56 protein-coding genes (1 of these 56 running past the window's edge) are annotated in these 57,671 nt (G+C 43.8%); 8 read left to right on the forward strand and 48 right to left on the reverse strand.

Annotated elements, in window-relative coordinates:
• From NQ095_RS19600 to NQ095_RS19610, 3 genes are all read right to left on the reverse strand, one after another.
• A partial coding sequence (locus tag NQ095_RS19600) for a metal ABC transporter permease (protein WP_258265126.1) occupies positions 1 to 761 on the reverse strand: 761 nt, incomplete at its 3' end.
• Positions 762 to 779: 18 nt separating this feature from the next.
• The gene (locus tag NQ095_RS19605) at positions 780 to 1,550 is read right to left on the reverse strand and encodes a metal ABC transporter ATP-binding protein (protein WP_258265127.1); all 771 of its coding nucleotides are present in this window, start codon (positions 1,548 to 1,550) and stop codon (positions 780 to 782) included.
• A gap of 161 nt (positions 1,551 to 1,711) precedes the next feature.
• Positions 1,712 to 2,593 carry a YitT family protein gene (locus NQ095_RS19610; RefSeq protein WP_258265128.1) on the reverse strand — a complete coding sequence of 294 codons (882 nt, stop codon included), beginning with the start codon at positions 2,591 to 2,593 and terminating at the stop codon, positions 1,712 to 1,714.
• Between the two features lie 89 nt (positions 2,594 to 2,682).
• Between NQ095_RS19610 and NQ095_RS19615 the strand changes: the two genes are divergently transcribed.
• The gene (locus tag NQ095_RS19615; protein WP_258265129.1) at positions 2,683 to 2,937 is read left to right on the forward strand and encodes a DUF2624 domain-containing protein; all 255 of its coding nucleotides are present in this window, start codon (positions 2,683 to 2,685) and stop codon (positions 2,935 to 2,937) included.
• A gap of 58 nt (positions 2,938 to 2,995) precedes the next feature.
• Here the strand turns inward: NQ095_RS19615 and NQ095_RS19620 are convergent, their stop codons facing one another.
• Together NQ095_RS19620 and NQ095_RS19625 are read right to left on the reverse strand one after the other, a co-directional pair.
• On the reverse strand, positions 2,996 to 3,889 hold the full coding sequence (locus NQ095_RS19620) for a deoxyribonuclease IV (protein WP_258265130.1): 894 nt from the start codon (positions 3,887 to 3,889) through the stop codon (positions 2,996 to 2,998).
• Between the two features lie 69 nt (positions 3,890 to 3,958).
• Positions 3,959 to 5,266, reverse strand: a complete 1,308-nt coding sequence (locus tag NQ095_RS19625; RefSeq protein WP_258265131.1) for a DEAD/DEAH box helicase — start codon at positions 5,264 to 5,266, stop codon at positions 3,959 to 3,961.
• Between the two features lie 478 nt (positions 5,267 to 5,744).
• Between NQ095_RS19625 and vrrA the strand changes: the two genes are divergently transcribed.
• Positions 5,745 to 6,503, forward strand: a complete 759-nt coding sequence (gene vrrA, locus NQ095_RS19630; protein WP_258265132.1) for a VrrA/YqfQ family protein — start codon at positions 5,745 to 5,747, stop codon at positions 6,501 to 6,503.
• 180 nt (positions 6,504 to 6,683) lie between these two features.
• Positions 6,684 to 7,640, forward strand: coding sequence for a 4-hydroxy-3-methylbut-2-enyl diphosphate reductase (locus NQ095_RS19635; RefSeq protein ID WP_258265133.1), 957 nt, complete (start codon positions 6,684 to 6,686; stop codon positions 7,638 to 7,640).
• A 44-nt stretch (positions 7,641 to 7,684) separates the two neighbouring features.
• On the opposite strand, the gene NQ095_RS19640 is transcribed toward NQ095_RS19635, so the two are convergent.
• The 10 genes from NQ095_RS19640 to ccpN form a co-directional block, all read right to left on the reverse strand.
• Complete coding sequence (locus NQ095_RS19640; RefSeq protein WP_258265134.1) at positions 7,685 to 8,803, reverse strand: Nif3-like dinuclear metal center hexameric protein; 1,119 nt, start codon at positions 8,801 to 8,803, stop codon at positions 7,685 to 7,687.
• The gene (locus NQ095_RS19645; protein WP_258265182.1) at positions 8,803 to 9,510 is read right to left on the reverse strand and encodes a tRNA (adenine(22)-N(1))-methyltransferase; all 708 of its coding nucleotides are present in this window, start codon (positions 9,508 to 9,510) and stop codon (positions 8,803 to 8,805) included. The genes NQ095_RS19640 and NQ095_RS19645 overlap by 1 nt, the downstream gene beginning before the upstream one ends.
• A gap of 115 nt (positions 9,511 to 9,625) precedes the next feature.
• Positions 9,626 to 10,000 (reverse strand): cytochrome c550, encoded by a 375-nt coding sequence (gene cccA / locus NQ095_RS19650; protein ID WP_258265135.1) that lies wholly within the window; start codon positions 9,998 to 10,000, stop codon positions 9,626 to 9,628.
• Between the two features lie 259 nt (positions 10,001 to 10,259).
• A complete protein-coding gene (locus tag NQ095_RS19655; protein ID WP_258265136.1) occupies positions 10,260 to 11,402 on the reverse strand; it encodes an acyl-CoA dehydrogenase family protein in 1,143 nt (380 codons plus the stop codon).
• A 165-nt stretch (positions 11,403 to 11,567) separates the two neighbouring features.
• Positions 11,568 to 12,107 (reverse strand): hypothetical protein, encoded by a 540-nt coding sequence (locus NQ095_RS19660; RefSeq protein ID WP_258265137.1) that lies wholly within the window; start codon positions 12,105 to 12,107, stop codon positions 11,568 to 11,570.
• Between the two features lie 120 nt (positions 12,108 to 12,227).
• Positions 12,228 to 13,358: an RNA polymerase sigma factor RpoD gene (rpoD, locus tag NQ095_RS19665; protein WP_258265138.1), complete on the reverse strand. Its 1,131-nt coding sequence runs from the start codon at positions 13,356 to 13,358 to the stop codon at positions 12,228 to 12,230.
• Positions 13,359 to 13,391: 33 nt separating this feature from the next.
• On the reverse strand, positions 13,392 to 15,203 hold the full coding sequence (gene dnaG, locus NQ095_RS19670; protein ID WP_258265139.1) for a DNA primase: 1,812 nt from the start codon (positions 15,201 to 15,203) through the stop codon (positions 13,392 to 13,394).
• Between the two features lie 48 nt (positions 15,204 to 15,251).
• A complete protein-coding gene (locus NQ095_RS19675; protein WP_258265183.1) occupies positions 15,252 to 15,719 on the reverse strand; it encodes a YaiI/YqxD family protein in 468 nt (155 codons plus the stop codon).
• Between the two features lie 721 nt (positions 15,720 to 16,440).
• A complete protein-coding gene (locus NQ095_RS19680) occupies positions 16,441 to 17,253 on the reverse strand; it encodes a pyruvate, water dikinase regulatory protein (RefSeq protein WP_258265184.1) in 813 nt (270 codons plus the stop codon).
• Between the two features lie 13 nt (positions 17,254 to 17,266).
• On the reverse strand, positions 17,267 to 17,893 hold the full coding sequence (gene ccpN, locus NQ095_RS19685; protein WP_258265185.1) for a transcriptional regulator CcpN: 627 nt from the start codon (positions 17,891 to 17,893) through the stop codon (positions 17,267 to 17,269).
• A gap of 462 nt (positions 17,894 to 18,355) precedes the next feature.
• Here ccpN and NQ095_RS19690 point away from each other — a divergent pair, with 462 nt between their 5' ends.
• Positions 18,356 to 19,729 (forward strand): glycine--tRNA ligase, encoded by a 1,374-nt coding sequence (locus NQ095_RS19690; RefSeq protein ID WP_258265140.1) that lies wholly within the window; start codon positions 18,356 to 18,358, stop codon positions 19,727 to 19,729.
• Between the two features lie 197 nt (positions 19,730 to 19,926).
• On the opposite strand, the gene recO is transcribed toward NQ095_RS19690, so the two are convergent.
• The 15 genes from recO to rpsU all read right to left on the reverse strand — a co-directional run bounded on the left by recO (position 19,927) and on the right by rpsU (position 31,860).
• Complete coding sequence (gene recO, locus NQ095_RS19695) at positions 19,927 to 20,679, reverse strand: DNA repair protein RecO (protein ID WP_060673477.1); 753 nt, start codon at positions 20,677 to 20,679, stop codon at positions 19,927 to 19,929.
• A 46-nt stretch (positions 20,680 to 20,725) separates the two neighbouring features.
• Positions 20,726 to 20,869 carry a YqzL family protein gene (locus tag NQ095_RS19700; RefSeq protein WP_082386398.1) on the reverse strand — a complete coding sequence of 48 codons (144 nt, stop codon included), beginning with the start codon at positions 20,867 to 20,869 and terminating at the stop codon, positions 20,726 to 20,728.
• Positions 20,870 to 20,976: 107 nt separating this feature from the next.
• Complete coding sequence (era, locus tag NQ095_RS19705; protein ID WP_258265141.1) at positions 20,977 to 21,897, reverse strand: GTPase Era; 921 nt, start codon at positions 21,895 to 21,897, stop codon at positions 20,977 to 20,979.
• On the reverse strand, positions 21,890 to 22,288 hold the full coding sequence (locus NQ095_RS19710) for a cytidine deaminase (protein ID WP_258265142.1): 399 nt from the start codon (positions 22,286 to 22,288) through the stop codon (positions 21,890 to 21,892). The genes era and NQ095_RS19710 overlap by 8 nt, the downstream gene beginning before the upstream one ends.
• A gap of 247 nt (positions 22,289 to 22,535) precedes the next feature.
• Complete coding sequence (locus tag NQ095_RS19715) at positions 22,536 to 22,928, reverse strand: diacylglycerol kinase (RefSeq protein ID WP_258265143.1); 393 nt, start codon at positions 22,926 to 22,928, stop codon at positions 22,536 to 22,538.
• Positions 22,903 to 23,376 (reverse strand): rRNA maturation RNase YbeY, encoded by a 474-nt coding sequence (gene ybeY, locus NQ095_RS19720; RefSeq protein ID WP_258265144.1) that lies wholly within the window; start codon positions 23,374 to 23,376, stop codon positions 22,903 to 22,905. Before ybeY ends, NQ095_RS19715 begins: the two co-directional genes overlap by 26 nt.
• Positions 23,373 to 25,535: an HD family phosphohydrolase gene (locus NQ095_RS19725; RefSeq protein WP_258265145.1), complete on the reverse strand. Its 2,163-nt coding sequence runs from the start codon at positions 25,533 to 25,535 to the stop codon at positions 23,373 to 23,375. Before NQ095_RS19725 ends, ybeY begins: the two co-directional genes overlap by 4 nt.
• 184 nt (positions 25,536 to 25,719) lie before the next feature.
• A complete protein-coding gene (locus NQ095_RS19730; protein WP_258265146.1) occupies positions 25,720 to 26,679 on the reverse strand; it encodes a PhoH family protein in 960 nt (319 codons plus the stop codon).
• 3 nt (positions 26,680 to 26,682) lie between these two features.
• The gene (gene yqfD, locus NQ095_RS19735; RefSeq protein ID WP_258265147.1) at positions 26,683 to 27,870 is read right to left on the reverse strand and encodes a sporulation protein YqfD; all 1,188 of its coding nucleotides are present in this window, start codon (positions 27,868 to 27,870) and stop codon (positions 26,683 to 26,685) included.
• Positions 27,871 to 27,881: 11 nt separating this feature from the next.
• On the reverse strand, positions 27,882 to 28,166 hold the full coding sequence (gene yqfC, locus NQ095_RS19740; protein ID WP_148969724.1) for a sporulation protein YqfC: 285 nt from the start codon (positions 28,164 to 28,166) through the stop codon (positions 27,882 to 27,884).
• A 57-nt stretch (positions 28,167 to 28,223) separates the two neighbouring features.
• Positions 28,224 to 28,685 carry a hypothetical protein gene (locus NQ095_RS19745; protein WP_258265148.1) on the reverse strand — a complete coding sequence of 154 codons (462 nt, stop codon included), beginning with the start codon at positions 28,683 to 28,685 and terminating at the stop codon, positions 28,224 to 28,226.
• Between the two features lie 30 nt (positions 28,686 to 28,715).
• A complete protein-coding gene (gene floA / locus NQ095_RS19750; RefSeq protein WP_094075155.1) occupies positions 28,716 to 29,711 on the reverse strand; it encodes a flotillin-like protein FloA in 996 nt (331 codons plus the stop codon).
• Positions 29,712 to 29,738: 27 nt separating this feature from the next.
• The gene (locus NQ095_RS19755) at positions 29,739 to 31,049 is read right to left on the reverse strand and encodes an NfeD family protein (protein ID WP_258265149.1); all 1,311 of its coding nucleotides are present in this window, start codon (positions 31,047 to 31,049) and stop codon (positions 29,739 to 29,741) included.
• 176 nt (positions 31,050 to 31,225) lie between these two features.
• The gene (locus NQ095_RS19760; RefSeq protein ID WP_034757488.1) at positions 31,226 to 31,672 is read right to left on the reverse strand and encodes a GatB/YqeY domain-containing protein; all 447 of its coding nucleotides are present in this window, start codon (positions 31,670 to 31,672) and stop codon (positions 31,226 to 31,228) included.
• Positions 31,673 to 31,686: 14 nt separating this feature from the next.
• On the reverse strand, positions 31,687 to 31,860 hold the full coding sequence (gene rpsU, locus NQ095_RS19765; protein ID WP_032087602.1) for a 30S ribosomal protein S21: 174 nt from the start codon (positions 31,858 to 31,860) through the stop codon (positions 31,687 to 31,689).
• 334 nt (positions 31,861 to 32,194) lie between these two features.
• On the opposite strand from rpsU, the gene NQ095_RS19770 reads away from it, so the two are divergent.
• A complete protein-coding gene (locus NQ095_RS19770; protein ID WP_258265150.1) occupies positions 32,195 to 33,127 on the forward strand; it encodes a Na/Pi symporter in 933 nt (310 codons plus the stop codon).
• Between the two features lie 35 nt (positions 33,128 to 33,162).
• Here the strand turns inward: NQ095_RS19770 and deoC are convergent, their stop codons facing one another.
• The 14 genes from deoC to gpr all read right to left on the reverse strand — a co-directional run bounded on the left by deoC (position 33,163) and on the right by gpr (position 51,523).
• Positions 33,163 to 33,834 carry a deoxyribose-phosphate aldolase gene (gene deoC, locus NQ095_RS19775; RefSeq protein WP_258265151.1) on the reverse strand — a complete coding sequence of 224 codons (672 nt, stop codon included), beginning with the start codon at positions 33,832 to 33,834 and terminating at the stop codon, positions 33,163 to 33,165.
• A gap of 639 nt (positions 33,835 to 34,473) precedes the next feature.
• A complete protein-coding gene (locus NQ095_RS19780) occupies positions 34,474 to 36,138 on the reverse strand; it encodes a glycoside hydrolase family 13 protein (protein WP_258265152.1) in 1,665 nt (554 codons plus the stop codon).
• A gap of 234 nt (positions 36,139 to 36,372) precedes the next feature.
• Positions 36,373 to 37,707 carry a tRNA (N(6)-L-threonylcarbamoyladenosine(37)-C(2))-methylthiotransferase MtaB gene (mtaB, locus tag NQ095_RS19785; protein WP_258265153.1) on the reverse strand — a complete coding sequence of 445 codons (1,335 nt, stop codon included), beginning with the start codon at positions 37,705 to 37,707 and terminating at the stop codon, positions 36,373 to 36,375.
• A 5-nt stretch (positions 37,708 to 37,712) separates the two neighbouring features.
• Positions 37,713 to 38,465 carry a 16S rRNA (uracil(1498)-N(3))-methyltransferase gene (locus NQ095_RS19790; RefSeq protein WP_258265154.1) on the reverse strand — a complete coding sequence of 251 codons (753 nt, stop codon included), beginning with the start codon at positions 38,463 to 38,465 and terminating at the stop codon, positions 37,713 to 37,715.
• 31 nt (positions 38,466 to 38,496) lie between these two features.
• Entirely contained in the window at positions 38,497 to 39,438 is a 942-nt protein-coding gene (gene prmA / locus NQ095_RS19795) for a 50S ribosomal protein L11 methyltransferase (protein ID WP_258265155.1), read from the reverse strand.
• Positions 39,439 to 39,462: 24 nt separating this feature from the next.
• A complete protein-coding gene (gene dnaJ / locus NQ095_RS19800) occupies positions 39,463 to 40,593 on the reverse strand; it encodes a molecular chaperone DnaJ (protein ID WP_258265156.1) in 1,131 nt (376 codons plus the stop codon).
• Between the two features lie 185 nt (positions 40,594 to 40,778).
• Positions 40,779 to 42,608 (reverse strand): molecular chaperone DnaK, encoded by a 1,830-nt coding sequence (gene dnaK / locus NQ095_RS19805; RefSeq protein ID WP_258265157.1) that lies wholly within the window; start codon positions 42,606 to 42,608, stop codon positions 40,779 to 40,781.
• A gap of 39 nt (positions 42,609 to 42,647) precedes the next feature.
• Positions 42,648 to 43,214, reverse strand: a complete 567-nt coding sequence (gene grpE / locus NQ095_RS19810; protein WP_258265158.1) for a nucleotide exchange factor GrpE — start codon at positions 43,212 to 43,214, stop codon at positions 42,648 to 42,650.
• 109 nt (positions 43,215 to 43,323) lie between these two features.
• Entirely contained in the window at positions 43,324 to 44,358 is a 1,035-nt protein-coding gene (gene hrcA, locus NQ095_RS19815) for a heat-inducible transcriptional repressor HrcA (RefSeq protein WP_258265186.1), read from the reverse strand.
• Between the two features lie 461 nt (positions 44,359 to 44,819).
• Positions 44,820 to 45,977, reverse strand: a complete 1,158-nt coding sequence (gene hemW, locus NQ095_RS19820) for a radical SAM family heme chaperone HemW (protein WP_258265159.1) — start codon at positions 45,975 to 45,977, stop codon at positions 44,820 to 44,822.
• Positions 45,978 to 46,040: 63 nt separating this feature from the next.
• Positions 46,041 to 47,873, reverse strand: a complete 1,833-nt coding sequence (gene lepA / locus NQ095_RS19825) for a translation elongation factor 4 (RefSeq protein WP_375162867.1) — start codon at positions 47,871 to 47,873, stop codon at positions 46,041 to 46,043.
• A gap of 765 nt (positions 47,874 to 48,638) precedes the next feature.
• Complete coding sequence (locus NQ095_RS19830) at positions 48,639 to 48,974, reverse strand: YqxA family protein (RefSeq protein ID WP_258265160.1); 336 nt, start codon at positions 48,972 to 48,974, stop codon at positions 48,639 to 48,641.
• Between the two features lie 18 nt (positions 48,975 to 48,992).
• The gene (spoIIP, locus tag NQ095_RS19835) at positions 48,993 to 50,201 is read right to left on the reverse strand and encodes a stage II sporulation protein P (protein ID WP_258265161.1); all 1,209 of its coding nucleotides are present in this window, start codon (positions 50,199 to 50,201) and stop codon (positions 48,993 to 48,995) included.
• A gap of 212 nt (positions 50,202 to 50,413) precedes the next feature.
• Positions 50,414 to 51,523 carry a GPR endopeptidase gene (gene gpr / locus NQ095_RS19840; protein ID WP_258265162.1) on the reverse strand — a complete coding sequence of 370 codons (1,110 nt, stop codon included), beginning with the start codon at positions 51,521 to 51,523 and terminating at the stop codon, positions 50,414 to 50,416.
• A gap of 202 nt (positions 51,524 to 51,725) precedes the next feature.
• Between gpr and rpsT the strand changes: the two genes are divergently transcribed.
• A complete protein-coding gene (rpsT, locus tag NQ095_RS19845; RefSeq protein WP_060673499.1) occupies positions 51,726 to 51,977 on the forward strand; it encodes a 30S ribosomal protein S20 in 252 nt (83 codons plus the stop codon).
• A gap of 38 nt (positions 51,978 to 52,015) precedes the next feature.
• Here rpsT and holA read toward each other — a convergent pair whose 3' ends face one another.
• Positions 52,016 to 53,044 carry a DNA polymerase III subunit delta gene (gene holA, locus NQ095_RS19850; RefSeq protein ID WP_258265163.1) on the reverse strand — a complete coding sequence of 343 codons (1,029 nt, stop codon included), beginning with the start codon at positions 53,042 to 53,044 and terminating at the stop codon, positions 52,016 to 52,018.
• 292 nt (positions 53,045 to 53,336) lie between these two features.
• Here holA and NQ095_RS19855 point away from each other — a divergent pair, with 292 nt between their 5' ends.
• On the forward strand, positions 53,337 to 53,471 hold the full coding sequence (locus tag NQ095_RS19855) for a YqzM family protein (protein ID WP_034757445.1): 135 nt from the start codon (positions 53,337 to 53,339) through the stop codon (positions 53,469 to 53,471).
• A gap of 152 nt (positions 53,472 to 53,623) precedes the next feature.
• Here NQ095_RS19855 and NQ095_RS19860 read toward each other — a convergent pair whose 3' ends face one another.
• The 3 genes from NQ095_RS19860 to NQ095_RS19870 form a co-directional block, all read right to left on the reverse strand.
• Positions 53,624 to 55,900, reverse strand: a complete 2,277-nt coding sequence (locus tag NQ095_RS19860; protein ID WP_258265164.1) for a DNA internalization-related competence protein ComEC/Rec2 — start codon at positions 55,898 to 55,900, stop codon at positions 53,624 to 53,626.
• The gene (locus NQ095_RS19865) at positions 55,893 to 56,456 is read right to left on the reverse strand and encodes a ComE operon protein 2 (protein ID WP_258265165.1); all 564 of its coding nucleotides are present in this window, start codon (positions 56,454 to 56,456) and stop codon (positions 55,893 to 55,895) included. Before NQ095_RS19865 ends, NQ095_RS19860 begins: the two co-directional genes overlap by 8 nt.
• Positions 56,457 to 56,534: 78 nt before the next feature.
• Positions 56,535 to 57,194, reverse strand: coding sequence for a helix-hairpin-helix domain-containing protein (locus tag NQ095_RS19870; RefSeq protein WP_258265166.1), 660 nt, complete (start codon positions 57,192 to 57,194; stop codon positions 56,535 to 56,537).
• Between the two features lie 52 nt (positions 57,195 to 57,246).
• On the opposite strand from NQ095_RS19870, the gene comER reads away from it, so the two are divergent.
• A protein-coding gene (gene comER, locus NQ095_RS19875; protein ID WP_258265167.1) for a late competence protein ComER crosses the window boundary here: on the forward strand, positions 57,247 to 57,671 show its 5' portion. Its footprint extends 397 nt past the window's final position; only the first 425 of its 822 coding nucleotides appear in the window; its start codon is at positions 57,247 to 57,249; its stop codon lies beyond the right edge, outside the window.

Below are 57,671 nucleotides of genomic sequence, written 5' to 3' on the forward strand. Positions count from 1 at the left end.
CCGGGAGCAAGATTCAAATAGAAGGCGCTCACTAATCCGACGATGACGGAAATCTCCCCGAATAATAAGGAATATCCGATCGTCTGTTTAAAGCCGTTCGCGATCCTGATGCTGGCGGCAACAGGCAATGTCATTAGAGACGATACCAGGAGGATTCCAACAATGCGCATGGAGGCGGCAATCACAAGGGCGACCATGATCATAAAGATAAAGTGGATCGCCTTCGCAGGGATCCCGGATGCCTTTGCATGATCCTCATCAAAAGATAAAAGGAACAACTCTTTATACAATAAGAAAATCACTCCGATGACAAGGACACTGATCCCGCCGATCAGATACAGATCCCCCCTGCTGACAGCGCTGACACTCCCGAATAAATAACTGAACAGATCCGTGTTGAAACCGTCTGCAAGTGAAATGAATATGACCCCTATCCCGATTCCCCCGGACAGGATGATCGGAATCGCAAGCTCCTGATAATGCTTGTATACCATTCTTAATCGTTCTATGAATAAAGAACCCATTACGGAGAATGCCATTCCGAAGTAAAGGGGATTCAACCCTGACAACCCAGGCACCGTTTTGCTTAAGTACAGACTTGCCGCAATGCCTGAGAGTGTCACGTGGCTCAAAGCATCGGCAATCAGGGATAATCTCCTTACCACAATGAATGCCCCCAGTAATGGAGCGATGATTCCGATAAGGATTCCTGTCAGAAATGCATTTTGTAAAAATTCATATTGAAAAATAGCTTGAAGCACTTTCTTCCCTCCAATCGATCATGAATGATGATGTTCATGCTCATGATTCAAAAAATGTACGTCATGACCATAAAAAGAGGAAAGCTGATTTTCTTTGAGCTTTTCAAACTCTTCTGTTTTGCCATGGAAATGTAAATGTTTATTTAAGCAGGCAACATGTGTCACCTTATTTGAGATCGACCCGATGTCATGGGTGACCAGAACAAGTGTTATACCTACATCTTTGTTCAATGTCTCTAACATATCGTAGAAATTTTGGACGTTTCGGCTGTCGACTCCCACAGTCGGTTCATCGAGGATCAGTACATCAGGCTGACTCACGAGGGCCCTTGCAATGAAGACCCTCTGCTGCTGACCTCCTGATAATTCTCCGATATTCCGTTTGGCGAACTCACCCATGCCGACTGATTCGATCGCTTTATTCACATCTTCCTGATATGCTGATGAAACCCGCTTGAACAATCCGGCTTTCTTCGCCAGTCCACTGGCCACAACTTCATAAACGGTAGCCGGAAATCCTGTGTTGAAGCTGTTTGCCTTCTGGGATACAAAGCCGATACGGTCCCATTGTTTGAATTTATGCTGCGGGATCCCGAACAGCTCAATATTTCCCTGTTTCACCCGAAGCAGGCCAAGGACAAGCTTTAGTAAGGTGGATTTCCCGGAACCGTTCGGCCCGACGATCCCAAGAAAAGCACCTCTTGGGATGCTCAGATTGATATCTTCGAGCACTCGTTCACGCTCATAGCGGAAATTCACATCTTCTATTTTTATCACTGGATTTGTCAATGCTTATCATCTCTCTTTATAAGAATCATTACGATTTAAAAGTACATAGGGTAGTATACAGGATGCATCACCAATTGTAAATGATTCCGTTCATCACTCAAATAAGACCGCCCTTTTGTTTGGGCGGTCCTGTCATTTCATAATGGGATGATTTTTACACATCAATGGATGGCAGATTTGAATCGTGCGCCTTTCGTTTCCTGGGTGCTCATGATGGTGATGAATGCATCCGGATCTACGTCCGCCACGACCGATTTTAATTTCATTACCTCAAGCCTGGTCACCACGACGTATATGACCTCTTTGTCATTGTCCGTGTAGCCTCCCCGCCCCTTTAACATGGTCGTTCCCCTGCCGAGCCTTTGCAGGATTGCATCGGATACATCAAGGTAATGGTCAGACACGATGATGACCGCTTTGGTTTCGTCCATCCCCTGAATGACCGTATCAATCGTTTTGAATGCGATATAGTACGTCATGACCGAGTACATCGCTTCTTCGATTCCGAAGACGAATGCTGCCCAGCCAAAAATGAAAATATTCATGAACATCACAAACTCACCCACGGAAAACGGCAGTTTCTTTGTCAGGAGGATTCCCAGGATCTCTGTACCGTCGAGGGAACCCCCATGACGGATGACCAGCCCCACACCCACTCCGAGAGTCAAGCCACCGAAGACGGTTGCCAATATCTCCTCGGTTACGAATGGATCTATATGATGAAGGAGACTCTCAATGATAGCCAGTGCCACTACAGCAAACAATGACGATACAACAAACGTCTTCCCGATCTGTTTGTAGCCGGAATACATAAATGGGAGATTCAACAGGACCAATAGGGTTGAAAAATTAAGAAAGGGGATGGAATCGGAAACCAAATAATCCAGGATCAGTGAAATACCGATGACCCCCCCATCGATAATAGTATTGGGTACAAGAAACAGCTCAATCGAAACCGCGGCAAGACCGGCTCCGATGGTGATAAAAAACAAACGATAAATAAAATGAAGGGGACTTTCCTTCTTATGTACTCTTTGAGTCATCGTCAATTCCTTTCCTTTCACTTATTTTCTAATAAAAGTGTCACTTTCTTGATGTGAGATACATATGTATCATTTGAGGAGTGATAAACATGAAACTATTACAAAATGTGATTAATCACAAAATCAACAATATTACAAATGATGAGTTATTAAAGCATGCAAAACAATATAATATTTCTCTCACGTCCCAGCAGGCAACAAGCATCGTTGCAAGTGTGAAAGGAAAAAACATCAATATCTTCGATGATACGAAGAGAAGCAAATTGGTGAAGGATCTGGCCAAGGTCATCGGTCCCAGGAAAGCCAAGGAAATCAACCAGCTCTTTTTGCAGCTCATCCGATAATAAAAATAAAGAAAGAGGAGGCGTCTTAAAAGTCTCGAGACATGACCTCCTCCAATCTTTACTGTTTCACTATTTTCGTCAGTACCTCTTCATCAAAGGTTTGATTACGAAGCATGTCGATTTCAAACTTATAAGGAGGTTTTTTATTTTTCTTATCTTCCCCTACATAAGGTGTTTCCAATATCTTAGGGATATCCTTTAGCTGCGGATGATGCACTATATAATTCAGTGCCTTGAATCCGATATGTCCGAATCCCAGATTTTCATGTCGGTCTTTTGCCGCTCCACGTTCATTCTTACTATCATTTATGTGAAGAACTTTTAAGCGGTCAATGCCTACGATTTTATCGAATTCTTCCAATACCCCATCGAAATCTTCTACGATATTATACCCTGCATCATGTGTATGGCATGTATCAAAGCAGACAGAGAGGCGGTCATTCAGTTCTACTCCATTAATGATCTGAGCGATTTCCTCAAAGGATCTCCCACATTCAGAGCCTTTTCCGGCCATTGTCTCAAGGGCAATTTGAACTTTATGATCCTTGGTCAATACTTCGTTAAGGCCTTCGATGATCTTCGCAATCCCCTTATCTGCTCCCGCACCGACATGGGCACCGGGGTGCAACACGATTTGTCCTGTCCCGATAGCTTCCGTACGCTCCATTTCAGAGCGGAGGAAATTGACACCCAATTCGAATGTAGCCGGGTTGGTCGTATTTCCGATGTTGATGATATAAGGAGCATGCACGACGATGTCCTCTATGCCATTTTCTTTCATATGAGCAAGACCCGCTTCGATATTCAGGTCTTCGATTTTTTTCCTTCTCGTATTCTGAGGGGCACCTGTATAAATCATAAAGGTATTCGCACCATAAGAAACGGCTTCTTCACTTGAAGCGAGTAACATATTCTTTCCACTCATGGAAACATGGGATCCAATCTTAACCATTCTTCTCAACTCCTAAGAAAATCTCTCTTTATTGTATCGAATGTGTACAAATGAATCACGTTCAAACACTTATTTGTTTCTGTTTTTTATTCTTCTTTCCCGCTTCTTGATTTGGTCCATTTTGTATTTCATTTTCTTTTTATATCCCGGTTTAACAGCCTTCGGCTTACGGACTAACGATTTCGCCTTTTCATCGATTTCATCAACGTTCGATTTTTGACGGTTTTTACGCTTGTTCAGAGGAGGCAGCTCGGACCATTCACCTTTTTTAATGTCCCGATGGGAAAAGCTGATTCCAAGCTTCTCCAAACGATTCAGCGCATCTTCATCCGAAGGTGTATAAATGGTGTAGGCAATACCGCTATTCCCCGCACGTGCTGTACGGCCTGAACGATGAACATAGAAATCCAGATCCTGAGGCAGTTCATAATTGATGATATGGCTGACCCCTTCGATATCGATCCCTCTGGCGGCAAGGTCTGTTGCCACAATGTATTGATAATCAAGGTTCCGTATTTGTTTCATCATTTTCTTACGCTCACGTGGAGAAAGATCCCCGTGAATACGGCCGACCTTCAATCCTTTGGCAATCAAGGCATCGGCTACTTCATCCGCCTTTTGCTTCGTGTTGGTGAACACAATCCCCAAGTAAGGATTTATCTCCACTAAAATATTGTAAAGGAGATTCGTTTTATCACGGCTCTTCAAAGGAACGATCACGTGTTCAATATTTTTTGCCGACAGCTGTTCCGGCTCCACATGGGCATACTGAGGATTTTCCAAATACTTCTTCAGGAACGGCTTCAGTTTCTCCGGGATCGTGGCAGAAAACACTAACATCTGTAGTTTTTCAGGCATCTTCGCAGCAATTTGATCCACATCTTCAATGAATCCCATATCGAGCATTAAATCAGCTTCATCGATCACAAGAAGCTTCGCTGTATGGACAAATAGCGCCTTGTCCTTCACCAAGTCATTGATCCGTCCCGGCGTGCCGACAACGATATGCGGCTGATGTTTTAACTTCTCGATCGTTCTCTGCTTGTCCGTCCCCCCGATATAGCAACGGGATACGATCTCAGTATCCTTCGTAATCTTAAGTACTTCCTGATAAATCTGTTGAGCCAATTCACGGGTAGGTGCAGTGATGACAGCTTGTACCTCTTCAGAGGCTGCATCTACCTTTTCGATGATCGGTAATAGATACGAGTGGGTTTTCCCCGTTCCCGTTTGAGATTGGCCAATCGCACTCTGTCCTTTTAAGATCAGAGGGATCATTTTCTTCTGAATTTCAGTTGGTTCATAGAAACCCAGTTCTTCTACAGCTTCATTGATGAAAGACTGAAATCCAAATTGCAGAAATAAATTCTTTTTCATTAAGTACATCTCCTTTTATCGTCATATCCTTTTATCTACGCTGTCATCGGGATGGATGTCAGGTGCCGTTCACATCATCACCACAGATTTATATAAAATGTACGGATCACTTGTTTATATTAGGCTGTTATCTTTAACATTATCGCTATTTAAAAAGCGAGCAGTAATTGATTTCCACTCCAGGTGATTGCTTTCCGCGGAATGCGAAGTAGTTCACCTCACCCTGCCGCACACACTCAATGACAGAGCTATAGGAAAAATAACCTTTGCCAAAATTGCCTAATAATAAAAGTGAATTTTATTTTAACGTTAGCAAGCGTCATATTTAAAGAACATCTAACCATTATAATCAATTTTGAGCAAAACATCTAGGTCAACTTGATTTTATTTCAGATGATATTGTCACAATACCCTTTTTTAACCTGTTGCATACTCTATAGTGACAACGAATTTATTGAAATGAAAGGAGGCTGTCATTATGCCGCCTAGAAGAATGAGAAATCAAGGCCAGGATATGCGAAATCCTTTCGGAATGAGACAGCGCCAGGGTAACGGATTGGGGTTACAGCAACCCGAGAGAAATACTTTCGGGTTGGGACAACGGCAAGGTAACGGGTTCGGATTTCAGCAATCTGGCAGGAATCATTTCGGGATGGGACAGACACAGCCCCCGCCTTTTCAATTTGGAAGGCAAAACCCAAATCAAGGCTTTAATATGGGAATGAATCAAAGAGGAAAAGGCAGGGGACAAGGCAAAGGGCTACTTTCAAAGTTCCTGAAAAAAGGCGAGAATCGCAATGCCGGCGGTGGCGGACTTATAGAACAGTTTACGAGGTCTTCTGCAGGTGAAGCCGGATTTGAGCGATCACCGCAGGCAGCAGGTGGAATCATTCAATCCCTCTTGAATCCCGGCAATGTCAATTCCTTTCTGTCCAACACTCAACAAATGTTGCAGACTGCCCAGCAATTGGGTCCGATGTTTCAGCAATATGGGCCAATGGTCAAAAATATCCCATCTCTGTGGAAGCTCTACCGCGGGTTTAAGGATATGTCTGCTGAAACGCCTGATGAACCATCGACAGAGATAAAAAGTGACGAAAATGAAGATATCCCTGAAACAGAAACCCCTGTGAAGAAAAAAAAGAAAAAGAAACCCTCAGTAAAAATCACCGATGAAGAAGTTTTGGAAGAAGAGGCACCGGCTAAATCACATTCAATACCAAAACTATATATATAAAAGCCGCATCCCTTAAGGTATTCAATCACCTGACAGGGATTATTTTTTTGAGCCCCTCCCCAAGGATCCAATGGTTGGATATCATGTAAAAATGGCACTTCACTTCGTTCTCTTTGTCAGACTGACCTTTCTCCTTTATAATGAAAACAAACACTCTCTCATGTAGGAGGATATGTATAGATGGATATTATTAAGATTACTCCGAGAGGCTATTGTTATGGTGTGGTAGATGCAATGGTCATTGCAAGAAATGCCGCATTGGACAAATCGCTTCCTCGTCCAATTTATATTCTGGGGATGATCGTCCATAACAAACATGTAACGGATGCGTTTGAAGAAGACGGAATCATCACTCTCGATGGCAGCAACAGAAAAGAAATCATCGAACAGGTCAATGAAGGAACGGTGATCTTCACGGCTCACGGGGTATCCCCTGAAGTGAAGGAAATCGCCAAGCAAAAAGGACTTATCACCCTGGATGCAACATGTCCTGATGTCACGAAGACTCATGACCTGATCCGGGCAAAAGAAGCTGAGGGCTATGATGTCATTTACATCGGGAAAAAGGGACACCCTGAACCTGAAGGGGCCGTCGGGGTCGCACCCGATATCGTCCACTTTGTAGAAACGGCGGAAGATGTAGAAAAGCTATCCATTGACAATGAAAAAATCATCGTGACGAACCAAACGACCATGAGTCAGTGGGACGTCCTCGATACAATGGACAAAGTGAAGGAGATGTATCCTCACGTCGAGCTGCACAAGGAGATCTGCCTTGCGACGCAAGTCCGACAGGAAGCAGTGGCGGAGCAGGCCGGGGATGCCGATGTCCTCATCGTCGTCGGTGATCCGAAGAGTAATAACTCCAACCGCCTTGCACAAGTATCGAAGGATATCGCAGGTACTCCCGCACACCGCATTTCAGACATCAGTGAACTCGACATAGAATGGATCAAAGATGCGAGTGTCGTAGCTGTCACAGCCGGTGCATCCACTCCAACGCCGATCGTGAAAGAAGTCATTAAATTCCTTGAAGCCTTTGACCAAAATGATGAAACCACTTGGACAAGAGAACGCAATGTTCCTTTAAACAAAATACTCCCTAAGGTCCGAAAAGCAAAAATGGGAACAAAATAAGAATGTTGAAAGGCCCCTTGCGATTTCGCAAGGGGCCTTTCTTTTTACATATACGTAAAGGGGTTCGTTTCCGCCTTTGAAGCAAAGATATTCACAATAAACCCTTTTTCCGAGCATCTTTTGGCTAAATGAGCGGCGACTCCCTCTTTCATCACTTTTTCAATATGATGACCTGCATCCACAACATTAAGCCCCATCATCATGGCGTCATGAGCCGTATGATAATAGATATCTCCGGAGACGAATACATCAGCACCCTGTCTCTTGGCTTTTCCGATGAACTTATTTCCATCCCCGCCGAGCACAGCCACTTTCTTCACCTTTGCTTCTCCGTCCCCGATCAACCTGACTCCGTCCATGCCTAATGTTTTCTTCACAAACAGTGCAAAGTCCTTCAGGCTCATCTCCTCTCTTAAATATCCTATCCGGCCCAGTCCAAGGGATTTAGACCTGTTCTCGAGGGAGTAGATATCATACGCGACCTCTTCATATGGATGGTGGGTAAACATCGCTTTCAATACTTTTTTCTCCAGAGAAACAGGATAAACCGTCTCCACCTTTTCTTCTGAAACCTCTTCAAGCAAGCCCTGCTTTCCTATATGAGGATTGGTTCCATCCCCGGCTAGGAATCTCCCCTGTCCTTCGGAGGAGAAGCTGCAATGGGAATAATTTCCGATATATCCGGCTCCGGCTATCCCTAAAGCCTCCCTGAGTCCCCCTGCATGTTCTTTCGGCACATATACCGCCAGTTTACGGATTTCTTCCTGATAGGTAGGAACGAGTACAGAAGGATCCTGTAACTGGAGCTTAGCAGCGAGCAGATCATTCACACCGCCTTCTGCCACATCCAGATTGGTATGGGCAGCATACACGGCAATATCATGTTTGATCAACTTTTCAATCATTCTTCCCTGATATGAATCAGTTTGCAAAGATTTTAGTGGGCGAAATAATGGAGGATGATGGGCAATGATCAATTTGACATTATTCTTGATCGCTTCATCCACGACATTTTCCAACACGTCCAAGGTGATCATTACATTTTCAACCTTCTCATTCAGCTTACCGATTTGAAGTCCGATGGGATCTCCACCTTCAGCCAGATATTTTGGGGAGAAATCCTCAAAAAGCTGAATTATTTCATGGCCGTTTACTGTTTTCATTAGATAATGACCTCCTCAACCATTTTGATTTTATGCAGAAGCTCATGTTTACGTGTTTCCAACACTTCGGTCTGCTCTGCCTTTTTCATGTTATTCACGATATTCTTCCACTGACGGAGTTCCTGATTCCATTTTTTAATGAATGCATCATTTCGTTCCTTCATCAAGAACGGCCCGAGCAGCAGCTCTTTTTCAAGTTCTTTGGAATAGTGGGTGTGTGGGTTTCCTTTTTCGGCTATCAAAATTTCATATAGCTTATCATCTTCTTCAAGAATTTCCTCGCCGATCAGATCCCATTCATTGTCCATCAGCCACGTCCTGATCGATTTCGCACTCACATTGGGCTGAAGGATCAATCTTGTTCCGTCAGACAGCTTGTCCTTGCCTTCCTCCAAAATTGATGCAATCAATGCACCACCCATTCCCGCAATCGTAATACAGTTGACTTCGCCGGGAGATATGACTTCTAAACCATTGCCCAGCCTCACTTCTACTTCACGGGTCAGCCCGGCATCTTCTACTTGTTTTTTCGCAGAAAGGTAAGGGCCTTTTACCACCTCACCGGCGATTGCTGATGAAGCGATGCCTTTATTGACGGCATAGCAGGGAAGGTAGGCATGATCTGAACCGATATCGGCAATTTTAGATTGTTCTGGTATGTATGAAACAACTGTTTCAAGTCGTTTTGATAATTGTTGAATATTCATTCGTTCACCTTTACTCATTTTTATTGGTCCTGCTTATCTGATACTCATTCTAACCAACTTTTCCATATAAAAAAAGTCCTTTGCCCAAAGACAAAGAACCTTTTTTATTCATTGATTATTTAAGTGATTTGATCCAGTCTGCCATTGCATCAAGATTTTCATCTGCTACTAGACCAGCAGGCATGACCCCTCCACCATTTTTGATTCTATCTTTGATCTCGTCTTTTGACAGCTTCGTTCCTTTAAGAGCAGGACCCGCGCCACCTTCATAGTTCCCACCATGACAAGATACACAAGACTCCTTGTACTTAGCTTCCGGATCGAACTCCCCGCTTGAAGCTTTTTCGCCTTCTTTGCCAGCAGTCTCACCATGTTTTTCGTCCTTCGCTTTTTCATCGGCATTGTTAAGGCCTTCAATCGATAAGAAGAAAACAAGACCAATTCCAAGGGCCGCAATAAGTACGAATGGAATAATTGGATTACGATTCATGATTTTAACCTCCTTTATGTACAGCATCCAAAAAATAGTGCTCTTTTCAACACTTTATATTTTACTGTAAAAACCGACAAAGTAAAAGTACTATCAATTAACTTTTCCATCTTTCTCACAAATTAGACACATTTCCTTCTTTTTTCCTGTTTTCATCAATCAATTTCTTCTCATGTATCAGTTATAAAAAAACAGGTGAGCTCTATCAGCCCCCAGTGGACCGATAGAGCTCACTCTTCCTTGTATAGGACTCATGCCCCTATTGGCAGCCGATCAACCTTGATATAACCATTCTCTGCACTTCTGAGGTCCCTTCTCCGATTTCAAGGAGTTTCGCGTCACGTAAGTAGCGCTCTACATGATATTCTTTCATGTAACCGTACCCGCCATGGATCTGAATGGCTTCGTCCGCTACTTCCATACTGATCTCTGAAGCGTATAGCTTACACATCGAAGCCTCTTTGGAAAATGCTCTTCCCTGATCCTTTAACCAGGCTGCTTTATGAACCATGTTCCTGGCGAGCTCGATCTTCATTGCCATGTCAGCCAGCTTAAATTGTGTAACTTGAAATTGAGATAACGTTTTACCGAATTGTTTTCTTTCTTTCGAATATTGAAGAGCCTTGTCAAAAGCAGCCTGAGCCACACCGACTGCCATTGCCCCAATTCCGATCCTGCCCCCGTCAAGAGTGACAAGGAACTGCTTGAATCCTTCCCCCTGCTTCCCTAAAAGGTTTTCCTTCGGGACCTCCACGTCCTCAAGGACCAGCTCAGTTGTATTGGAGGAATGAAGCCCCATTTTTTCATAATTATCAATGACCGTAAAACCTTTGGCTTTGGTAGGTGCGATGATCGCACTAATCTCTTTTTCCCCGTTGTTCCTGCCTGTAATCGCCGTCAACGCAAGATGATTCGCATAACTTGCATTGGTTATATAACATTTATTACCATTTATGACCCATTTATCCCCTTTATCTTCAGCAGTGGTCTGGGTTCCTCCCGCATCTGAACCTGCATTGGGTTCAGTCAGGCCGAAAGCTCCAAATGATTCCCCTGTACAGATCGGCGTTAAGTATTTCTGTTTCTGCTCGTGTGTACCAAATAAATTGATCGGGGCGCCTCCCAGTGAAATATGGGCGGAGTACGTGATCCCCGTTGAAGCACATGCACGACTGAGTTCTTCCGTTACAATGGCAAAGCTTACTGTGTCCGCTCCGGCTCCACCATATTCCTCCGGAAAGGGTAGTCCCATCATCCCCAGATCAGAAAGCTTCTTGAAAATTTCTTTTGGAAATTCCTTTGTGCGGTCACGGTCCAACGCACCGGGCGCCACTTCTTCTTCAGCGAATTCCCTGATTGTTTTCTTAATCATCGTTTGCTCTTGTGTTAAGTCGAAATTCATCTTTATCCCCCTTGTCTAACTTTGATGACTGAAAGCCACAGACTTATACAGTACTTAGAGCGCATTTAAGCATAGTCATACGACTCTATGAATGCGCTCTCATTCCTATTATAAGAGGGAATCGTGAATTTTCTCAACTTTAAAAAACTTTTAAATTTTCAGAAGTTATAGTAATATATAAATTCCTACAAGGGTTGCTCCCACCGATCCTGCCAGCGTGAAATAATTCATCTTCCACTTAACCCCTGCACCTATCCAAATAAAACAGTTCAGAAACAAGGTCATGTATATTTGCGAAATGTCCCCTTCAAAGATCTTTCCCGTTATTTTTATGGAGGAAAGAAACAGGATACACGCAGCTGACGTATAGAGAAGTAAAGGTGAAAATTGTTTTTTAGAATAATAAATTCCTACACCCATTAATAATCCGACAAAACTTGCCAAAATCGCTGTTTGCAAAACGATTGACAATTCAGTAAAATAAATGACAAATAATGAAATTACTAATGAAGAAATGGAAATCAGGAATTCTTTTAGCAAGGTTTTCTTCTGGGGTTTCGCAGATGGACTGTCATTGATTCCTTCTCCTTCTGTATATAAAGCCAGAAGAAAGTCACAATATTGTTCAGGCAGCATCTTCGTTTGCTTCCAAAGGCGAATTTCATGGATAATGGTTTCCGTTTTTGAATCCTTTATTCTGGTCACTTCTGTCACACCTTTTTTTGTTGCATCCTTTAGCTCTATTCGGCAACGATCATAAAAAATCCTTTAAATAAGGACAAAAAAAACTACCTCTATGCACAATAGAGGCAGTAAAGAGTGGTTCTATTCCAAAAAGTCTTTCAATCGTTTGCTTCTGCTTGGATGGCGGAGCTTCCGAAGGGCTTTCGCTTCGATTTGACGAATACGTTCCCTGGTAACACCAAACACTTTACCCACTTCTTCCAGTGTACGGGTTCTGCCGTCATCCAGACCAAAACGTAACCTTAGAACATTTTCTTCCCGGTCTGTAAGAGTATCCAGGACATCTTCAAGCTGTTCTTTCAACAGTTCGTACGCTGCATGTTCTGAAGGAGATTGAGCTTCTGCATCCTCGATGAAGTCTCCAAGATGAGAATCGTCTTCTTCACCAATCGGTGTTTCAAGGGATACAGGTTCTTGAGCAATCTTGAGAATTTCACGAACCTTTTCAGGAGTCAGATCCATTTCTTCAGCAATTTCTTCCGGTGCAGGTTCACGGCCCAGGTCTTGAAGCAACTGTCTTTGTACGCGAATCAGCTTATTAATGGTTTCAACCATATGAACCGGGATACGTATCGTTCTTGCCTGGTCGGCAATGGCACGGGTGATGGCTTGTCGAATCCACCAAGTTGCATACGTACTGAATTTATACCCTTTCCGGTAATCAAACTTCTCCACTGCTTTAATAAGACCCATGTTTCCTTCTTGGATAAGATCTAAGAAGAGCATCCCGCGTCCAACATAGCGCTTTGCGATACTGACAACGAGTCTCAGGTTCGCTTCGGCAAGACGTCGCTTTGCTTCCTCATCACCATCTTCAATTCGCTTGGCAAGATTGATCTCTTCTTCGGCCGAAAGTAAATCGACTCTCCCAATTTCTTTCAGGTACATACGTACAGGATCATTTATCTTAACCCCCGGAGGAACACTTAAATCATTCAGATTAAACTCTTCTTCCTCTTCTTTCTCTAACTCCGTGGCACCTGGATCATCATCTTCGTCACTTTCATTAACGATTTCCACATTCTGTTCACCTAAGTGTTCATAGAATTCGTCCATTTGATCGGAATCCAATTCGAAGCCGGATAATTTATCTGCAATATCTTCGTATGTGAGGACTCCTCTTTTCTTACCTTGGTTAACTAAAAATTCTTTCACCTGATCAACTGTTAATTCTGACGCTATTTGTTTGGAACGCGCTGACTTTTCAGCCATTTGTTCCCCTCCTTCCAACTTCCTTACAAAACTTTATAGAGACTTACGCAGCTGTAAGATTTCCATTGCTATTTGTGCTTCTTGTCTGTAATCCTTTAGTCTTTCCGCTTCTTTTCTTTCCACTTCTTTTTCTTTTATTCTCAACATCTTTTGATGTTTTAACACCTGGTTAACGTAATCTGTCAATTCCTGATCCGTACTTTCTTCGCTTATGGACATCATTTCGATTTCCGTCACGATCCTTCTGAGCCTTTCATCAGGAAGATACCCGATAAACGCACTGGCACTTGGAGGCAGACCTTCTTCATAATAGCCCAATAAATAAGTAATAATAGCCTGATGCTCATCGATATTGAGGTTCGTGCCTGCAAGCCACTCCTGAATCTTATAAGCGATATTCGGATCCTTCAACATGTAAGCAATCAACCTTCGCTCAGCGGTTTGGTATGCAGGCAGCAGTCTGGACTGCGTGGGCTGTTTGAAATTCCCTTGCATACCGACCTGTTTAGGTGGTTTAGCAACGCGGTTTTCCGGACCTTGCAATTCAGACAGCTGTTGTTGAAGAGCCTCTAACGATAGTTCAAACTCATCAGCCAGGTATCGTAAATAATAATCCTTTTCAACCGCTTTACTTAATTGAGTAATTTCCTTAAGTATGTCTTCTATATACTTAAGGCGATCTCCTTCATCATTTAAGTTTTTATTCAGTTTATAATACCGAAGCTTAAACGCCATGAACGTCAAACTTGCCCCTATTACATCCTGCTGGAATCTCTCTGAACCATATTTGGTGATGTAGTCATCAGGGTCTAATTGTTCGGGTATTACGGCTACGCGTATGTCCAACTGATGCTTATGAAGAAGCTTCCCGGCTCTGAATGCTGCTTCTACTCCGGCAGAATCACCATCGTAACAAATGATGATGGAATCCGTTAATCGCTTTAACAGGCCTATTTGCTGTTCCGTCAATGAAGTACCCATGGTGGCTACTCCGTTTTCTACCCCGGCTTCGCTTGCTGAAATAACATCTGCGAACCCTTCAAATAATACCGCCTGCTGTTTTCTTCTAATCATTGATCGTGCATCATGATAATGATAAAGGATGCTGCTTTTATTAAAGATCTTCGTTTCAGGACTGTTTAAGTATTTAGGCTGGTCATCCGCATCGATGGTCCTGCCTGAAAATGCAACAGTATTCCCTTTTGTATCCACAATCGGAAACATGATTCTTCCCCTGAAGCGATCGAGGAAGGAATCGTCCCTTTCCCTTCTCACGAGTAAACCCGCGGCTTCCATCAGTTCAAGGGAGTAACCCCTCTTCTCCAGAAATTTGACCGTAAAATCCCAACTTGGGAGCGACCAACCTATCTGGAATTTCGTGATACTTTCCGTAGTAAAGCCCCTTGCAAGTAGATATTCCAGTGCTTCCTGACCTTCCTTTGTATTTAGAAGGAGATGATGGTAAAATTTACTTAATAAGCTGTGAGCTTCCATCATTTGCTTCTCGTCCTCTTGAGGAGGAAGCGGTTGATCAGAAGAAGGGGTTTGGATGGAAATTTCCTCTCCGACTCTTGATCCCAGTTTTTGAGCCGCCTCGAGGAAGCTGAGGCCGTCTACATCCATGAGAAACGTAAATGCGTTCCCCCCTGCACCACACCCAAAGCAATGAAAGATTTGTTTGTCGGGAGAAACAGAAAAAGATGGAGTATTTTCTCCATGGAACGGACATAATCCAAAATAATTCCTGCCCTGCTTTTTCAGTTGTACATAATCACTGACAACATCGACGATATCGGTTGACGATAAAATTTTATTTAACTTATCTTCAGGGATTCTTTCAGACATACTTTATCACCTGTTTTTATTTACCCTCTTACTTAATCCATTCTGTACTTATTGCGATTCTCCTGCAATTTCCGACAAGATTTTATCGAAGGACGTACAAAATGTTTCTCTGTCTTCATTTGTAAAAGGCTTGGGACCTTTACCATAGTTGCCTCTCCTGCGTTCTTTGGCTGCGACATACCGATAATCGAGTGCCGTGACAATACTCTCTTCCCTGTAGGCTTTTCCCCGGGGAGAGATGGCATAAACTTTTTTCGGTAATACCAGACTTGCAAGCCCTATGTCCTGTGTCACCAGTACATCTCCTGCTTTGACATGATTCATGATGTATAAATCTGCCGCTTCTTTCGAACTATCCACATATACCCATTCACCTTCATCCGGTGTGTTCTTTCTGTGGGCATGGGAAGCAACAAAAATGACTTTAAAGCCATAACCTCTTGTTATTTTAATAATTTCCTGTTTCACCGGACAAGCATCCGCGTCTACATATACGGTAGGGTTATGATCGCTAATACTAACTATTCTACATCACTCCGCATTATCCTTCTCTCTTTTTAGAACTTTCCCAGAGATTTGATTGAAATTGTCGAATTTTAATTCAAACGAGACTTGACATATCACAATAATTAGTTTATTCCTTAAGAGTTTAGTCTAAACCTATTTTAAATATTTTTATCACAATTTTTTATTATAGTATAATCGGACAAGTTTGACCACTATAAAAACTTAATTCCTTCAAGGTTTTTGTTCATGGTTTGAAATTCATCAAACTTTGTTTAGAAAATGAAGAGAGTGGTGGTTGATTTCCGCTCCAGGTGCTCGCTTTCCGCGGGGCTGGCGGTGAGCCTCCTCGGCTGCAAGTGGTGCCCTACCCTTGTCCAGCTCCGGCGGCTAGCCCCTCGAGGTCATAAGCTAAATGGTCCAAGAAGGCAAAAAACGCCTTCCCGGCCCATTCATCTTATGCTTGTCGGGGCTGAGCAAGCCGCCTCCGCTTTTCGTTGTTTCCCGCAGGAGTCGAGCACCTTCCGCTCCAATCAACTTTCGAAGGATAGATTTTCACTAAAACTAAAGAGATTATCAATTTAATCAACCCATCATTCTGCAGGTGCAGAAGATATCGATTTTAAATATTTTAAAGTTCTGGTTTGTGAAAAAGGCCTAAATAAAAGATGATTCCACCGTTTTTCAGGGGGAATCATCTTTTTATGTACACGGTCATACTAATGACCGCCGATCAATCGTTGGCTTTATGGTAAATATTTGTTATGACATTGGCTGTTTCTTCGACGGCCTTGTTGGTTACGTCAATGACGTGACATCCGATGCGGTCCGTAATTTTTTCAAAATACGTCAGTTCATCTTCAATACGTTTTATATTCGCGTAGCTCGCCTGATCGTTCAATCCAAGCGACTTTAATCTTTCCCTGCGGATCGTATTCAACTTCTCCGGGCTGATTTTTAATCCGAAGCATTTCTTGGGTGAAACCATAAATAATTCTTCCGGCGGATCTACTTCCGGTACAAGTGGAACATTCGCCACTTTGATCCTTTTCAGTGCAAGGTATTGAGACAGAGGGGTTTTTGACGTCCTGGACACTCCGACAAGTACAATGTCCGCCCTGAGGATTCCCCGCGGGTCACGCCCATCATCGTATTTGACGGCAAATTCAATGGCTTCCACCTTCTTGAAGTAGTCGTCATCAAGCTTTCTGACAGTCCCGGGTTCAAACAACGGTTCCCTTTGGTAGGAAGATTGAAATTTGTCCATCAGTGGACCGATGATATCAAATGCATAGAGCTCTTCCTTTTCAGATTGTTCTTTAATGTATGCACGCATATCCGGCTTTACAAGGGTATACACAATCAACCCCTGATTGAGCTTCGCCAAGGAAATCACTTCATCGATATGTTCGGTGTCCTCTATATACGGAAAGCGTTTAATGACCGTATTGGAACCATTGAATTGGCTAATCGCCGCTTTTGTGACTAATTCGGCAGTCTCACCCACCGAGTCGGATACAACATAGATGATCGGTTCTTTCACGATCGTTCACCACCTTCTAATATTCATCTGCCAACGCAACAAATGCTTTTGTTATATTGGTCTTGGTAATCCTGCCTATGACTTCTAAATCACCCTTTTCGGTCTTTTTGATGACAGGGACAGAGTCAATTTGCTTATGAATCAAGTCTTTCGCCACACCGATCAGCTGATCATCCTTTTCACAAACCGTGATATTGGGCATCCTTGTCATAATAATATTCACCGGCAATGTACTGAGTTCCTGCTTCCCGATACTCGCTCTTAAGAGATCTTTACGGGAGAGGACACCCACTAAGTATGTATTGGCGTCCACGACAAACAATGTTCCCACATCTTCCAGAAACATCGCTACGATGGCATCATACACGGAAACATTTTCATTCACCACAACTGGAATCGATTGATAGTCCTTGACGAATATTTTGTTCAGGTTCTCCGTCAATAGCTGTGTCCCTGTTTTCCCTGTATAGAAATACCCCACCCTCGGACGGGCATCCAAGTAACCTGCCATGGTCAAGATGGCAAGGTCGGGTCTCAGAGTCGCCCTCGTTAAATTTAATTGATCCGCTATCTGTTCACCAGTGATAGGCCCATTGTCTTTCACTATTTGCAGAATATGTTCTTGACGCTTATTAAGTTCGATTGTTACTCACCACCTAACGGTCAAACGATTTATGTTATACTTTATATTAAATATTATATACTATTTAACCGAAATGAAAAGAGCATATTATCATCCATTTGTGACAACCTATAGCTAAATTTCACTTTACAAAGAGTATCTTCTTTTGAACAAAACTTCAAATCTTTTCTCTTCTCTAAATCATTAGTTGTTTTTATTTCTTTATCATGATAAAATGTCTTCATCTTATAACCAATAAGGCTATGATGGATCAATAATCCTTGCTGACCGATAAGCGACTGGGGATAGTGAAAGCCCAGAAGGCATGGAGACGGCAATCCGGAGCTATTTATCGTTTAAAAGTGGGTATACTTCCATGTATATCAACTAGGGTGGAACCGCGAGTAACAAGCTCGTCCCTAGGCCTCAAGCGCCTAAGGACGAGCTTTTTTATTTACATAAATGATAAAAGGAGTGACTTATATGTCAATGGAACAAGTAGTCAACTTAGCAAAGCACAGGGGGTTTGTCTTTCCCGGTTCTGAAATTTACGGAGGACTTGCCAACACATGGGATTACGGTCCGCTTGGTGTAGAGTTAAAAAACAATATTAAAAAAGCTTGGTGGAAAAAATTCGTACAGGAATCCCCTTATAATGTAGGCCTTGATGCAAGTATCCTGATGAATCCGCAAACATGGGTAGCTTCCGGACACGTTGGAAACTTCAATGATCCGATGATCGACTGTAAGCAGTGTAAAACACGTCACCGCGCAGACAAAATCATCGAAAACGCCCTTGAGACAAAAGGCATCGAGATGATCGTCGATGGTCTTTCATTCGAGAAAATGGAAGAAATCATTAAAGAGCATGATATTGCGTGTCCTGATTGCGGAAGCCGCGATTTCACGGATATCCGCCAATTTGATCTTATGTTCAAAACCCATCAGGGAGTAACGGAATCTTCTACAAATGAAATTTATTTACGGCCTGAAACAGCACAGGGGATCTTTGTAAACTTCAAAAATGTTCAGCGATCCATGCGTAAGAAGATGCCTTTTGGTATTGCGCAAGTAGGTAAAAGCTTCCGAAATGAAATCACTCCTGGTAATTTCACATTCAGAACCCGTGAATTCGAACAAATGGAACTGGAATTCTTCTGTAAACCTGGTGAAGACCTTGAGTGGTTCTCATACTGGCGCGAATTCTGTAAAAACTGGTTACTGAATCTTGGAATGAGCGAAGACAATATGAGACTGCGTGATCATGATCAAGATGAATTATCCCATTACAGCAACGCGACTACGGATATCGAATACAAATTCCCGTTTGGCTGGGGTGAGCTTTGGGGTGTGGCAGATCGTACGGACTTCGACCTGAAGCGTCATATGGAACACTCGAATGAGGACTTCCACTACATGGATCCACAAACGAATGAAAAATATGTACCATACTGCATCGAGCCTTCCCTTGGGGCAGACCGGGTAACCCTTGCATTCCTATGCGATGCATTCGAAGAAGAGGAACTCGAGAACGATTCACGTACTGTGTTACGTTTTCACCCGGCATTGGCTCCGTTCAAAGCGGCTGTCCTGCCACTTTCTAAAAAGCTTTCTGACGATGCATTCAAAGTGTACGAAGAGCTCTCCCAGGATCTCATGATCGACTTCGACGAAACGGCTTCCATCGGGAAACGTTACCGCCGCCAGGACGAAATCGGTACACCATTCTGCATCACATTTGACTTTGACTCTGTAGAAGACGGTCAAGTAACCGTACGTGACCGTGACACAATGGAGCAAGTCAGAATGCCGATCAGTGAAGTGAAAGCCTTTTTGCAAGAGAAAATCAAATTTTAAACCCCTAAAGCGGAGGCGGCTCGTTCAGCCCCGACAAGCATATCTGGAAAATCCCTGAAGGCGTTTTTTGCCTTTGGGGATTTTTTAGATATGGCCTCGAGGGGCTAGCCGCCGGAGCTAGCAGATACAATTAAAAAAATCAGGCCCATTCACAAAAGTGAATGGGCCTTTCTATATCACAAGCAGCATCTATAATACTAGAATAAGTCCTTAAGGTTATCCATTTGGTCCAGAAACCTCCTGGACTTTAATGTAAGACCTGAGTTTTCATCGTAATAAGTCCTGATTACCCGCTTCAATTGATGTTTCGTTTCATCTTTCACCGATATATTTCCCAATCGATTGAGGTCGAAATAGTAAAATACCCTGAGAAGCTTCACAGTGCTTTGTGAGATCGGTAAATGATGTGGATCTTCACTTAAACAGCGATGACAGATGAATCCATTTTCTTTAAAAGAAAAAGCGAATTCACCATCGGTTTCCCCACATACAGCACATCCATTCAGGTGAGGATATAACCCCAATACAGGGAGCATCTTCATTTCAAAAATATGCATCAGGATTTCCGGGTCATAGTCTTCATTCAAGTAGTGAAGAGTCTTGTAAAGCAATTCAAACAGGAAGGGGTTCGGCTTTCGGTCCTCGGTCGCTTTATCAAGGAGGTCGACGATGTAAGTGGCGTAAGCCGTCTTAAACAGATCCTCCCTCACATGCCTCAGGGACTCTGCCATTTCTCCCTGTTGAAGGGTACCCAGCCCGCTTCCTTTGATAAAAAGGAAATAACCATATGTAAACAATTGTGAAATGGCGGATAGACGGCTATTAGGTTTCTTGGCCCCTCTAGCCATCAATCCAATCTTTCCGAATTCCCGTGTATATATGGTAACAATTTTGTTCGACTCACCGTAATGATTGGTTCGAATGACAATTCCTTCACACTTCTGCAGCATTTAGCCACCTCCCGATCCTCTATCTTCCCGGGTGATGACAAACTTATCACGTTAAAGGAAAATCTACTTCCGCTGTTTCTTCTTCAAAGCTGTAAGGATCCTCAAAGGTCTCCTTCTCAAGCTCCTTAAAAAGGAGATAGGTGTCGATACTTCCTGTCTGCGAAAAAAATTTCCATGTTAAGTCTAACATTAAAAAACCCACCTTTCTGGATTTAAACTAGCAAGACTTCATAAGCTATCTTGTGATTAGAATGAGCATTTTCTCTCTAAAACATGTGGCCTAAATATTGTTAATTATCAATATTCGTCGTCGCTGAAGCCAAAGTCACGAAGGTTTGCAGATCGGTTTCGCCAATCCTTCTGTACCTTCACCCATAGTTCAAGATAAACCTTTGATCCCAACAGGTTCTCGATATCTACGCGCGCTCGCTTTCCGACTTCTTTGAGCATGGAACCCTGCTTACCGATGACAATCCCCTTCTGGGAATCTCTCTCTACAATGATGGTGGCGATGACGTCTACGAGGTCCTTCTCTTCTTTTCTCTCCATCTTGTCGATCACGACCGCAATACTGTGAGGAATCTCTTCCCGTGTCAGGTGCAGGACCTTTTCCCGGATCAGTTCTGACACGATAAAGCGTTCAGGATGGTCGGTAATCTGATCTGCAGGATAAAATTGAGGCCCTTCCGGTAATTGATCCTTCAGTACCTGCAACAGTTGATCGACGTTATTCCCTTCGAGTGCTGAGATCGGGACGGTCGCCGCGAACGGGAACAGGTCATTGTATTGTTGAATCATAGGCAGTAAAGCGTCTGGATGGATCTGGTCGATTTTATTAAGAATGAGGTAGACCGGTGTTTTTACACCTTTCAGCTTCTCTATGATGAAGTGATCTCCTTTTCCCAATCCTTCCTCGACGTTCACCATGAACAATATGACGTCCACTTCTTTTAAAGTGTTCTGAGCAATCTTCATCATGAAGTCTCCCAGTTTATGTTTCGGTTTGTGAATTCCAGGAGTGTCGATGAATATCATCTGGGCATCATCTGTCGTGTAAACTCCTTGAACTTTGTTGCGTGTCGTCTGGGGCTTATCACTCATAATGGCGATCTTTTGACCGATGACCCGGTTCAGGAAAGTGGATTTCCCTACGTTTGGTCTTCCGATGATGGAGATAAAGCCTGATTTGTATTCTGTACTGCTGACATTATTACTCATTTAGATCCTCCGGTGAAAAAGCTCCTGGTAATAGTTCTGCTACGGTTAATTCTTCAACATCGCCCTTCAGGTTCGTCAAAACGACTTTCATTTCTTTCGGACAAAGTTCTGAAATGACTTGCCGGCATGCTCCACATGGTGGAACAGGTCTTGCCGTGTCTGCCACAACCGCAATCATCGAATAGTCTACTTCGCCCTCTGAATATGCCTTGAATAAAGCAGTCCGTTCAGCACAGTTACACATGCTGTAAGCTGCATTTTCAATATTGCAACCGTGAAAGACCTTACCGTCCTTTGACAGAAGAGCCGCTCCCACCTTGAATTTACTATAGGGTACGTATGCTTTTTCCCTCGCTAGTTTAGCTTCTTGTATCAATTGTTCTGCATTCATTGATTTAACTCTCCTTTTAACCCTTACACATTCATTTTACTACAATTTTCATAAAAGAAAATGGGCTGTTATCATTTTGTAATAAAATAGTTAGATAATTCAAACTATTTATCGATTTTGTTCTTTGCTCCACTTATTCTATACAAGTATAAGAACGTTTTCAAATGAATTAAAGGCCGCAGGGAAGAAATCGCTCAATTTCTTCCCTGCGGCCTTTATTTTGCGGTGTTACAATGCCTTTTTCAGATCAGAGGATCCGTTCCAAAAGCTTGGGAAGAAAGATGATGGTTCCTACTATGGCAGTACAAACCGCGAAGAGAAGGACCGCAGCCGAAGCCAGATCCTTCGCAGCCTTCGCAAGCGGATGGTACTCTTCTGTGGTAAGATCGACTGCTTTTTCAATGGCTGTATTCATCGTTTCAAGAGCAAGCACGGAAAAGACAAGGATGATCAGTATGATCCATTCCATGACGGATACTGAGAGCAGGTAGGCAAGTAAGAAAACGATAATCCCTGCGAATGAATGAATTCTGAAGTTCTGTTCCGTTGCCCAGACAGACTTCATTCCTTTCCCTGCATATCCAAAGGATTTAATGAACCGGAATAAGCCGAATTTAGTCCCTTTTGAGTCCATATTCATCTAAAATGTCCTTTTGTTTCTTGAACATCTTCTTTTCCTCTTCTTCTTCCATATGATCGTAGCCTAATAAATGAAGGAAGCCGTGAAGGGCAAGAAAACCAAGTTCACGGGATATAGAATGGTTGTATTCTTCCGCCTGTTCTTTCGTACGGTCAATGGAAATGATGATGTCCCCAAGAACGCGGGGAATCTCTCCCCCAATGATTTCGATCTCGTCTTCCCCCAGTTCTTCAAGGGCAAATGAGATCACATCTGTCGGCTGATCCTTATCCCGGTATTCCCGGTTAATTTCCTGGATTCGATCATTTGTCACAAAGGTCACGGACACTTCACTTTCATCCTCGACCCCTTCTTTTTCTGCAGCAAAGTTCAGGATATTTTGAACCAGCTGTGTCTGCTCCTCGGATACTGTTTCTGTTTCGTCAATAAAGTCGATCAATAATGTCATGCTTCTTCTCCTTTTGCTTGAAGTTCCGGATATTCGATTCTCGGATGGAAGATTCCATTCAACGTCTCACACAGAGAACGCTTAACTGTCTCTAACTGCTTCAAAGATATATCACACTCGTTGAACTGACCGTCCTGCAGGCGGTCTTGTACGATCGAGTGGACGAGCTGCTTAATTTCTGCTTGCGTAGGAGATTTTTTCGACCTGACAGCCGCTTCCACGCTATCTGCAATGCTGATGACAGCCGCTTCCCTCGTCTGAGGTTTAGGACCTGGATAGCGATATTCTTCTTCCTTAACATCTTTCCCTTGTTCTTTTGCCTTATAATAGAAAAATTTCAACAGTGTCGTTCCGTGATGCTGCTCGGCGATGTCGACGATTTCCTTTGGCAATTTATGCTTCCGGAGCATCTGGGCTCCATCTGAAGCATGACTAATAATAACATCCCTGCTTGTTTCAGGCGAGACCCGGTCATGGGGGTTCCCCATATTCAGTTGATTCTCGATAAAGAAATGCGGCCGTTTTGACTTTCCTACATCATGATAGTAGCAGCCGACCCTTGCGAGTAGACCGTTAGCCCCGATGGCTTCACACGCGGCTTCCGCAAGGTTCGCCACCATGACGCTGTGATGATAGGTACCAGGCGCATCGGTCAACAACTTCTTCAATAACGGCTGTGTAGGACTTGAAAGCTCGACCAGTCTCATGGATGAAAGAATCCCGAATCCCGCTTCAAAAAACGGGAGGAAACCGATCGTGAGGATGGAAGACATGATACCCGATACGAGGGCAAACACTATATAATACACATATTCACTATTCGAATAGGAAGTACCGCTCAATAGGATTAAAAATCCAAGAATCAGGATATTGACCAGTGCTACGTAGATTCCTGCCCTTAAAATATTCGAACGCTGATTTCGGCTTACAAGGAAAAGAATCCCGGATACACCGCTGAATAACGTATAAATCGCAATTTCGATATCGATGGAGCCCGAGAATTGCTGGTGAAACACGATACTCGAGCATGCAGAAAGGATGAATACCATCATCATGGCGATCCGTTCATTCAGTAGGATCCTCAATATCATACCCGTGAACGCCGCCGGGAATATGAAGGCAATATCGTTGATCTCCAGCTGTTCTATCAGTCCGACGATCTTCATGATCAGTAGTGATATGACAAATACGATGCTTGTGAGGATCAAGTAATTCTGCTTCCGCTCCTCGGTGACTTCAAGTGTGTAGAAGAAATAATATAATGAACTGATCACAACCAGGACAAAGAGGGCGAGTCCTATATACGGCCTGAAGGAGAACGTATCCTCTACCATCCCCAGAGACTTCAGGATACTGTATTTTTTAGGTGTGATCAGCTCCCCGTCTTCTACGATGACCCCGCCTTCAATGATTTCCACCTTTTCCACGTTTGCCTCGGCGAGCTTCTTTAACTCATCCGTTTTTTCAGCATCGTAGTAAAGCGTCGGCTCAATGGCGACTTTCCCCAGTTTGACTGCTGCGGTGGATAAATCACCTTTAAACGAATAGTTGGTGATTCGTTGTTCTAAATTCAATTTTGCTTCATTTAATTCTTCCTCTTTCACCCCGTTTTCCATGATGATTTTCATCTGCGTGGAAACGATGGTTTCTACACGGGATAAGTCATCTTCTGAGGCCTCGAGGAGCGTTTTTAACACATCATCACTCAGACTGTTGGTGACATTATTATTCTTATCCTTCGGCAACTTGGCTTTCAAGAGCTTTAGCTGTTCATTTGGATCCTGACTAGGTGGAGGTTTTAGATCTTCCTCTTCCCCCTCCGGCTGTTTCTCGCTTTTCACTTCATTTACACTTTCCAACAAAGAGTGAATCAATGAAGTGGAGTTGTCGATCGCCCCTTCTTTCGGGGTATATACACTCGCCACTTCTGCCTTTGCTTCTTCCTTCTTCTTGGCAGTGGCCTCCTCATCGACGAATTTCTTAGGAGCCCTTATCGTGGTGGGGGCATCTTCATATAAATGAATATCCAGCGTTTTCGGTGTCACATTTCCATATAGGACACCGAAAACAATGATGCCGAGCAGTACAAATAAGAGATTGGTAAATAATCGGTAGCTGAGAAAGCTCCTTATCTTGAGTAGAAATGGGTGAGTTTGCATAAAGAACCCCCTGTTATGTATAAACAATTTCAGATAGCCATCTGTAAAGGCATTTAGTAATTATGTAAAATGATAACAGTTTTTGACTTATTTATCTATGTATTGCCCTACAAAAAAGATTGATCCAGGGACATGCCGGATCTTATGATGGCGGCATGGATCAACTGGATCAATCTCTCACTGTCTATTTTTCGATTGTCTCATAGGCATCGATTATTTTCGCGACCAACGGATGACGAACGACATCGGCTTGGTCGAGGTAAATGAACGACACTCCTTTAACATCTTTTAAAATCCGTTCAGAAGAAATCAATCCTGACTCGCTACCCCTTGGCAGATCCACTTGGGAACGGTCTCCCGTAATGATCATCTTGGAATCAAAGCCGAGCCTTGTCAGGAACATTTTCATTTGGGCCTTCGTTGTATTCTGGGCCTCATCAAGTATAACAAACGCATCATCCAGTGTACGACCCCTCATATAGGCAAGGGGGGCGATTTCGATGGTACCCCTCTCGATCAGACGGGTAGTATGCTCTGCTCCCAATACATCATGCAGGGCGTCATATAAGGGGCGGAGATAAGGGTCCACCTTTTCCTTCAAGTCACCCGGAAGGAACCCGAGACTCTCACCCGCTTCCACAGCCGGCCTCGTCAGGATGATTTTCTTGACCTGCCCATTCTTTAAGGCATGTACAGCCATGACAACGGCCAAATAGGTCTTCCCTGTTCCGGCCGGGCCGATCCCGAACACCATGTCATGCTTCTTGATCGATTGGATGTATTGGCGCTGCCCCAGGGTTTTCACCCTGATGGATTTACCTTTGGCGTTCTTTGTAATCTCTTCATTGTACAACTCTGTAAAATATTCAAGCGTCCCTTGTCTGCCCATCTCTATGGCATAATGGACGTCACGCTGGCCGATATTGATCCCTTTACGGATCACGGCCACCAGTCGATCAGAAATATCAACGGCTAGACTTACATCTTCTTCTTTACCTGAAACCAGCAACTCTTCGCCTCTTGTTACGATCGAAACGTGTAATTCCTGTTCTATTAATTTAAGGTGAGAATCTGAAACACCAAACAAAGCGATGGCTTCATTGGGGTTTTCAAGTTGTAATTTCATTAAGATTTCATCTGACATTCGTTAGTCTCCTTGAATAAGTGGTTGTCCTTCTGCAATATTTTCTATTACTTTGAAGTGAATGGTTACCCTAACTTTACCATTCTCCACCTTTTCTTGCAAAATTTTTTCCCCTCTTATTTCTGCATCTTCCGGAAGGGAGGATTCCAGGTTACTTTTTGCAAGCTTTTTCGCAGCCATGATCGCCTCGGATTTTGTGTAGGTCCTCTCCACATCCTCTTTCTCTTTCATGCTGCGATCAATATAATAAACCGGAAGCTCCCATTTCAAAAAACGCAGGGGCTTTTTCGTTTCTTCCACAACGACGTCCTTAAATTCTGTTTTCCCGAATCCCCATACCTGGATATTCATTGAACCGAACCCAAGATAATGTTTTCGTTTCTCGTTTCCGCTGAACACGATAAATCGTGACTTCAGCGGGAGTTCAACCGATGTCTTATACCATGTTTCCCCGAGTATCTTCGCTTTCGCCGAGACCCCTTTCTGCTCTTTTTCATTCCCGATCAAACCCGACACAAGGAGCTGTCCTTTATTGACGTAGTCATTGACGCTCACCTGGGGATCCCCTTCTTCTACAAACATGTCTGTGATGATGGCTTTCTTTTTGGCGACAATATGCTGCAGGCCAGATGATTCAGGGGGCAGGGGGGCATTCTTTTCCACGACTTGAAAATGAAAGGTTGTCCCTTGTAACTCCACCCCTACCCACGTGATATTATTCATCCTGTAGGATAGCTCACGCTGAATGTTCTCAACATCGGGGATGGAGAACTGCATCTTCCCCTTGGAAACACCCATCTCCTCGAGTTCCTTTCGTATACTGTGCTCGGTTTGAGGTGACGCACCTTTGATCTCTATGCCCCACACCATATTGGAAAGAAGGAATACGATGATGAAGAATGCCAGTCCACCGATCATGAAACCCGAATTTTTCAGTGATCTCTTGAATAGAAAGGGAACCCCCTGCCCTCTTAGAAATGTCACTTTACACTCGGATGCCCGTACTGCTCTTCGGAAGTTATGTACATCTTCTAAGGATAAGTAAAAGGTGATGGTCTCCGTTCCCGCTCTCTTCACATTCCAGATTGTGATACCAGCCCGGAGCAATTGATTGATGACCCGCTCAACTAATCTGCCTTCCATTTTCACAAATACCTTTCCCCTCAGAAAGGTGAACCATTGATTCTTCAAATCCGTCCCCCCTATTGTTCTAAATAGATCACTTCTACGATCTTCCCCTGAAGGAGAATTTCTTCCGGAAGGATCATCTTAATGACAAATTGCTCCCCTTTTATTAACAGTTGACCTTGTTTAAGCAGAAGCCGCACCTCCCGATCTGTGAAGGTCAACAGACCCCGGTGATTTTCTATATAGATATGAATTTGTCCAATCATTGTGACGCGAGGAAGGTCCATCATGACATCTTCGGGTAAATCCATTTTCTGTGTCATCCATTTACGCATATGTTGTAAAAAGCTTTTTGCCATAAAAAAAGAACCCCCTTTCATCTCATATTTATGAAATGAAAAGGGGTTTCATCACTTTTATTTTTGATGATGGCGTTTTTTTGATTTCGGAGGACCGAACACCTCTGAAAAAATAAATCCTTTTACGATATCATCTTCATTTTTAAAATCAAGGATCAGACCTGAACCCTCGCGAATCTTCTTTGCCCGGTTTTGGTGGGCTTCAAGCTTTCTTGAATATCGTTCTTCTTGTTTCTGAAGGCTGGAATAAGTAGCTTCCGTTTCCCTCTTTTTATCTTCAAAACGGGTTTGAATGGAAGAAACAGCCTCTTTTACAGGCTCTTTGTATGCCCTCGGTTCCCTCCGTCCGCTTCTTTCGCTCTCCGCTCTTTCCCTGCCTCTTCCAACAGGCTCGGGAGAAGCGGGCGAGGCCGTTTGAATCGGCTTTTGCCTCACGGGTTTATTGGAAGGAGACTGTTTCTTTTTATTAAAAATGGATGTGATGATCCCGATCAATATAGCAATGATCAATGGCTCCATTGGGAATACTCCTTTCTGAACAAAGGGAGATTACTTATCACTCTTCGGATCTTTTTTATCCCCTGTCAGCTTTCCGATCGAGTCTCTCATTTCTGTATCGGCGTCGATATTCTTTATGTTCATATAGTCCATCACACCGATGTTACCTGACCTGAGTGCTTCAGCCATGGCAAGAGGTACTTCTGCTTCTGCTTCCACAACCTTCGCTCTCATCTCTTCTACCCTTGCTTTCATTTCCTGCTCATTGGCAACGGCCATCGCTCTTCTTTCTTCCGCTTTCGCTTGAGCAATGTTCTTATCAGCTTCCGCTTGTTCTGTTTGCAGTTCCGCTCCGATATTCTTGCCGATATCAACGTCCGCAATATCAATCGAGAGGATCTCGAATGCCGTACCTGCGTCCAACCCTTTTGAAAGAACTGTTTGAGAAATCAAATCCGGGTTTTCCAATACCTTTTTGTGATTGTCGGATGAACCGATTGTCGATACAATCCCTTCCCCTACACGGGCAACGATCGTCTCTTCCCCGGCACCCCCGACAAGGCGGTCGATATTCGCACGGACGGTAATACGGGCCTTGGCCTTCACTTCGATTCCATCCATGGCCACACCCGCGATGAACGGTGTTTCGATCACTTTAGGGTTAACACTCATTTGAACAGCTTCAAGTACGTCACGACCTGCAAGGTCAATAGCCGCAGCACGCTCAAACGTCAATTCAATATTTGCACGATGAGCCGCAATCAGTGCATTGACCACTCTGTCTACGTTACCGCCAGCTAAATAGTGACTCTCCAGCTGATTGATCGTTACCGTGATTCCTGCTTTGTGGGCTTTAATCAGTGGATTGATCACACGGCTCGGGATAACACGTCTTAATCTCATCCCCACAAGTGTGAAAATGCTGATCCTGACTCCTGCCGCGATTGCTGAAATCCACAGCATGACTGGTACAAATGTAAATAATACAGCTAAAACGATAATGCCCACCACAATTGCCACGAGCAGTAAAATGGTACTTGGTCCTATAACCATATCTTCTTACCTCCTAAAATATTATGAAATATCTCTTACAACAATCCTTGACCCTTCCACCTTCACAATTTTAACCTTTTCACCGGCTTTGATAAAGCCGCCTTCTGTCACTGCGTCGATTCTTTCTTCCTCCACAATCACGGTTCCGGATGGCCTTAAAGGTGTTTTGGTCACACCTACCATTCCAATCAGATCCAATCGATTGGCATTTGATACATATCCGCTTTCTGTGCTGGTGGAATCGTTTAAAATGATTTTGTTAAAAAATTTCATTTTTTTACCAAACACCTTTACAAAGATAATCACTGTTGCAACGGCAATCAATAAAGCGATCAAAAGAGAGATTCCCATTTGCATCATATCGCCCCCTGCCAACATAATACTTGCAAGGATCGCCCCTATACCGAGTCCCCCTGCTAATCCACCAGGGAGGAAAAACTCCGCCACTATAAGGATGATACCAATGATGAAAAGAATAATGGTTTCATATCCCGCAAGCCCTGCAACTAAGTGTCCATAAAAGAATAATACAAGGGAAATCAAGCCGACAGAACCGGCAATTCCAAAGCCGGGTGAATACAGTTCCACAATCAGCCCAATGCTCGCCAAAGATAAAAGAATGGGGACAACGACAGGATTAGTGATGAAGCGGGCGAGTTTTTCCGCGAACGTTTCATCCACCCGTTTCACAGAGGATTTATCCACTCCAATTGTTTCATACAGTTCATCGAGGTTCCGGACTGTGCCTTCCGAGTACCCGATTTCCTTCGCTTCCTTTGATCCCAGCGTCAATAGTTCCCCTTTTTCAATCCCCAACTCTTCTATGACAAGGGAATCATCTGCCATGGCCAGAGCATATTGAGGATCTCTCCCATTTGATTCAGCGGCACTTTTCATGGCAGACAGCCAGTAACTCTGGGCTTTCTTATCTGCCGCATTCCCCTCCTGGTCAATGACCGCTGCTGCACCCATCTGTCCATTCGGGACCATATAGATTTCATCTGCATGGAGGGAAATGAATGCTCCCGCAGACAGCGCATGGTCGTCTACAAACGCAATGGTTTTCGCATCGATTCCATCCAGGAGCTGCCCAATCTCGCCTGCGGCATCCACCAATCCCCCAGGTGTATCAATATCGAAAATGATCAGTTCAGCATTGTCGTCTTCCGCATCTTTAATCGCTCTTTCCAAAAAGGCATGAAGTCCCCTTTCCACTTCCTTTTGAATGGGAATCACGTATACCTTACCCGAATCCGCGGCTGAACTGATCAGCGGCTGAATAAAGCTGCACCCAAGAATCAGCATCAACATTACAAGTATACTTCTTCTCAACTTAACCCCCTCGTTTCAGGTAATATTCCTTGATACTTTATGTACGGATGACCCACTATTAAAGTTTCATCTTTTTGAAAAAATATGTAATAAAAAGTGTCCAGGTTCCCCTATTCCACCTGGAATCGATTTTAAAAAAACCGGAAAGCTTCAAAGCTTTCCGGTTTCTTTTAATCTTATGATAGATGTTGAAGAACAAGTTTGTTGACGAGAGCCCCATCGGCTTTCCCTTTTAATTTAGGCATGATTGCTCCCATCACTTTGCCCATATCGGCTTTAGAAGTAGCACCTACCTCCGCTACCGTCTGTTCAACAATAGCAGAGACTTCTTCTTCTGAAAGCTGCTTAGGCATATATATTTCGACGTAAGTCAGTTCTGTTTGAATTTTTTCAACGAGGTCTTCGCGACCGGCGTTTTGAAATTCCTGGAGGGAGTCTTTCCGTTGCTTCACTTCTCGAGAAAGGACAGTCAACTCTTCGTCTTCAGAGAGTTCCTGTTTCCCATGTTTGATGGCTTCATTTTGAAGCGAAGCCTTAAGCATGCGGATAACGGAAAGCTTCTCTTTTTCTTTATTTTTCATCGCTTGTTTCATATCATCATTTAAACGATTGAGAAGACTCATACTTACACCCTCTCTTAGAACTTACGCTTTCTTGCAGCTTCTGATTTCTTTTTGCGTTTTACGCTTGGCTTTTCATAAAATTCGCGCTTTCTAAACTCTTGTAAAGTTCCTGTTTTAGAAACTGAGCGTTTGAAGCGACGAAGAGCATCTTCAAGCGATTCGTTTTTACGAACAACTGTTTTTGACATCTCTCTTTCCCTCCCTCCGAACACACTACACTTACATGTTCAAGTCAAGAAATGGTTTGTACCAATTTCTTAAGACGCAGAGATTTCTGACGTCCTTTACTTCACCAATAGGTTATGGCTTTGCCCTTGCCTTATTGTCACAAGGGGACAGAAAGTGTATGTCTTTCTTGGATGGATTCTTTAATATTGTAAAGAAATCCATGTACTTTGCCATTATAATATATGATATGTGTCAGGTCAACAATTTATCATAAAACACTCATATAAATAGGCATGTCTCATTGATTTTCCCCATACATTTGTATTAATCGTACTGGTGTACTGGAGGAATACAATGATCTTACATGGAATCGCCTTTATTTTTTTCATCTTATGCTTTTTATTCGGCATGACCTGGCTCAGGTCCGGGCTATTTAATATTGCAAATCAAAAAATCAAGGCCTGGCTTCATTATCTCACGAGCACCCCTGTCAAGGGTGTCATGACTGGGACCGTTGTCACCGCCTTTATTCACAGCAGTTCGGCCGTCATGGTCCTCACAGTGGGACTTGCTTCCTCCGGTCTGATCCCTTTCCGCCAAACCATCGGCATCATGCTTGGGTCAAATATCGGGACTACTTTCACTCTTGAAATGTTCACCCTGGATATGAACTATCTCATTGTCCCCTCTATGATCATCGGATGTGTACTGTATTTTTTCAGATCTCCTCAGATCAGAAGCAGCGGGATGATCTTTATAGGATTCGGATTGATCTTTACTTCGATCCGGGCCATCCAATGGCTTGCAACCCCTTTGACGACTCACGAGTCCTTGCGTTCTTACATGATTCAGGTTAATGAGCATCTTGTCCTTGCATTACTGATTGGATGCGTGTTAACGGCCATCATCCAATCGAGCACCGTCGTTACAGGAGTGACGATGGGGTTTCTGGCTGCAGGTTCGATTGATCTCCATGCAGGAATAGCCATTATGCTCGGTGCGAATGTCGGCACTTGTATCACAGCCTTCATTGCAAGCATCGGCGGCGGCACCCAGGCCAAGCTGACGGCATATGCGCATATCTGGCTGAATGTGATGGGTGTCGCCCTTTTCATTCCCTTTATCCCTTTGCTTGGTATGGTCGTACAGACGCTTGCCGGTTCTGCCGATCTGCAATTGGCACACGCCAGTGTCCTGTTCAACCTTCTATGTTCACTGCTTGTTCTTCCATTCGCCAATTCGTTTGCCCGGTTAATTGAAAAGGTTCACCTTCCAAAAAAAAGCTGAGCGGGTATGATGTACCCGCTCAGCTTTTTATCTTATTAATAATCTGAATCGCTTGTTAAACCTTGGACAATTTTCACACCTGAGCTGGCTCCTAAACGAGTAGCCCCGGCTTCGATCATCGCTTTTGCGTCTTCAAGGGAGCGTACGCCGCCTGAAGCCTTCACGCCGATATCAGGTCCGACCGTCTTTCTCATTAAAGCGATATCTTCTACCGTCGCACCGCCAGTCGAGAAACCGGTTGATGTTTTCACATAGTCTGCTCCTGCTTCCACAGCAAGTTGACATGCTTTTACTTTTTCTTCTTCAGTAAGAAGACATGTTTCAATGATGACTTTAGAAAGTGCCTTTCCTTTAGAAGCTGCCACGACAGCTTCAATGTCACGTTTTACTAGTTCATGGTCGCCGCTTTTCAGTGCACCGATATTGATGACCATATCGACTTCCGTTGCTCCTTTTTCGATCGCATCTTTTGTTTCAAACGCTTTCGTTTCAGGTGTAGAAGCTCCTAGGGGGAAACCGATCACGGTACACACTTTCACTTCTGTACCGCTTAATAATTCGCTTGAATATTGTACCCAAGTAGGATTTACACACACAGAAGCAAACTTGAATTCTTTCGCTTCCTGGCAAAGTACCTCCACTTGGTCTTTTCTTGATTCAGGTTTAAGTAAAGTATGATCGATCATACTTGCAATGTTCATAGTCATTTAATATCTCTCCTTTAACAGTTGTCCGTACCTCTCTTATCATACCAAAAATAAGAGAAAAAGACGAGCACTTTGTAGTATCTCCCAAAATAAAGAAAACCTTTTCATATTCTCGCAACAGGGTTGCTTCCCAATTAGCAAGTAGTAGTTGATTTCCACTCCAGATGGTCGCTTTCCGCGGGGCGTGAGTTGAGCCTCCTCGGGCTATGCCCTGCAGGGTCTCAACTTTCACGCAATCCCCGCAGGAGTCGAGCATCTTCCATTCCAATCAACGGATGAGAGAAGTTTCGTAAAAGATTATCTTCATGAACAATTTTTTTGTAGGAGGGCCATCAAAAGATGATTTTGTCATCTTAAGACAGAAGCTATACAGTAATGGTGCTAAAAAAATGAAAACAAGGCTTCGCCAAAAAAGTTTGTTTCAAAGGAAAATCCGAACGATCATTCGAGATCCTTTAGTGAAATCGAAATCGTTCGGATTTTTTTGTTTTGTAAATACAAATAAAGTGTACTTAAACGGCTCCAGCTGTTGATTGGAGTACAAGTAGAAGACTACTAAGGGATAGGTGAGACCCCGCAGGAGCATCAGCGACGAGGAAAGCGAAGTATCGCACGGAAGTCAACAGCGGTGTAACACGATTATTTTAGTCGATATACTCTCGCCTCGTATGGTTTAAGGGTCAGTTTGTTCTGCTCATCGTGGCTTGCTACTTCATAGTTGTTCAATAAAAGGTTCTCTGATGCTACGTTTAATTTACCAAGGTCACAGCCGGCGTTTTTTGTGGAAAGGTTTGTGATGACGACCATGGATGTATTTTCTCCGGTGCGGGTATACGCATAGATTTGCTTGTCTTTTTCCAACAGCAAATCATAGACCCCGTATGTGAAGACGTCTTCCCTTTTCTTAAGTTGAATCATTTTCTTGTAGAAGTTGAGTATGGACTTTTCATCTTTTTCCTGTTTTTTCACGTTGATCGTCTTAAAGTTAGGATTCACTTTCATCCAAGGTGTACCACTGGTAAACCCACTGTTTTCACCATCCGACCATTGCATCGGTGTTCTGCTGTTATCACGGGAGGAGGCCCAGATGATTTCCATGATGTCTTGATGTGGCACCCCCTCTTCCCGTTTAAGACGGTATAGATTCTTTACGGCTACATCATCATAGTCTTCGATGGAAGGAAATTGAACGTTGGTCATGCCGATTTCCTGTCCCTGATAGATGAAGGGTGTACCCTGCATCAGGAAATACATGGCTGCCATGGCTGTGGCACTTTCTTTCCAGTATTCCTTGTCGTTCCCCCAAGTCGAAACAACGCGGGCTTTATCATGATTTTCGATGAAAAGGGCATTCCAGCCGTTCCCTTCCAGCCCTTTTTGCCAACGCGTGAGCACCTTTTTCAATTCCACGATGTCGAGATCCGGATTTGTTTCCGCATCCCACAATCCAAGATGTTCAAATTGAAAGATCATATCCATCTTTCCGTTTTCTTTACCGACCCATAGTTCCGCTTCATCTGCCTTCACACCGTTTGCTTCTCCAACCGACATCACGTCATAATTGGCATACGTACGATCCTTGAATTCCTGAAGGAACGTATGGATCCCTTTTTGATTCATATGCATGTCAAAGGAAGAAACGTATTTTTCCTTCTTCGGATTCGGCATATCCGGCAGACCCGCGCGCTTCTTAATATGACTGATGGCATCGATTCTGAAGCCGTCGATTCCTTTATCCAGCCACCAATTTACCGTGTCATATAGTGCCTCACGCACTTCTTCGTTTTCCCAATTCAGATCCGGCTGCTTCGTCGAGAAGACATGGAGGAAGTAGTGGTCCGTTTCTTCATCATACTCCCAGGCAGATCCCCCGAAAATGCTTTCCCAGTTATTCGGTTCTTTGCCTTTCGCGCCATCTCTCCAAATATACCAATCACGCTTTGGATTGTCCCTGGAACTCCTTGACTCGATGAACCAAGGATGCTCATCACTAGTATGATTCAGGACAAGGTCAATGATCAGCTTCATATCCCTTTTATGAACTTCTTTCAATAATTGGTCGAAATCCTCCATCGTTCCGAAGTCTTCCATGATATCCTGATAATCCGAAATATCATAACCATTATCGTCATTAGGGGATTTATACATCGGACAGATCCAAATCACATCGATCCCTAACTCTTTAATATAATCCAAACGCTGTATGACTCCCTGTAAGTCCCCGATTCCGTCACCATTGGAATCCTGGAAACTTCTCGGATAGATTTGGTATCCCACTGCCTCTTTACGCCATGCCTTTTTCATCGTAACACCTCATCAAAGTATAGTAAGATACAAACGCTTACATTTAATGCAATCGTTTGCACTATCGTTTAAAAAAAAAGCCTCTTTTCAAATATAATAATAGTTTACAACCTTCTTCTGCACTAATCAATAGATAATTCGATTCTAACCAAAAAAAAGAAAGTGGTTACAAAGTATTATTGTGCGAAAATAAAAAGCAAGGCACCCGAGCGAAACGTCAGGTGCCTTCATCTATTAAATGGCTGCTTTTTCTTCTGATTCTTCCAGTACCCGGACAAATTGTCCTTCGTTTAGAGGATAACCCGCTTTGGTGAGTTTCACTTTCACAAGTTTCCCTACCATCTCTTCGGTTGCAGGGAACACCACCTTCAAGTAGTTATCCGTGTATCCTACATAGAGATCATCCTGATAGATTTCTTCAGGGATTACCTCCAGTACTTCGTTTTCGAACTCTGAAGCATATTCTTTCGCTAATTGGTTGGAAAGCTCAATTAACCGGTGGACACGTTCGTTCTTGATGTCTTCATCAATCTGATCGTCCATTCGGGCAGCAGGCGTGCCTGTCCGTTTCGAATAAGGAAAAACGTGAAGCTCCGAGAATTTATGCTCTTTGATGAAATGATACGTTTCCATGAACTCCTCTTCCGTTTCACCCGGGAAACCAACAATGACATCGGATGTTACGGCAAGTCCTGGAAGGGCTTTTTTAAGCTTCTCTAAACGTTCGGCAAAGAATTCCATCGTATACTTTCTGCGCATTCTCTTAAGGACCGTATTGGATCCTGACTGAAGTGGAATGTGCAGATGCCTTACCACAATATCGGATTGATCGATTACTTCAATGACTTCATCCGTCAATTGACTCGCTTCGATGGAGGATATGCGAATTCTCTTAAGACCCTTCACCTTTTGCTCAAGATCTTTAAGGAGCATGGCGAGATTGTAGTCTTTCATGTCCTCTCCATATCCGCCCGTATGGATCCCTGTCAGGACGATTTCCTTGTAACCTGCATCAACAAGCTGCTGGGCCTGGTGAATGACTTCTTCAGGGTCGCGGGATCTCATCAGTCCACGTGCCCAGGGAATGATACAGAACGTACAGAAATTGTTGCAGCCTTCCTGAATCTTAAGGGAGGCACGGGTACGGTCCGTGAATGCCGGGACATCCAATTCCTCGTACACACGATTCTTCATGATATTCGTGACGCCATTGATGGGTTGACGCTCTTTTTTGTATTCCTCGATATAGGTAAGCATTTTCCTGCGATCCTGGGTACCCACCACCACATCGACTCCCGGGATGGCCATGATTTCAGCTGGGGACGTTTGGGCATAACAGCCTGTTACACAGATGACCCCGTCAGGATTTTTCCGGATGGCACGGCGGATTACCTGCCTGCTCTTCTTATCTCCTGTATTGGTTACGGTACATGTATTGATGACATACACATCTGCGATCGAGTCATATTCTACACGTTCATATCCTTCTTCTTTAAATAGTTGCCAGATGGCTTCAGTTTCGTAGTGGTTCACTTTACACCCTAGAGTGTGAAACGCTACTGATGGCATTGCAATCACCTCATAAGTTCTAATTGATAGCTGATGGCTGAGAGAACATACAATGGAGCAGTCTCCGTTCGGAGGATCCTTGGGCCAAGGCCGCATGTAAGAAAGCCTCCGCTCCTCAACAGCTCTACTTCTTTTTCCGATAATCCACCTTCAGGGCCGAATACGACCAGTACACTTTGGCCGTTACCGATGGAGGACAACACCTTTGACAGGTTCCCCTTTTCACCGGCACGTGCTTCTTCTTCATATGCGACAAGTTTATAATCGAACTGACTGCCTGCTTGAATCAATTGTTTGATTGAAACGGGTGCAGAGACAGCAGGGACGAGAAGTCTATGCGACTGTTCAGCCGCTTCCTTCACAATTTTCCCCCAACGCTCTGTCTTTTTCTTTGCTTTTTTTTCGTCCCACTTCACAATGGAGCGATCCGCATTAAAAGGGATAAATTGAGTGGCTCCAAGCTCTGTTCCCTTTTGGAAAATCAACTCCAATTTATCCCCTTTCGGCAGTCCGCTCGCAATGGTTACTTTAATTGGTAATTCTTTCGTCGATGTTTCCCATTGTACTATTGATAGCTTGACTGCGTCACTGGAAATCGTTTCAATACGGGTGATCGCTGATGCCTGATCCTTGAAGACAACGAATACTTCATCCTGCTCCTTCATTCTCATGACACGGACAATATGATGATAGTCATCCCCCGTGATCATAATCGGATCATTTTCTCGATATAGGTCTTCTATAAAATATCGTTGCATACAGTTTCAACTCCACCGTTTTTACTTTGTATTATTCAGGCTTAACAGCAATGATCGCAACCCAGTCTTCCATTACCATGATCTCTTCGATATGGAAACCGGCAGCTTCCAAAGAGTCACGTACTTCCTGCTTTTTAGGCTGGATGATTCCGGAAGTGATAAAATACCCACCCGGCTTCACAAGCTCGTATGCGTCTTCTGTAAAGCGCAGGATGATTTCAGCCAGGATGTTCGCCACGATCACATCGGCCTGCCCGGTCACCCCGTTCAATAGATTATTGGCATCCACCGATACCCTTTCCTGTACTTTGTTCAACTTCACATTCAGCCTTGCTGAACGAACTGCTACTTCATCAAGGTCATATGCACGTACCTGGTCTGCAGCTAATAGAGCCGATGCAATGGATAATACACCTGAGCCGGTACCAACATCAATGACGGAATCATGTTCTTTTACGATCCGCTCAAGGGCCTGGATACACATGACGGTAGTGGGATGTGTGCCCGTTCCGAACGCCATGCCCGGATCCAGTTCAATGATGAGTTCGTCACTATGAACCGGCGTGTAGTCTTCCCAGGTTGGAACAATCGTGAACTTATCCGAAATTTTCACCGGGTGATAGTATTTCTTCCAGGCCGTTGCCCATTCTTCTTCATTCACCTCGGAAATTTCCACTTTGTTTTCACCAATGTCGATATCATAAGTAACAAGGTTCGTGATGCCTTGCTTGATCTCGTCAACGGTTTCCCCAAGGAAACTATTGACGGGCAAATAGGCTTTGACCATGACACCGTCAGTTGGGTAGTCATCAGGGTTGAGTTGGTAGATCTCCCCAAACATATCTTCTCTTTCCTTAACTAATTCGGCAGGGTCTTCAATGACCACACCGCTTGCCCCTGATTCGTGAAGAATGTTTGAAATCGGCTCAATCGCTTCATTCGTTGTAAGAATACTGATTTCTGACCATTTCATTGATCTACCAACTCCGCTCTTTAGTTATTCGCCTTTAAAGGCCTTTTTTACTTTATCAAAGAAGCTTTCATGCTGTTCATCAGGAATTTGACCGCTGATGTCAGCGAATTCTCTCAATAACTGTTTCTGCTTATCCGTCAGCTTGGAAGGCGTGACCACTTTCACCTGTACATGCTGATCCCCCGTACCGTAACCTCTGACATTCGGTACGCCCTTGCCTTTCAAGCGGAATCTCGTACTCGTCTGAGTTCCTGCAGGGACTTTCAGCTTAACTTTCCCGTGTAAGGTCGGTACTTCTATTTCATCACCCAACGCGGCCTGGGCAAACGTCACAGGCATTTCGCAGTAAATGTCATCACCGTTACGTTCGAAGAAATCATGTGAGCGAACGTGGAAAACCACGTACAGGTCACCCGCAGGGCCGCCATTAATACCCGGTTCTCCTTGACCCGTCACGCGCAGCTGTTGTCCATCATCGATACCTGCAGGGATCTTAACAGCGATTTTACGGCGTTTCTGTACTTTACCCGCACCGCCACACGTTGAACATTTTTCCTTGATTTGTTTACCTGTACCGTTACAGTAGTGACAAACCCTTCTGTTCACAATGCGGCCGAATGGTGTATTCTGCTCCACATTCAATTGACCGGATCCATTACAGTGAGAACATGTATTCACCTTTGTCCCAGGCTTTGCTCCCGAACCATGGCACGTTTCACACTCTTCTTCTCTCGGAATTTCGATTTCGGTTTCTTTCCCGAATACCGCTTCTTCAAATGTCAGAGACATCGTATATTGAAGGTCCGCTCCTTGACGAGGTGCATTTGGATCTCTTCTGCGGCCTCCGCCGCCTCCACCGAAGAATGTATTGAAGATATCTTCGAAACCACCGAAACCGCCGCCGCCAAAGTCTCCTCCGCCGCCGAATCCCTGGTTGGGGTCCGTGTGTCCGAAACGATCATACTGAGCGCGCTTCTGATCATCACTTAACACTTCATACGCTTCCGATATTTCTTTAAACTTTTCATCCGCATCCGCTTCTTTATTAATATCCGGATGATATTTTTTGGAGAGTTTGCGGTATGCTTTCTTCATTTCGTCTTTTGAGGCGTCTTTTCCAACCCCAAGAACCTCATAATAGTCCCGTTTACTCATTAAAACACCACTCCCGAATCCTTTGCATAAAGGTTATTTTAACATTGAGCTTCGACTATTATCAATAAAAACTCAACATTCCTTACATTAGTTTGTGTCTGTTGATTGAAGGTTTCCTTCAATCATAGAAAAAGTCAAAGCCAAGAACCGCCCTGACTTTGACTTTTTCGTTCGTTTACAGCTGATTATTTCTTGTCGTCATTTACTTCTTCGTATTCAGCGTCGACCACATCGTCATCTTTCGAAGCTTCGCCTTCAGCGCCTTGAGCTGCCTGAGCTTCTGCTTGAGCCTGCTCATAAAGCTTCATCGTTAAGCTTTGAACGATTTCCTGCAATGCGTCTTTCTTTTCACGGATAAGATCAAGATCATCTTTCTCGATCGCTTCTTTCAGTTCAGCTTTCGCATCTTCCGCTTTTTTCACTTCATCTTCTTCTACTTTGCCTTCAAGATCTTTTAACGTTTTTTCCGTTTGGAAAACAAGTTGGTCGGCCTCGTTGCGAAGTTCAACTTCCTCTTTACGTTTCTTATCTGCATCGGCATTTTCTTCGGCTTCTTTCACCATGCGTTCTACTTCGTCGTCTGAAAGGCCTGTTGAAGATTTGATTGTGATGTTTTGCTCTTTACCTGTTCCAAGATCTTTCGCACTTACATTCACGATACCGTTCTTATCGATATCGAATTTCACTTCGATTTGCGGAACTCCACGCGGTGCCGGCGGAATGTCCGATAATTGGAAACGTCCAAGCGTTTTGTTATCAGCAGCCATTGGGCGCTCACCTTGTAATACGTGAATATCAACCGCTGTTTGATTATCGGCAGCAGTTGAGAAAGTTTGAGATTTAGACGTTGGGATCGTTGTGTTACGCTCGATCAGCTTTGTAGATACGCCACCCATCGTTTCAATACCAAGTGATAGTGGTGTAACGTCAAGTAGAACAACGTCTTTTACGTCTCCAGTCAGAACTCCACCTTGAATTGCTGCACCCATCGCTACAACTTCATCAGGGTTAACACCTTTAGATGGCTCTTTACCTGTTTCTTTTCTGATTGCTTCCTGTACTGCAGGGATACGAGTCGATCCACCAACAAGAATGATCTTATCGATTTCACTTGCAGAAAGACCGGCATCTTTCATTGCTTGACGAGTTGGTCCCATTGTACGTTCTACAAGGTCAGAAGAGATTTCATCGAATTTCGCTCGGGATAGAGTCACTTCCAAGTGAAGCGGTCCTGCTTCTCCAGCTGTGATGAAAGGAAGTGAGATTTGAGTTGAAGTCACTCCTGAAAGATCTTTCTTCGCTTTCTCCGCAGCGTCTTTCAAACGTTGAAGAGCCATTTTATCTTTAGAAAGGTCAATTCCGTTTTCTTTTTTGAATTCAGCTACAAGGTAGTCGATGATCACTTGGTCAAAGTCGTCTCCACCAAGACGGTTGTCACCGGCAGTAGAGCGTACTTCGAATACTCCGTCACCCAGTTCAAGGATTGATACGTCGAACGTACCGCCACCAAGGTCATATACAAGAATCGTCTGGTCTTGATCCATTTTATCAAGTCCGTATGCAAGCGCTGCAGCAGTCGGCTCATTGATGATTCGCTCAACTTCAAGACCTGCGATTTTACCTGCGTCTTTTGTTGCTTGACGCTCTGCATCGTTGAAATAAGCAGGTACAGTGATAACCGCTTTTTCAACTGTTTCTCCAAGGTAATCCTCTGCATATGATTTCAAGTGTTGAAGAATCATTGCTGAGATTTCCTGTGGTGTATATTCTTTTCCTTCTGCTTCTACTTTATGGTCTGTTCCCATGTGACGTTTAACTGAGATGATTGTGTTTGGGTTTGTGATCGCTTGACGCTTTGCTACTTCCCCAACCTGCTTTTCACCATTTTTGAACGCTACGACTGAAGGAGTTGTACGATTTCCTTCTGCGTTTGCAATGACCTTTGGCTCTCCGCCTTCAAGTACTGATACACATGAGTTTGTTGTACCTAAGTCAATACCAATAATTTTACTCATAGTAAGAATCCTCCCTGTTTTGTATATGTAATGTCTTGTTTATTGACTGACCTTCACCATAGAAGGACGAATTACTCTATCTTTCAGTTTGTATCCCTTTTGGAATTCCTCAACAACGATATTACTATCGTAGTTTTCATCTTCCACCTGCATGACAGCTTGATGCATATGAGGGTCAAACTCCTGACCTACCGCTTCAATTGGTTCCACTCCCTCTTTCTTAAGGGCATCTACAAGACTTCTGTGAACCATTTCCATTCCTTGAAGCAATTGTTTCGTTTGCTCATTATCAGCTTCTATATTCAAGGCACGTTCGAAATTATCGAGTGCCGGTAATAGTTCCGTAATCAGTCCTTGAGCACGATATTTTTCTTTTGATTCGTTTTCCACGTTAATGCGACGGCGGAAATTATCGAAATCGGCTCTTAAACGAAGATAACGATTTTCAGATTCATTCAGCTTTTCCTCTAATTGTGAAAGCTCATCTGATTCTTGCTGCTCTTCTGCTATTTCCTCGGCTTGAGGTTCCTCAGCGAACACTTCTTCCACTGCTTCGCCTTTTTCCTCTTTCGCTTCTTGCTGCTCTTGTTTCGTTTCTTCAGACATAACATTCACCTCCTTAAAAATGTGATCCTGCCAACGCTCATATTAAGGCGCCGAAAGGTCTGTTCAGACGCGCTTTCGGGGCCTTATTTTCCTTTATACAATATGTCCACTAATCCCCACTTTGATACAGCTTCGTCAGAACCTTGGACATATCGTTTGAAAAGAAATTAAGTAGACTGACGACACGGGAATACTCCATCCGGGTAGGCCCGATGATCGCAATGGAACCTAATTGTTCTTTGCCAATCGAATAAGTAGCGGTTATGAGACTGCAATTCTCCATAGCAAGATGATCGTTTTCTTTCCCGATCTTAATGTTCACCCCTGTGGCAGATGGGCGGATCAGGTTATAGATGCTTTCTTCCTGTTCGATCATTTCAAGCAGCATGCGGACCTTTTGTACATCGTTGAATTCAGGCTGATTCAGGATATTGGTCTTCCCTCCAAAGAACAGCTTATCCGTGACCGTTGGATTGAAGGAGTCCGTTAGGGAGTGGAGGATAAAATCATAATTCTGTATATGCTCTTTGAGTAAGAGAGCGACTTCTTTAAAGATTTTATCGTTCAACTCAATGATCGGTACACCCGTCAAGCGGTCATTTAAGATGTGTACAAGCTTTTCCAGCTCTGATGCATCCATTGTCGGGGGGATATGGAACAGTTTATTTTCAACATGCCCGTTATCCGTGACGATGATGGCAATGGCCGTATCTTTGTTAAGAGGAATCAGTTGAATTTTCTTCAGCTTGTTTTCCTTTAAATCAGGTCCTAAAACAATCGTTGTGTAATTGGTCAGCTCTGAAAGGATCTTCGCCGATTTCTGAACCACTTTCTCCAATTCATACATGCGCTCGGTAAAGATTGAGCGTAGTGCATGGACGTCATTCTTCTTTAATTTCTGTGGAGAAAGCAAATGATCCACATAGTATCGATAACCCTTTTCTGACGGTACGCGACCTGAGGATGTGTGGGTTTTTTCTATAAAGCCCAAATCCTCAAGATCTGCCATTTCATTACGGATCGTAGCTGAACTGAATGAAATCTCATCTTTTTTAGACAAACTTCTCGAACCGACAGGCTGGGCAGAAAGAATAAAATCATCAATGATTACTTGAAGAATTAGAAGTTGTCGATCTGTTAACAACATTCATCACCCCTGTTAGCACTCTACGAAGATGAGTGCTAAATCTAATTAATAAATTATCAAATCAGTAAAGGGATGTCAATATATTAGATTGGCTCTTTTGGATGAGCCTTTTGACTGACCTTTTTGAAAAAGCGAGTGGTGGTTGATTTCCGCTGCAGGTGCTCGCTTTCCGCGGGGCTGGCGGTGAGCCTCCTCAGGCTTCGCCTTGTGGGGTCTCAAGATCCAGCTCCGGCGGCAAGCCCCTCGAGGTCATAAGCTAAATGGTCCAAGAAGGCAAAAGAACGCCTTCTTAGCCTATTCAACTTATGCTTGTCGGGTCTGAACGAGCCGCCTCCGCTTTTCGTACTTTCCAGCGTTTCCAACAGGAGTCGAGCACCTTCCGCTTTAATCAACTCTCTGAGTATGAGTTGTTTACTACAAGACTAAATAAACACCACTACTCTAAAAGATTGGACCAATTAGATTACCCCGAGGAATGATTGAAAAACCTCATTCCCTAAAAAGCGCCCTTGTTTTGTAAGTGCCACCCGTTCTTCGTTTACTGAGAGCAGTTTGCGCTTTTCCATTTCTTCGATGGATGGGCCAAATACGGATTCTATGGTTGAACCGAATTTTTGTTGGAATATGGATTTACTTACGCCTTCTACCTTGCGAAGTCCCAGGAACATTTCTTCTTCCATCATTTCCGCTTTGGTGACGTTATGCTCCTGGATCGTCGGCATGGAACCTTCTGCAATCGGATCCATGTATTTCTTGAGCGGTCCGTAATTGGAATAACGTACTCCGTTTATATATCCGTGTGCACCTGCTCCTAAACCATAATATTCATTATTGTCCCAGTAAACGAGATTGTGTTTGCTTTCAAATCCCGGTTTGGCAAAGTTACTGATCTCATATTGATTGATCCCATACTTCTCCATCGTTTCGATCAGGATCTCGTACATGGCTGCTTCCTGATCCTGTGACGGCAGTGACAACTTACCTTTTCTCATCAAATTATAGAAAACCGTTTTCGGCTCTACGATGAGTGAGTAGGCTGAGTAATGAGGAAGATCCAGGTCAAGGGCTTTTGTTAATGTATCCTTAAAATCTTCTTCTGTTTGCCTTGGAAGACTATAAATCAAATCGATGCTGATGTTTGAGAACCCTACTTTTTGAGCGTTTTCTACTGACGTATAGACATCTTCGCTTTTGTGGGTACGACCGATTCCTTTCAACAGTTCATCATTGAAGGATTGAACCCCGAAACTCAACCGATTCACACCGTGATCCTTTAACACACGAAGTTTATCCTGTGTTAGATCACCAGGGTTTGCTTCAAATGTGAATTCACCCTTTTCAAAAGGCAAATGGGTCGTGATGGATTCACACAGCTTATCGAGCTGACCAGCATCCAAAGACGTCGGCGTACCACCGCCGACAAAGATTGTATCCAGTTTCTCAGAAGCTGATACTCTATGTTTCATTTCCTGACCCAGGCTGATTAAGTATTCATTTACGGGCTGGCCTTCCAGGAAAACTTTATTAAAATCACAATAGTGGCAGATATGTTCACAAAAAGGAATATGAATATAAGCTGATTTAACCAAAATTATCCCTCCTTTGGGGGCATTCATAGAGAAAAGGGGGTAAGCTGTGCTTGAAAAACAAGCCACTTTCCCCCTTTATCTGCATGACGATTATTTTTTATCCGTATCATCCATTTTCAGGACGGCCATGAAGGCTTCCTGCGGAACTTCAACATTCCCAACGGACTTCATACGTTTTTTACCTTCTTTTTGTTTATCAAGAAGCTTACGTTTACGGGAGATATCCCCACCGTAACATTTAGCCAGTACGTTTTTACGGATGGCTTTAATGGTCGATCTTGCTACAATCTTCTGTCCGATCGCTGCCTGGACGGGTACTTCGAATTGTTGTCTCGGGATTAATTCCTTCAATTTCTCTACAATCAGCTTCCCGCGTTCATAAGCAAAGTCACGATGAACGATAAAGCTCAGGGCATCGACATTTTCAGCGTTCAGCAGGATATCCATTTTCACAAGCTTGGATTCCTTGTATCCGATCAGCTCATAATCAAATGAAGCATACCCTTTCGTATTCGATTTCAACTGATCGAAGAAGTCGTATACGATTTCAGCAAGCGGGATTTCATAGACGATGTTCACTCGCGTATCATCCATATACTGCATATCGATGAAGTTCCCGCGCTTTCCTTGACAAAGCTCCATTACGGCACCTACATAGTCGTTCGGAACCATGATCGTTGCTTTGACATAAGGTTCTTCAACATGATCGACCTTCTGTGGATCCGGCATCATGGATGGGTTATCCACTTTCACTTCTTCACCGTCCGTCAATTTCACATGATAGATAACGCTTGGTGCAGTCGTGATCAGGTCGATCTTGAATTCCCGTTCGATACGTTCCTGAATGATCTCCATATGAAGAAGACCGAGGAATCCACAGCGGAATCCAAACCCTAACGCCTGTGAAGTTTCAGGCTCGAATTGAAGGGCGGAGTCATTTAATTCAAGCTTTTCAAGCGCTTCTCTCAAATCGTTGTAACGATTTGAATCAATCGGATAGAGACCGCAATAAACCATCGGGTTCATTCTGCGATAACCAGGCAATGCTTCCTGTGCAGGATGATCGGCAAGGGTGATGGTATCCCCTACACGGGTGTCCCCGACGTTCTTGATCGCTGCAGTCAAGTATCCAACATCTCCGACCGTCAATTCCTTCTGACCCGTCGCTTTCGGAGTGAAGACGCCGATCTCGGTCACTTCAAACTCTTTCCCTGTCGCCATCATGCGGACCTTATCCCCTACCTTGACGCTTCCATCCATTACACGGATGTAGGCAACGACTCCTCGATAGGCGTCATATAAAGAATCAAAGATAAGCGCTTTTAAAGGTGAATCGGGGTCCCCTTGAGGAGCCGGCACCTTTTCCACCACCTGCTCAAGGATCTCTTCAATCCCGATTCCGGCTTTGGCTGATGCAAGGACCGCTTCAGATGCATCCAGACCAATGACGTCTTCGACTTCCTGGCGAACTCTCTCGGGATCGGCTGCCGGAAGGTCAATTTTGTTGATTACCGGCAGGATTTCCAAGTTATTATCCAAAGCAAGATACACGTTTGCAAGCGTCTGGGCTTCAATCCCCTGAGCGGCGTCCACTACAAGGACAGCTCCCTCACAAGCCGCTAAACTACGGGATACTTCGTATGTAAAATCTACATGACCCGGTGTATCAATCAGATGGAAAATATATTCTTCCCCATCCTTCGCCTGATACTTTAATTGCACAGAATTCAATTTAATGGTGATTCCACGCTCTCTCTCAAGGTCCATGGAATCTAGCAATTGGGCTTTCATTTCACGCGCCGTCAATGCTTTGGTCTTTTCTAATATACGATCGGCAAGGGTAGATTTCCCATGGTCGATATGAGCAATAATGGAAAAGTTCCTTATTCTCGATTGTCTCTCTAACTTCTCTTCACGGTTCATTATTCGTTCAACTCCTGTTATTTCCACACATATACACTATTTTGAATTATAGCAGTAGACTATACATTATTCAATGTAAACTAAATGGCCTGTTGGGAATTGACCGATTTCCTTGTATTTACAAGAGGTTGGGACATATCTAAATCTATTTGCTCTAAAGACGAACAATCAAAAAATTAGTTGCAATCACTCGTTACACCGCTTTTGATTTCCGTGCAAGACTTCGCTTTCCTCGGGCGGAAGGCAAGCCTCCTCACAGTTTTCGCTCCTGCGGGGTCTTACCTATTCCGCTTTTCCCGTAGGAGTCTACGTCTTGCACTGCAATCAAAAGCTAGATCCTGTTTTATACAGTGTATATGCTTTAGCGAAAATAAAAAGGCCCATTTCACTATGGTTGTTCTATTCATAAGACTATAGTTACCGAATGTTCGATCACTACAACTGACTGAATAAGAGTTTATGTATCCAATGGTGTAACAATTTCCACATTACAATGTTATAGTAAAACGTTTAAGCTTTGAACGTTGATTGGAGCGGAAGGTGCTCGACTCCTGCGGGAATTGCTGGACAGGTGAGACCCCGCAGGCACAGCCGAGGAGGCTCACCGCCAGCCCCGCGGAAAGCGAGCACCTGTAGCGGAAATCAACCACTACTCACTACACCAACAGGTATGTAAACAGCTAAATGATAAATCCGAACGACTTTGAATTTCGTATGATCGTTCGGATTTTTTTACTATTCACTTCTGTCTCAGCCTCTAAACGTTTAAATGAGCGAGGAAATTACATCCACTATTTTATTGGTGATGCTTTCGATGGTACTCGCTATGACTTTTCCGATGGAAGAGAATACATTGAAGGCTTTCATTTCTTCTAACTTCTCTTTCTTTTCAGTCAGGGTTTTGGAATCTATCTCATTCCCGAGGAACGATGCCTCGACATTCCCCTCCACGTTCTGATTGACCCCGACAGGAGATGTAAAGTTCTGCTGTTCATGTCCCTTCATATCCACGATGCCCTGATTGGCGTACTGCATTCCGATCAGGACGCCGATAAATAATGCCGTTATGAGAAATGCACATTTAAAAAAGAATTTCGTCATGTTCATCCATCCTTTTCATTACTGTCTTACAGCAGGTGTACTGAGTGATTCATCCACCTTTTCTGCCTGCCAGTAGTACTCAGCGAATACATCAGCGAATGCCTTTGCAGTCCTCTCCAGCTCCTCAAATGTATTATCCACCCCTCCGAATTCAAGGAGCATGGCGTTCCCGGAAAGATCCTGATTGAATTTACCGTTAGTGCCGCTTCCCTTTTTCGCAATGACCCCGCGTGAAATCCCTTTATATCGCGATTCCAATCGCTTATGAAGTTCGGTGGCAAGCTTCAGATTCCGTTCATAGTTCGGATGCTCTTCCCCTACAACAAATGCAAGCTTTGCGTAGGGTTTGCCTTCGATCGTCACGGTCGTCATATCTCTCCTCTGTGAATCCCGGTGAATATCGACCATATACAATAAATCTTTGTTGCTGGTCATGGCTGCCTGCACCAGCGGGCGGGACTCCTGATAAGCCGCCCAATAGTTCAGTCCCTTATTGTTTAAATGTTGAATCACATCGGTCTTATCGATGATCGTCCCAATACCCTGGTCCTCCAAATCACCCTTCACCATTTCCCCCACCTTTGTGACATTGATCTTGGAGTGCATGGCGGAATCGGGATTTGTCACTCCCTCCAGATAAGGAAGATAGGATTCCCTCGTATGGGTGAAGTAAAGAAGGACCGTCTTCTTATTCCCCGTTGATAAAGGGGGGGCCACGTCCCCGCCATTTTGATTGGTTTCTTTCAGATCCCCGACATTCTTGAGTGGTGCTTCATTTTCAGATTCTAGGGCTTCCGGTGGGGGGACCGATTCAATCGGCATATTCGTAAAGTCCGTCCCTTCCCCTGCCACCAGGATATCCCCGTCGAAAATCGAGAAACCCGGCAGTTCACGACCGAGAAAGCTTCGGGGATCTTCGAAACTTACGTTGGTGGCCACCTGAAAGAGGATGGAGGACAAGCTGGGAAGCGCCTGATCCTCTTCTTTCAATATGTGATTAAGAGAACGGTTTTCCAGCGCCAACATTTTATATAAGGTCTCACCCTTTACACTGGAAGCCGCTTGATTCAACGAATTCGACGTAATTCTATATTCAGGGTTGGAGGAAGTGAGGATGCCGATCATCGAAAAAATCGAGAGCAGTCCTGCAACGAAGATCAGCGTCGCTTTCAGTATCGTAGACATATGAATGGCGATGACATAGTTAGAGGCTTTGTAGGATCTCATTCTCTCACCCTTTCTTTTCTCTACTCTAGTACAACCTATGACATTGATAGAGATAGTAGAACTGCATGTAATAGTCATTATGAGATGATCAGTGGAAAGTTAAACGGTGGAGTCTAGTATTTTTTTTGAGGAGGTAAGGGGTTTTTGGGTTCCGATAGGAAAAACGCCTCGAGGTCCACAGTCTCCCTCAAGGCGTAATGATCTAAATCCATCTATCTCGTCTGATACCCCGTATTCGCCTGATTCACCGCATCATGGAGCGCCGCATTGAGGCCGCTCGCGATAAGGTTCGCCATGTCCTCCATGAACACATCCACTTCTTTCGGAGTCACCATCAGGTTATGGCCGATCGGAGAAAGGACTTCATGAATCAGTTTTCGTTTTTCCTGATCTTCAAGGGTCCCGACGATTCCCATGAACGTTTGTCGATGCTCATCTTCCGGGAGGTCTTCCTCGGTTAGCTTCCTTCTTTCACCGAAGCTTAGTCCTGCAGGAGCAAGAGATCTGGATGGACGGTCACCTTCTCTCATTTCTTTTCCAAAATGTTTTAAGAGAAAATCCACGGTATCGCTGACGATTGTCACGGCATCCAGTACAGTCGGAACACCGATGGCAATGACCGGAACACCCAACGTTTCCTGATCCAGCCCTTTTCGCTTATTCCCAACCCCCGACCCAGGATGGATACCGGTATCTGATATTTGGATCGTCGCATTGACGCGTTCGATCGACCGGGAAGCGAGGGCGTCGATGGCGATGATAAAGTCGGGCTTTGATTTCTCCACCACTCCGAAAATGATATCGCTCGTTTCAATCCCTGTGAGTCCCATGACACCGGGAACGATGGCACTGACCGGTCGATATCCTTCTTCCACCGATTCCGGCTGCAGTTCAAATAGATGTCTCGTCACGATGATGTCTTCGCATACCCTTGGACCCAATGAATCCGGGGTCACATTCCAGTTTCCGAGGCCAACGATCAAACAGCTTGCATTTTTATCGATCTTGTTATTGATCAGGAATTGATTGAATTCATTGGCGAATATTTTTTCCACCCTTTGCTGAAGCTCTGAGTCTTCCTCACGAATGCCATGAGCCTCGATGGTCAGATAGTTACCCGGTTTTTTACCGATTTTCTCTTCCCCTTCCGGCGTGACCGTGACCAGTGAAACCTTCACTCCATCTTCTTCTTTTTCTTTAATCATGACACCCTGAATGGATGACGTATCCTCCGCTTTGTCACTGACGACCATTTCTCTTGCTTCCACGGCAAGATCGGTGCGTACGCAATATTTACTAAGATCGATTTCTTCTTTTTTCATTTCGACTCTACCTCCAGGCTTGGGATATTATCCAGTATTTTTTTATGTTTGCCTTTTCGGTATGTGTTCATTCACTTGTTTAATTTCGTTCCATAGTATTGCAATATCACTGTCCATTTGATAAAATATCATTTGTTCTTATTGTTTAGGAATTTAAATCGAGTCACATAGAATCTCGATCCTTTTATAGGAGGTGACAGGAATGCCAAATATCAAATCAGCTATCAAACGCGTAAAAACAAACAACGAGCGTAACGCTCAAAACGCTGCGGTTAAATCAACTATGCGTACTGCGATCAAGAAAGCAGAAGCAGCAGCGACTAACAGCGCTGATAATGCGAAAGATCTAGTAACTGAAGCGGTACGTCAATTAGACAAAGCAGCTCAAAAAGGTCTTATCCACAAAAACGCTGCGGATCGTCAAAAGTCTCGCCTAATGAAAAAAGCGAACTAATTAAAAAAACCACCGAACCAATTGGTCCGGTGGTTTTTTTATGTAAAACTTTGATCATGAAGTTTAAACAGGAACATTTCGATCATCAGTTCTTTCTTGATCTTTCCTGTTTTGATTTCATAATCCCCCTGTGAAAGCGTATCGATGATATGGGCCAGCTGCTTATCATTGAAATGTTTCGCCTGTCCTGCCGCGAGTTTCACCCTGAACGGATGCACTTTTAAAGTGGTGGCAATTTTTTGTTGTCCGTACCCTCTTCGCGAAAGCTCCTTGGTGCCATATATAAGGCGGAACTGCCCTGCAAGGATGGCAAGGATTTTAAGCGGTTCTTCGTTTTGTTTAAGTAGATCATAATAGATCCTTAATGCCTCATCGATCCTTCTGTGAACAACTTTGTCCACTAACGTAAAAATATTCTGTTCCAACGACCTGGCCGTCAACCGTTCGACGACTTCCACATCGATCCGGTTGGTGTCACTTGCATATAAAGACAGCTTATCCAGTTCCTGTGTGAGCATCATCAGGTTTGTGCCTGCTAATGTCAGCAGTAATTCGACGGCATCTTCATCGATCTGGACACTATTCCCGGCAGCACGTTCCCTTACCCAGGATTTCAATTCATGCTCATTCAACTTTTTGGCTTCGACAACTTCAGCAATCTTTTTTAAGGACTTGGTGATCTTTTTACGCTCGTCCAGTTTTTCATAAGTCGCCGTTATGACAAGGATCGTGTACGGTGCAGGTGATTGTATGTATTGTTCAAAACGCTTGATATTATGCTCTACTTTTTCTTTTGTTTTTTCAGCGGTCAAAAAAACGGGGTTTTGGATAACGACGACTCTTCTTTCTCCCATGAACGGAAAGGTTTCCGCGTCTTCTATCGCTACCTCTATCGGTGTTTCCTCCAGATCATAGCTGGAAAAATTAAAATCCATTTCTTCTTCTGAAACGGCCCCTGCAACAATTCTTTGTTTCGTTTCATTAATAATAAATGACTCATTTCCGTAAACTAAATATATAGCGGCAAATTGAGATTTCTCTATTTTTTTCCATGTATCAATAACCAAGTCAGCACTCTCCATTAAGTTTCTCTACTCTATGGTAAAAAAGCTTTTTGGTTTTGGCAAGGGGTAAAGGGGACATCCCTCATATAGGACACCCCCTATATCTATATTAACGCTAACGGATAAGACCTAGGAACCTTATCCGTCAAGCGGTATTTCCTTTGTATTGATTAGTGTCACCACAGGCTCTCAAAGTTATGGGTGACAACTCTTGTCAGTAAAGGAAAAAGTAAAGGGAAGTATAGATTTTTCAGAAGCGTTGTTCTATACTAGAATAGAAATAGGAGGGGTAATTGTGAACCAGTTTGAAAAGAATGTACAATCAAAAAGAAATGATGCAGTAGATTCAGGTGTAGCCTTCGGTGTTTCTTTTGGATTCTTTGCATTAATGTTCATTATTGCAACAGCGATCAAACTCATTGGATCTTAATGAAAAATAGGAGGCAGACCTGAAAGAAACCGGTTACTTCAACTTCCATATATGGTACTTTCGGTATCATAAAGATGGTTTGAATGCGCCTGATTCTTTGTGATAGGTCTGCCCCTTTTTTCATTAGCGCTTTATTTGTTTTGTTCTACATCCTATGGCAGTTGGGCAGAAAACGTTCCTTTTTTATCCCAAAATCGATAGGTGATTGCCCCGTTCACAGCCGTACTATAAATCGTCAGTCCCCTTACCTTTAATCGCTCCACCACTTCAGGGTGGGGGTGTCCGAAACGGTTGGTTTCTCCAGCTGAGATCACCGCGACATCGGGATTCGTTTCAGCGAGGAACGCTTCCGATGTACTCGTATTGCTTCCATGATGACCGACTTTCAATACATCCACAGGCAGATCGAATGTTTGAATGAACTCCTTTTCCCCTTCCTTCTCGAGATCCCCTGTAAACAACCATTTCTTTGATCCGATTTCACCGTATAGAACAATGGAGTCGTTATTCCCTGCATAATCAGCATCAAGGGGGGATACGATATGCAGCCCATCTCGGTCTCCACGCCATCTTACAGGATACATCACTTCTTTGACAGAGATCCTTTTTTCCTTAGCCATTTTGACAATCCTATCCACCTCCACCTTCTCCCGGGTGCCGGGACTGATCAATATTTCACCGACCTTCATTTCGTTTAATACCGCTTCCGCTCCCCCTATATGATCAAGATCTCCATGAGTTAAAATCAATGTATCGATGGACGTGATTCCTTTGCTTTTTAAAAAAGGTACCACGATGTCCTCCCCTACAGAAAAACGGTTCTTTTTCTCCTCCCATTCCTCTTTCGGGAAGGGCACCTCTCCTCCTGCATCAATCAAATATGTTCCTTGGTTGTACGGAAGATCGATCAGGGTTGCATCTCCCTGCCCTACATCAATGAAGACAATTTCTCCATAGGGATGGAACTTGTTCAAGAAGAGATGTAAGACGAAGAAAAGAAAAAGAAAACCAAAGGAAAGGTATTTTCTCTTCTCTATACCAACGAATGCAAAATAGATAAGAATGAGATACCCCAGGAGAAGAACAAAATTCGGCCTCCCCATTATCAAGGTGCTAAATGGAAAAGAAGCAACGGCAGCGGATAACCATTGAATTCCTTCCAGCAGAATTTGATAAGGGATCATGGACCATCCAGCCGATACGACTGAAATGAGGAGATAGGTGATGATGGCCATCGGCAGGATGATAATGGAAAAGAGCGGGACATAAAGGAGATTGGTCAAAAAACCGATCAAAGAGAACTCATAGAAATGATAGATCACGAAGGGGATGGAAGATAATTGGGCCACCATCGTGACGGCGACCATTTGTTTGATGGAAGAGGATGCCTGTAAAATGGTCCGGGAAGAAAGCACAAGTGAAAAACTGACGGCGAATGAGAGCTGAAAGCCCACATTGTAAACCGAGAAAGGTTCGTATAAGACCATGATAAGGAACACTGTGGCCAAGCTATCGATTATACCGATATTCCGGGAGGTTTTTTTGCCGAGAAGGAGGAGGATCAGCATGAAGGAGGCCCGTACAACAGAAGGAGAGCCGCCAGTCATGACGATATAGCATAGAAGAAACAGGACCCCTGTCCATGATGCCGCTTCCCTTGTCAGGCCCATCCTTAATAACAAGTAATGAAGGATCGCAAACAAAAGGCCCACATGAAGTCCTGAAATGGCAAGGAGATGAACGACCCCGAGTTCCCTGAATGCCTTCATGGAATCCTCTGTAATCATCCCTGTCTCCCCGAACAGTAATGCCTGAGTGATCCCAACCGTTGAAGGCGGAAACTCCCGTTCAATTCTTTTTAACCCCTGAAATCTAAGCTGTGTAAGGGTATGTTTCCAGGTGCTTCGATCCACACATCCTTCAAATTCCTGTATCTCAAGGATCCAATATACTCCTTGATGGGACAGATAGTCTTTATAATTGAATGAATTGGGATTCTTGTCCTGCCGGGGTTCTGCCAATTGTCCTTTAACATTGCAAACAAAACCGGGATTTACTTCAGCAAATTTCCGTTTTTCCTCTTCGGTATCAAAGTAATAGCGAATGAGGATTTTCTCATTCTTCATTTTAGCAAATGAAACAAAGGAGCTGCCGTCAATGGTGGGGATCTCATCTATAAATACTTGGTGGGTGGACGGTTCAGATTGAGGGGAAAGGCCTGATTTCTGGTTTTTCTCTTGTAAAAAGGTGTGGAAGAAGGAAATAATTACCAATAGGAATGAAACGAAAAGGATGGTACGAGGCATTTTTCTCTGGAAAAGGGAAAGGAGGAGGAGAACAAGGACGACAGCACCCCAAAAAAATTGAAGTGCCAGCAATGTCCCTGATAGAACCGATAATGCCAAATAAATGCATAAGCCTCTACTCATTAAAAAGCTTTATGTATTCTTGCTCATAATAATGAAGCTTATCCTCCGAAACTCCCTGCTGCCTCAGATCCTCTATCAATCGGATAATGAGTGTTGCTTTTTCATTGTGTTTCACATCGATACTGCTTTCGTGGAAAGGAACTTTTTCCACGTGGACGCCTGCCTTTTCGAACAGCTCGAGGGCGTAAGGATGATTTTTATAATCTTTTGCATAGTAAACCGTTTGGATGCCTGCCTGAATGAGTGCCTTACAGCATTGAAGGCAAGGAAAGTGCGTGACGTATATATCCGCCTTCTCCGTCCCTACCCCGAACTTCGAACATTGCAGGAGTGCATTCATTTCTGCATGTATGGTCCTCACACAGTGATTGTCAATGACATAGCACCCTTCATCTATACAATGATCTCCGCCGGCTATGGAGCCATTATACCCTCCTGCAATGATCCGCTTATCCCGGACGATGGTTGCTCCTACCGCGAGTCTCGTACACGTGCTGCGGAGGGCAAGCAGTTGACTTTGAGCCATGAAATATTGATGCCATGCAATTCTTTCCATCCCCATTCTCCCTTCTCTTGTGTTGCGGTTTATTTTAATGCTTGTTTAAGTGTATAAAGACTGCCTGCCTTTCGTCAATCATTGTACAAAAATATGTTCTTGTAATTTCTCAAAGGTTTTTTCTCCGATTCCCGGGATGTTCGTTATTTCTTCAATAGATTTGAACGGACCATTTTCTTCACGGTATTGGATAAAGGTGGCGGCTTTCGATGGTCCAATTCCAGGAAGGGTTTCGAATTCGGCTTGAGAGGCTGTATTGATATTGAGTTTATCTTCTCCTGATTCTGTCCCTGAAGATACGGGAGAAGGAAGTGACTGAGGCGTCGTTTCCACTTCACCGATTTTCGGGACATAGATCATCATTTCGTCCGTAACTTTGACGGCGAGATTCATCAATTTTTTGTCGGCATTCTTTGTGAATCCCCCTGCCTTGTCTATGACGAACTTAAGCCTGTCCCCCTGCCTCACTTCATAAAGACCCGGGTTTACCACCTCTCCCTTTACGTCCACATACACTTTTTCAGGACTCTTCGCTGTTTCTGTTTCAGGATTTTCAGTTTTTTTTGACTTTTCCACTTCTGCTATTGCAGTAAAGGGAGGTTCTTCTCGGGGAGGCTCGCCGGCTTTTTTCAATACATACCCAATCAGGAGAACGGCACAAATTGCGAGGATCACAAGAATCGTTCGGTACTTTTCAATCAAGGACTGCATGGAAATCACCTCTGGTGGAATATTCATTGCAAGGAATTCATAAGTTTTAGGAGAGTGTGTCATAGAAGGAGGGCTGAACATGAAATTAGGTATCATCGGGACGGGAAACATGGGGAAAATCATCATTGAAGCTCTCATTGAATCAAAGGCGATTTCTCCTTCACATCTTCATATTACGAATCGTTCATTAAAAAAAGCCGAGGATATAAAAGAGAAATTCCGTAACGTGAATGTCGTCCATTCAAATGAAGAAGTCATATCTTCGTCTGATCTAGTCTTCATCTGCGTCAAACCGCATGATGTGTATGATGTAATCCAAGAGAGTAAGAAAAGCTTCACGAAGGATAAATGTGTCGTTTCCATTACAAGCCCGGTAAGTGTGAACCAGTTGGAATCCTTATTACCCTGTTCTTGCGCACGATTCATTCCAAGTATCACGAACCGCGCATTGAGCGGTGTGTCCCTTCTGACGTATGGAAGTCAATGTTCAGATAAATGGAGAAG

It is taken from the genome of Rossellomorea sp. SC111 (genome assembly GCF_024733565.1).
Taxonomy (GTDB): domain Bacteria; phylum Bacillota; class Bacilli; order Bacillales; family Bacillaceae_B; genus Rossellomorea.

Bases quoted from the DNA above. Each gene is read 5' to 3' on its own strand.
- NQ095_RS19610 (WP_258265128.1), bottom strand. From the start codon at position 2,593: ATGACTCAAAGAGTACATAAGAAGGAAAGTCCCCTTCATTTTATTTAT.
- NQ095_RS19615 (WP_258265129.1), top strand. From the start codon at position 2,683: ATGAAACTATTACAAAATGTGATTAATCACAAAATCAACAATATTACA.
- NQ095_RS19620 (WP_258265130.1), bottom strand. From the start codon at position 3,889: ATGGTTAAGATTGGATCCCATGTTTCCATGAGTGGAAAGAATATGTTA.
- NQ095_RS19625 (WP_258265131.1), bottom strand. From the start codon at position 5,266: ATGAAAAAGAATTTATTTCTGCAATTTGGATTTCAGTCTTTCATCAAT.
- vrrA (WP_258265132.1), top strand. From the start codon at position 5,745: ATGCCGCCTAGAAGAATGAGAAATCAAGGCCAGGATATGCGAAATCCT.
- NQ095_RS19635 (WP_258265133.1), top strand. From the start codon at position 6,684: ATGGATATTATTAAGATTACTCCGAGAGGCTATTGTTATGGTGTGGTA.
- NQ095_RS19640 (WP_258265134.1), bottom strand. From the start codon at position 8,803: ATGAAAACAGTAAACGGCCATGAAATAATTCAGCTTTTTGAGGATTTC.
- NQ095_RS19645 (WP_258265182.1), bottom strand. From the start codon at position 9,510: ATGAATATTCAACAATTATCAAAACGACTTGAAACAGTTGTTTCATAC.
- cccA (WP_258265135.1), bottom strand. From the start codon at position 10,000: ATGAATCGTAATCCAATTATTCCATTCGTACTTATTGCGGCCCTTGGA.
- NQ095_RS19655 (WP_258265136.1), bottom strand. From the start codon at position 11,402: ATGAATTTCGACTTAACACAAGAGCAAACGATGATTAAGAAAACAATC.
- rpoD (WP_258265138.1), bottom strand. From the start codon at position 13,358: ATGGCTGAAAAGTCAGCGCGTTCCAAACAAATAGCGTCAGAATTAACA.
- dnaG (WP_258265139.1), bottom strand. From the start codon at position 15,203: ATGTCTGAAAGAATCCCTGAAGATAAGTTAAATAAAATTTTATCGTCA.
- NQ095_RS19690 (WP_258265140.1), top strand. From the start codon at position 18,356: ATGTCAATGGAACAAGTAGTCAACTTAGCAAAGCACAGGGGGTTTGTC.
- recO (WP_060673477.1), bottom strand. From the start codon at position 20,679: ATGCTGCAGAAGTGTGAAGGAATTGTCATTCGAACCAATCATTACGGT.
- NQ095_RS19700 (WP_082386398.1), bottom strand. From the start codon at position 20,869: ATGTTAGACTTAACATGGAAATTTTTTTCGCAGACAGGAAGTATCGAC.
- era (WP_258265141.1), bottom strand. From the start codon at position 21,897: ATGAGTAATAATGTCAGCAGTACAGAATACAAATCAGGCTTTATCTCC.
- NQ095_RS19710 (WP_258265142.1), bottom strand. From the start codon at position 22,288: ATGAATGCAGAACAATTGATACAAGAAGCTAAACTAGCGAGGGAAAAA.
- NQ095_RS19715 (WP_258265143.1), bottom strand. From the start codon at position 22,928: ATGAATATGGACTCAAAAGGGACTAAATTCGGCTTATTCCGGTTCATT.
- ybeY (WP_258265144.1), bottom strand. From the start codon at position 23,376: ATGACATTATTGATCGACTTTATTGACGAAACAGAAACAGTATCCGAG.
- NQ095_RS19725 (WP_258265145.1), bottom strand. From the start codon at position 25,535: ATGCAAACTCACCCATTTCTACTCAAGATAAGGAGCTTTCTCAGCTAC.
- NQ095_RS19730 (WP_258265146.1), bottom strand. From the start codon at position 26,679: ATGTCAGATGAAATCTTAATGAAATTACAACTTGAAAACCCCAATGAA.
- yqfC (WP_148969724.1), bottom strand. From the start codon at position 28,166: ATGGCAAAAAGCTTTTTACAACATATGCGTAAATGGATGACACAGAAA.
- NQ095_RS19745 (WP_258265148.1), bottom strand. From the start codon at position 28,685: ATGGAGCCATTGATCATTGCTATATTGATCGGGATCATCACATCCATT.
- NQ095_RS19760 (WP_034757488.1), bottom strand. From the start codon at position 31,672: ATGAGTCTTCTCAATCGTTTAAATGATGATATGAAACAAGCGATGAAA.
- rpsU (WP_032087602.1), bottom strand. From the start codon at position 31,860: ATGTCAAAAACAGTTGTTCGTAAAAACGAATCGCTTGAAGATGCTCTT.
- NQ095_RS19770 (WP_258265150.1), top strand. From the start codon at position 32,195: ATGATCTTACATGGAATCGCCTTTATTTTTTTCATCTTATGCTTTTTA.
- deoC (WP_258265151.1), bottom strand. From the start codon at position 33,834: ATGACTATGAACATTGCAAGTATGATCGATCATACTTTACTTAAACCT.
- NQ095_RS19780 (WP_258265152.1), bottom strand. From the start codon at position 36,138: ATGAAAAAGGCATGGCGTAAAGAGGCAGTGGGATACCAAATCTATCCG.
- mtaB (WP_258265153.1), bottom strand. From the start codon at position 37,707: ATGCCATCAGTAGCGTTTCACACTCTAGGGTGTAAAGTGAACCACTAC.
- NQ095_RS19790 (WP_258265154.1), bottom strand. From the start codon at position 38,465: ATGCAACGATATTTTATAGAAGACCTATATCGAGAAAATGATCCGATT.
- prmA (WP_258265155.1), bottom strand. From the start codon at position 39,438: ATGAAATGGTCAGAAATCAGTATTCTTACAACGAATGAAGCGATTGAG.
- dnaJ (WP_258265156.1), bottom strand. From the start codon at position 40,593: ATGAGTAAACGGGACTATTATGAGGTTCTTGGGGTTGGAAAAGACGCC.
- dnaK (WP_258265157.1), bottom strand. From the start codon at position 42,608: ATGAGTAAAATTATTGGTATTGACTTAGGTACAACAAACTCATGTGTA.
- grpE (WP_258265158.1), bottom strand. From the start codon at position 43,214: ATGTCTGAAGAAACGAAACAAGAGCAGCAAGAAGCGAAAGAGGAAAAA.
- hemW (WP_258265159.1), bottom strand. From the start codon at position 45,977: ATGAATGCCCCCAAAGGAGGGATAATTTTGGTTAAATCAGCTTATATT.
- lepA (WP_375162867.1), bottom strand. From the start codon at position 47,873: ATGAACCGTGAAGAGAAGTTAGAGAGACAATCGAGAATAAGGAACTTT.
- NQ095_RS19830 (WP_258265160.1), bottom strand. From the start codon at position 48,974: ATGACGAAATTCTTTTTTAAATGTGCATTTCTCATAACGGCATTATTT.
- spoIIP (WP_258265161.1), bottom strand. From the start codon at position 50,201: ATGAGATCCTACAAAGCCTCTAACTATGTCATCGCCATTCATATGTCT.
- gpr (WP_258265162.1), bottom strand. From the start codon at position 51,523: ATGAAAAAAGAAGAAATCGATCTTAGTAAATATTGCGTACGCACCGAT.
- rpsT (WP_060673499.1), top strand. From the start codon at position 51,726: ATGCCAAATATCAAATCAGCTATCAAACGCGTAAAAACAAACAACGAG.
- NQ095_RS19860 (WP_258265164.1), bottom strand. From the start codon at position 55,900: ATGAGTAGAGGCTTATGCATTTATTTGGCATTATCGGTTCTATCAGGG.
- NQ095_RS19865 (WP_258265165.1), bottom strand. From the start codon at position 56,456: ATGGAAAGAATTGCATGGCATCAATATTTCATGGCTCAAAGTCAACTG.
- NQ095_RS19870 (WP_258265166.1), bottom strand. From the start codon at position 57,194: ATGAATATTCCACCAGAGGTGATTTCCATGCAGTCCTTGATTGAAAAG.